This window comes from Chromobacterium vaccinii, assembly GCF_000971335.1.
Taxonomy (GTDB): Bacteria; Pseudomonadota; Gammaproteobacteria; order Burkholderiales; family Chromobacteriaceae; genus Chromobacterium; species Chromobacterium vaccinii.
Genome location: NZ_JZJL01000031.1, coordinates 1 through 56,585 on the forward strand (window position 1 = coordinate 1; position 56,585 = coordinate 56,585).

Consider the following 56,585-nt stretch of genomic DNA (forward strand, 5'->3'; position numbering starts at 1 on the left):
GCCCGGGCCCCTGACCCGTCAACGCCTTTTGCGAGAAAAATCAGGAAAATTCATCCTCAAACCGGCCAATCGCAGACAAGCCGCTGATATGGCAGAAGATATGAATAATGGGTATTTGAACCTGCCCGTAAAAAAGCGCATGCCTGCCCGTTTGCCGCCGCGCCGGCGCATCCCAAAACAAACAGGCCGGCGTTGCCGCCGGCCTGTTCCAGACACATCCATATAGTGAATCAGCCCTGCCCTTCCCGCTCGTCCTTATAGATGGTCAAGCAGTTGCAATGGATGATCGATGTCGATATCCGCTCCCCACTGCTCCGGCTTGTCCTGCTCGGAGAAATAGCCCCAGCTGACCAGCACCGTCTTCATTCCAACATTGCGGCCAGCCTGGATGTCGCGCTCGGCATCGCCCACATACATGCAATGTTCGGGCGCGATGCCGATCTGGCTGGTCGCATGCAACATCGGTTTGGGGTCAGGCTTGGCCACGCCGACGGTATCGCCGCTGACGATCACCGCCGGCGGAATGGCGAAAGGCAGCCACGGCACCAAGCGGTCGGTGAAACGCATCGACTTGTTGGTGATGATGCCCCAGGCCACCCCTCGCCTATCCAGCTCGGAGATCAGCTCGTTCACGCCATCAAACAGCGTGGTCTCCCCCGCTAGATTGGCGTCATAAAGATCCATGAAACGCACCCGCAGCGCCTCCATCCGGTCGGCATCGAGATCGGCGCCGAAGCCTAGCTGAACCAAGCCGCGCGCGCCGTGACTGGCGACGGGACGGATAAGCTCGTAAGACAGGGGGGCGCGGCCCTCCTCCGCCAGCAAACGGTTCAGCGCCGCGCCCAAGTCGCGCGCGGTGTCAGCCAGCGTGCCGTCCAAATCGAACAATACTGCCTTGATCATGATTCCTGCTTCACCGGATTGGGAATGAGGCCGACATTGCACCATCAACGGATAGTCTTGCCAAGGAACAATCGATACGCCGGATTTTCGGTTTCCTCTATATAAGGGTATCCGAGCGTGTCGAGGAATTGCTGGAAGGCTTGCGCGTCGCCGGACGGCACCTGGATGCCGACCAGCACTCGGCCGTAATCGGCGCCGTGATTGCGATAGTGGAACAGGCTGATGTTCCAGTCGGTGCGCATCGCCTCCAGGAAACGCATCAGCGCGCCGGGACGGTCCGGAAACTCGAAACGCAGCACCCGCTCATCCTTCAGTTGCGGCGCATGACCGCCGACCAGATGGCGGATATGCAGCTTGGCCAGCTCGTTGTCGGTCAGATCGATGCCATCCAGTTCCGCCGCGCGCAAGTCGCCGATCAGCCTTTCCACATCGTCCCGGCCGGCGATCTGCACACCGACGAAGACATGCGCGACGCTGGGATCGGCGAAGCGGTAGTTGAACTCGGTGATATTGCGCCCGCCGATCACCGAACAGAAGCGCTTGAAGCTGCCCGGCTTCTCCGGAATGGTGACGGCGATGATGGCCTCGCGCCGCTCACCGAGCTCCGAGCGCTCCGACACATGGCGCAAGCGGTCGAAATTCATATTGGCGCCGCAGGATATCGCCACCAGCGACTGCCCCTCGCAGCCCTCGCGCTCGATGTAGGCCTTGACCCCGGCTACCGCCAGCGCGCCGGCCGGTTCGACGATGGAGCGGGTGTCCTCGAAAATGTCCTTGATCGCCGCGCAGATGGCGTCGGAATCGACCAGGATGATTTCATCCAACAGCTCGCGGCAGATGCGGAAGGTTTCCTCGCCCACTAGCTTGACCGCCACGCCATCGGCGAACAGGCCTACGTCTTTCAGCTCGACCCGCTCGCCCTTCTCTATAGACTGGCGCATCGCATCGGAATCCACCGGCTGCACGCCGATGATCTTGATCTCCGGCTTCAGACGCTTGATGAAGCTGGCCACGCCGGCCGCCAGGCCGCCGCCGCCGATGGCGACGAACACCGCATTCAGATCATCCGGATGCTGGCGCAGGATTTCCATGCCCACCGTGCCCTGGCCGGCGATCACGTCAGGATCGTCGAAGGGCGGAATATAGGTGCGGCCGCTTTCTTCCGCCAGCTTCACTGCATGCTGGAAAGCCTCGTTGAACGAATCGCCCGACAACACTACTTGGCCGCCGCGCTGCTTCACCGCGTCAATCTTGATCTGCGGCGTGGTCACCGGCATCACGATCACCGCCTCGCAACCCAGCTTGCTGGCCGACAGCGCCACGCCCTGGGCGTGGTTGCCGGCGCTGGCGGTGATCACGCCGCGCGCGCGCTGCTCGGGCGTCAACTTGGCCATCTTGTTGTAAGCGCCGCGCAGCTTGAACGAGAACACTGGCTGCAGATCCTCGCGCTTGAGCAGAATGTTGTTGCGGTAACGACGCGACAGATTGGGGGCCAGCTCCAGCGGTGTCTCTACCGCCACGTCGTACACCCGCGAAGTGAGGATGCGTTCCAGATAGTCTTGCTTGTTGCTCATGGCGATGCCTTGTCCCTGATAGTTTCTTGTATTTGAACTGTCAGAGTATCAGGAACTCCAAACCAGCGGGAGGCCTGTCCGGCAGAATTTGCTGCATTGCAATATGCAACATGTAGGACAGGCTTTTTCCGGCTGCGTAGCCAGCTCGAGTGTGTATAATCAACGGCTACTGTTTGTTACCTCTAGCAAGCCCACTCCAGAAAATGAAAAAATTCACCTCTGCCCTGGTGGCCGCCGCGCTGGCGCTGCCCTCGTTTGGCTTTGCCAATACCGCATTCGTGCCGCCGACGCCGGAAATCGCCGGCAAGGCTTATTACCTGCTCGACTACAACAGCCAGCAAGTGCTCGCCGCCCGCGATCCGGACGCCCGGGTCGAACCCGCCTCGCTGACCAAGCTGATGACCGCCTACCTGACCTTCAAGGCGCTGAAGGAAAAGCGCCTGTCGCTGGAGCAGACGCTGACCGTGTCTCAGCGCGGCTGGAAGACCGAAGGTTCGCGGATGTTCCTGGACCCGAAAGTGCCGGCCAAAGTGGACGACCTGATCAAGGGCATGATCGTCCAGTCCGGCAACGACGCCTGCGTGACGCTGGCCGAAGCCATCGCCGGCAGCGAAGACGTGTTCGGGCAACTGATGACCCAGCAGGCGCAGAAGCTGGGCATGAAGAACACCCAGTTCAAGAACGCCACCGGCCTGCCGCATGACGGTCATTACACCACGGTGCACGATCTGGGCATCCTGGCCGCCGCGCTGATCCGCGATTATCCCGAGTTCTACCCGATCTACTCGATGAAGTCGTTCACCTACAACAACATCAAGCAGCCGAACCGCAACCTGCTGCTGTACCGCGACCCCAACGTCGACGGCATGAAGACCGGCTACACCGACAGCGCCGGCTACAATATGGTCACCTCCAGCCACCGCGACGGCCGCCGCGTGATCTCCGTCGTCGTCGGCACCGCCAGCCCCGAGGCGCGCGCGGTGGAAAGCTCCAAACTGCTGAACTACGGCTTGCAATTCTTCGACACGCCCAAACTTTATGCTGCGAATACCCGCGTCTCGGACGTTTCCGTGTACAAGGGCAGCGAAAAGGCGGTATCCGTAGGCTTCAGCGGCGACGTGTTCGCCACCGTGGCCAAGGGCCAGGCCGCCAAGCTGAAGGCCGACATGACCACCATGCAGCCGCTGATCGCGCCGATCAAGGCCGGTCAGGTGGTGGGCAAGCTGACCGTCACCCTTGATGGGAAGCCGCTGCTGGAGCGCCCGGTGGTAGCATTGAAGGCCGTGGAAGAAGGCGGCTTCTTCAGCCGGCTGTGGGACAGCCTGAAGCTGATGCTCGGCTGGAAGTAAGCCGCGGTATAATAGTATTCAGTAGTACGCAGCGCCGCGGCTCGTCCGCGGCCTGCCATTTTGTAATCGCATCAGAGTAGCCAGACATGTCCGACGAAAAACAGGAACTGATGGAATTCCCCTGTCGCTTTCCGCTCAAGATCATGGGCGAGCGGCATGATGAATTCGTCACCACCATCACCGAAGTGGTTCGCATCAACGCCCCTGATCTCGCAGAGATCGACGTGGTGCTGCGCGAAAGCTCCGGCGGCCGCTTCTATGCGCTCACCGTCACCGTCACCGCCACCTCGCGCCAGCAGCTCGACAGCATCTATCTGTCGCTGACCGGCCACCCGATGGTAAAAATGGTCCTCTAAAAACACCGGGAGTTCAGGTGCCTCGCATCATCAAACATCTGGGCCGGGTCGATTACGAGCCGACCTGGCGCGCCATGCAGGCCTTCACCGACAGCCGCGCCGCCGAGACCCGCGACGAACTGTGGGTGGTGGAACATCCGCCGGTATTCACCCAAGGCCTCGCCGGCAAGCCGGAACATCTGCTGCTGCAGAACGACGTTCCGGTGGTGAAGACCGACCGCGGCGGCCAGATCACCTATCACGGCCCCGGCCAACTGGTGGTCTACCTGCTGGTGGACTTCAAGCGCATGCGCGTCGGCGTTCGGGATCTGGTGCGCCACATCGAACAGGCCATCATCGACATGCTGGCCGAACAGGGCATCGCCGCCAATGGCGACGTGGACGCGCCCGGCGTATATGTGGACGGCGCCAAGATCGCCTCGCTGGGCCTGCGCATCAAGAACGGCGCCACCTATCACGGCCTGAGCCTGAATGTGGACATGGACCTGACCCCGTTTAGCTGGATCAACCCTTGCGGCTACGCCAACCTCAAGGTGACCCAAATGAAGAATCTGGGCGTGAACCTCACGGTCGCCGAAGCCGCCGACAAGCTGCTGCCGCACCTGGAACGCCACCTGAGCATAAGCAAGGAGACCGCATGAAGCCGGACAACCAGGCCGGGGTGAAGCACAAGGGCGCGGCCAAGACCGCCCGCATCCCGATCAAGATCGTGCCGCTGGACGAAAAGCTGAAAAAGCCGGAGTGGATCCGCGCCAAGCTGCCCAACGGCCAGCGCTTCCACGAGATCAAACAGATCCTGCGCGAGCAGAAGCTGCACACCGTCTGCGAAGAAGCCACCTGCCCGAACATCGGCGAGTGCTTCAGCAAGGGCACGGCCACCTTCATGATCATGGGCGACATCTGCACCCGCCGCTGCCCATTCTGCGACGTCGGCCACGGCCGCCCCAATCCGCTGGACCCGAACGAGCCCAAGCACCTGGCCGAGAGCGTGGCCGCGATGCGGCTGAAATACGTGGTGGTCACCTCGGTGGACCGCGACGACCTGCGCGACGGCGGCGCCCAGCACTTCGCCGACTGCATCGGCGCGGTGCGCGAAATGTCGCCGAACACGCAGATCGAAACGCTGGTGCCGGATTTCCGCGGCCGCCTGGACATCGCCGTCGACATCCTGACCCAGACGCCGCCAGACGTGATGAACCACAACCTGGAAACCGTGCCGCGCCTGTACAAGCAGGCCCGCCCGGGCGCCGACTACGCGCACTCGCTGCAGCTCCTCAAGGACTACAAGGCGAAGAATCCCGACGTCCGCACCAAGTCCGGCCTGATGGTTGGCCTGGGCGAGACCGACGAGGAAATCCTGGAAGTGATGCGCGACATGCGCGCCCACAACGTGGACATGCTGACCATCGGCCAATACCTGCAGCCGTCCGACGGCCACCTGCCGGTGCTGCGCTACGTGCATCCGGACGTGTTCAAGACGTTCGAGGAAAAAGCCTACGAAATGGGCTTCGTCCACGCCGCGGTTGGCGCGATGGTTCGCTCCAGCTACCACGCGGATGAACAGGCTCACGAAGCGGGCGTGTATGACACGTCCAACGCTAATGGCGACTAAACAACGCTAATTTGTACTCTACATCGCTAAATGCTACTGAGGAGGGCGGGTGTGCGAAAGGCAATTCCAAAGATCAAGGAGTTTCCAGACGACGGCCGCATCTGGAGGGTAGATTGGTTTGGCGGTGTAGAGCGCAATCCTCAGATTCCCTCCGAACCTAAAATCCAACTCATCATCAGCCCGGTGGTGGATGGCGCCATCGATTACGCTGCCAGCAACTCCGTCAATCACGAAGAACGTAGCTCAATCAGCATCGGCATTGGTCAGCTTCCCCTCATTACCATCGGTTCGCTTTGGCAAAACCGGCATTGCTTGATCGAAAGTGCCGGCAAAACCAAGGTCTTCGAAAATCTCGTCATCTCGCCTAAGACGGCCCTCTTGGTAAAATCGGACGCTCTAGTAGGCGGGCAGCCACTCGTCCGTAAAAAGTACCACCAGATCGGCGCAGGGCTTGCTGCAAACTGCTTGGCTATCGAATGGCAGGGAGACCCATACGGCATCATCATCCCGACAGCCGAGGTCATTCGTTTTTACTATGCCACGTCAACAGATCTCGCCAAGGCCATTTTTGCTGGCGATTTTCGACATGAACTGGGTTCAATCGTGAATCCAACTCAGTGCGGTTACATCAAGCAGGAAAATCGCTGCATCCTCAAGTTGCGTAAGGAGTTTGCCGATGCGGATGCCTGGACTATTGGACGCATACTGAATAGCCATGAAGCGTTCAATGGTGCCGTCCTAGTGCATGACTCGATGATCAAGCAAGCCGTACAGAGTAAGTCCCGCCTGTATCCAGAAGCTGCGTTTCCTTTTGTCGGGGAAACCAACCTACGGGTGCGGATGAAAGCGATGAGGTCGCCAGATGAGAAACGCTGGCGTTTCATCGTTTTTGCGTTGGAACACTGCACGGGACCATTTCCATTCAGTGCTATTACCTGCGACCGTGATAACAGCAACCTGCGCCCAGAGGAAGGGCATGATCAGCCGGATGAATTGAAGGCCCCTGCATATCCTCGCAAGCAGCAATCGGGGAAGGATGTTACCGATGGCGAATTGCAGAGCAATGAGGATGCCTCCAAGGAGATCCAGTCGGCTGTTATTGATCTACCTGAAGGGCGGTTTGGCGCGCTGGCGAATATGGAATTGGAGAAGCCCGAGAAGAATATTTGCCACTATTTCAACGCGGGGAGTGCTCGCCCGCTCGAGCTCCCCTCTGATGTACTTGGCACGAGCGATGGCAATTATTCTGGTGGTATCGTGACGCAAACGTCAATTGAGGTTAAGCATGAGCGCCAAGAGGCGTTGCCCGCGAGTTTTGCAAACTTCGAGGCGATGGTGCGACATCTGGATGGTTTGCCTGGGTACCAAGCAAAGATTCGCCCCAGATCTGATGCCACAATGCACATCCCGCTGACGAAACCACACCGGGCTTGGCAGTGGAGTTACTTGGATTCGGGAACACGGCAAAGACGTGCAGTTGTAATTGCAGACATTACGCATGATTGCTGCGTGTACAGCTTAGTTGAGTTTCAGTGGCGAGAAGAGGAATCGTTTAAGCTCGCAATGGTGTCGTTATCTGGAGGCGCCAGGCTGAGCGATGAGCAATTGCACTTACTGCTCAGAATGTTGGCTAAAAAGGAAGGTCGCTGGGGAAGCACTAAGCCATTACCCTGGAATGCCAAGCTTATCACCTTCAAGCACACATGGCCTTCCGTTGACGCATATGCCCAGGCAATTTTGGCAAGAGTAAGCACATTTTCAAATTAAGAATTACTTTTTTGTTTTGCTAACCAATGTAGCTGTGTTGTAGTAGGGTGAATTTTGACATAATACATGCTATTTAAGTTATTTAAGCGAGAGGAATATGGAAATGGTAAATCCAGGGTTCAGGAATCAAGACGAGGTTTCTCTAAACAGGCTTCACCTTGACACCCAGAACCCAAGACATGACCCACTTGAAGATGAAGATGAGATCATCGCTCAGCTCTACAAAGACGAACAGGTTCTGAATCTTGCAAAGGATATTGTTGCCAAAGGAACGTTGAGTCCTCTTGACCGCCCTGGAGTGATTGAAATGGACGACAATCCTGGTCACTACATCGTCGTGGAGGGAAATCGCCGAACGTGTGCACTCAAGCTGTTGCATGACCCGCAGAAAGCTCCTACTCCAGAAGTTCGTGCTACATTTGAAGCTTTGTCAAAAAGGTTTGAAGTACCCTCCTCGTTTTCTGTCGTTGTATTTACAGATCGCAATGCTGCTCGCCCATGGATTGGTTTGCGTCACTTGGGGGCTCAGGAAGGGGCGGGAACTCGCACTTGGGATGCTGCACAAAAGTCCCGGTATGCTGAAACAGAATCGCCCAATCAGTTAGCATTGGCGCTGCTGGACCACGCGGAGAAATCCGGCTGGATAGATGCCGATATGCGTGAGCAACTGGCAATTACTACCCTCACGCGATATCTTAGTAGCCCACTGGTACGTGCCGCACTTGGGCTTGGAAACCATCGAGAGCTGTTATATACCCATGATGCTTCTGAAGTAGAGGCCGCGCTACGTCAGTTTCTTGCTGACGCGGCTCCTGTGCATGACGGAGGTGTGCCACGTGTTCATTCTCGGTCTAGAAAGTTGGAACGAGAAGCATATGCCAGAGAGCTTGCCGTGCGAGGGATCACTCCTCGGAGCTTGTTGCCATTTCCAAGTCAGCCTCCTGAACCTGGTTGGCAGGATGACCTATCTCCCGACGTAGTCGAACCCGCTCCAATTCATGGTGTAGATCCTGGGCCAGAACCCCTTGACCCTGGCATTACTCCTCCGCAACCTGAACCGGATCCTTTACCACCCGCCCCTGATCCAGGCAAGCCCGCTCAACCAAGACCTCCACGTGGGAAACAACATCCGGATGATCGCATGTACCTCATGCCAACGGACTTTACTTTCACTCATAGTGATAAGTCACTGCGTCGTTTGCGCGGTGAATTTCGCAGCACGCCAATCGATGATCATGAGTTCGCAGTAAATTATCTGCTGAGAGCCTTTATCGAGCGGGTGTTGGTTCTCTATGCCAAGCACCGAGGGGTACATAGGTCAAAGATGACAGATCAGAAATTGGTGCAAGTTTGTGTAGAGGAACTGGGCAAAGAAGGCGTGCCAGATAACGATCTGAAATTGATGAGGGTTGCAATGTCTGACGAAAACTCGGCGCATAGCTTGCATACCTTGGGTACTGCTGTTCACACAAGCCTTGTCGCAACTCGAAAGAGCCTGGTGGGGGCGTGGGATAACTGGGAGAAGGCTCTAAAAATAATGCTTTCTCGTATGTAAAAATGTCTGGCCAGCCGGGGTCATTTTTGCTATCGTACCGCCATGCCTACGACTGAATCCCCATTGAGATACCCAGGCGGGAAGACACAACTAACGCCATTTGTGAGCGATCTTCTACGTGTAAACGACCTCCAGCAAGGCGTGTATGCAGAGCCATTCGCTGGAGGAGCTGGACTCGCCTGGAGACTGCTGCTGTCAGGCCAGGTAGGCGAGGTATGGCTTAACGATATTGATCCCTGTGTTTATGCCCTGTGGGATGCTGTACTCAATCAGCCAGGGGCATTGTGTGAGCTAATTACTGAAACACCAATAACGCTAGATGAATGGCATCATCAGCGTAGCGTATTTTTGGATAGCAATGCACCAACGCTGGATCGTGCGTTTTCAACACTGTTCATGAATAGAACGAATCGTTCAGGCATCTTGCTTGGTGGTGTGATTGGCGGAAAATCTCAAGAGGGTGCATATAAATTAGATTGCCGTTTTAATCGCAATGAGTTGGTTCGGAAAATTCAACGAATCGCACGCCATCGTGATGTGGTTCGACTAACTCGGCTTGATGCGGCCGAGTGCATTACTCAATGGTCAGAACAACTTCCCCCGCGATCGCTTATGAATATTGACCCACCTTATTTTGCAAAGGGTCAAGAGTTGTATATCAATTTCTATACGCCTTCGGATCACGCCAGTCTTGCTGCTGTAATTCGTAAGCTACGGTGTCCGTGGATGCTGACATATGATGATGTACCTCAGATCGAAGAGCTATATGCAGGTCTTCCAGTCTATCGAAAGAGCCTTGTGTATTATGCGCAAGTTAAGCGGAAGGCAAATGAGCTGTTGGTGCTTTCTCCGCAGCTACGTGCCCCTGATGGTTTGGTGAGTCCGATTATTGAGGCGGCCTAGTAAAAATAGTCATAGCGGATCAAGGTCCCTTTCATTTTTGTGTCCTTGTTCCTATTTTTTTCAAGCTTAATTGCTGGTGCAGTTTATCTGCAGCGTTTCTATACCATGATGGGGCGTGGCTGAAGTCACGCATTAGCCAGTTGTACTTAAGCGCGCGTTGGGTCCAGGCTACCCAAAGTCGGCTTGGCCACCTCCCTATCAACCACCAAGCCAAGCCCATAATGTAGTGTCGATCGATTAGCTCCCGGCTCTCGATTGATAGCTTTCCAGTCACCATTCTGGGATGAGCAAGTCCAGTCCTTGTCGTGACATATTCCGCCAGTTTTTGTTTCGCGCCATTGCTAGATAGCAACTTGGCCATTTGGTGCAACACCGCCAGCATGTCGTAATCAAACCTGCTAGATGAAGGCGTTCCGCTATCGATTATGCGTAACACTTTCTCCCAGGACTGGAAAGTACGCCCGTTCCATTTGTGGACTGGTTCGATTTTCGATTGGCGATAATCAAAGCTGCACGCCCAGCAGATACAGAGCGGCTCCATGCTCATTTCTCGGGGGTGTCCCAGTTCAATCCGGTGATAGGCCACGCCTTGCCCACACTGTGGGCATCGATCTAGCAACATGCAATTATGCTTGGGGCAGAAGGTGTAGAGTGCGACACGCCATGCTCGGCGGAAGTAGGGCTCTACGTCCTCGCTCAAGCAAATTGGACAGAATTGCATGCCATGCCCAAGTCGCTTGCGGTGATACATTTGAAGCGAAAGCATCCATTTTAGTTGGCCGGATGCCTTCTCTTGCTCGAATAGTTTGCCTCGGTAGGCCATCAGTGTAGTTTGCCAGACGCGCTCAATTGTCGTCCCGGTTCTTGTTGCCATAGCCTCAATCAGCCACAGGGGGGCAAGCCTATCGATGTCTCGGTTCCACACCTGCCGTTCATTTCCAAATGTCAGCCGACAAAATGATTGCACTTTCAGCCCATTCGCATGGGCCACGCGGACAAGCCAAGATGATAGCAACTCATCTCTGTATGGATGAGGATGAGCGGGCCAAAGCATGTCAGTTGCTCAGTTGAGCTTGCCGCTTTCGATCAGATGGTGATATCCAACCGACTCCGTCGAGAGCGCGTGCATCGATCTGCTCCCGCCCTGTTTTGATTGCATGCTCGGCGGCATTGGCCAGTAACCGTGAGAGCTCTCCGATGTAGCCTTCGCTCATCGAAAACAGCTTTGCGGCCAGGGTAGTGCTGTGCAGAGCCGATGGCTCTCGAAGCGGCAGCATCCGTTCGAAGCTGGCCAACAGGCGGAGAAAGTCGGTATCGAATTCCCAGCGGGGCAGCAGCGCCGGTTCGAAACGGTTGGCCAACTGTGGGTCAGTTTGCAGGGCGCGGAAGGCATCTCGGGTGCCGACGGCCACGATCGGAACTTGCAGCTCGTTGCCCAAGTATTTGAGCACATTCAAGAAGGCGCGCTGTCGGTTCAGATTTCCGGCCAGAACATGGTGGATCTCATCGATGATCAGCATGCGCAGTCCGACGTATTTCAGCAGCTTGATGACCTGGAATTGCTTCTTATCCACCCGGTCATTCGGCTTATACGGCGCAAACAGCAGTTCGAGGATGGCATTGTAGAAGCGGCCTTCATCGGGAACCGGTGGCGCTTGCATGCAAAGCACCGGTACTCGAATGCCTTCGCCGGAGGGGTTGTCGTCGGCTGGGTGTTGGGAGCAGAACCGCTGTACCAGCATGGTCTTGCCGTTGTTGGTGTCACCCACCACCAGCAGGTTCGGCATGCGGTGCGATTTCGGGTAGGTCAACAGATCATCGAGCTTAGCCAGGATCGCTTTCGCCTGCGGATAGCCAATCCAACGCGGCGCCCTGATCCTCTCTATCCGTTCTGGATCGCTTAGCTCGAGCAGCTTGAGGGTCGAGTCGTTCAAGTGGCTCATGCCAAGTCATCCATTTCATCAAAAGGCAGGATCGCCGGCACAGTTTGCGGCTGCGGCGTGGTGTGCTCTACCATTTGCGCCACTGGCGGAGTAGGTTGACGGACCACCTCCTGATGGTCTTTGCGCCGCTGAGTTGCGCGCCGCGCCGACATCGTTTTGGCTTGGGCGTTTTGTTCGATCTCCCGCATACGGTCATAGGCGGCGAAAAGTGCACGCTCATCGACATGTCGTCGTCCATCGGCCTCGGCTCGACGCTTTGCCTCGCGCATTTCCCAGATGCTGATAGGAGGGTGGGATGTATCCCGGTAGGGGATCGGGTAGTAGAGATCGACCTCCGGGTCGTAGAACCAGATCGTGCTGATGTCACGCGGATCGCGGCGAAACATGAACTTGCGCTTGTACTTGGGCGCTACCGGGTCAGGGGCATTGATCCAGCGGCGTAGCACATCATGGTAGTAGTGGATCTCGTCGATCACCACACCGTAGTCCTGGACCGTGCGCTCCTCGTACGGCATGAGATCGAGCCGCAAACGATCCACGTCAGTGATCCGCGCAGGTAAGCCGCGGCCTGGCATGTCCTTGGTGCCGAAGATCCCCTGGCGGTATTTCTCTATCGGCGGCATCCGGAGGCCGGAATGCACGCGCTGGTGATATACGTTGACGATGAAGGTCACCAGCCACTCTTCTAATTCGGTGAGCGATAGCGCTGCCCTGCCCTCCGAGTCATAACCGCCTCGCTCCTGAACATTGGAAAATGTAGTGCCCGGTAGGGTATGGATTTCATTGGCGAAAGTGCCCAGCAGGCGTTCGATGTGTCCACCGAAATGTGGTCGAGCAACTGGCCGCCATTCGATGTCTATGCCGTATTGGTCGCAGGCCCGCTTCAGCATATTGCCGCGAAACTCCCGGGCATTATCCATGTGCAGCTTTGCCGGAATGCCCCAGCAGGGCCATTCCCCCTTGACGCCATGCTTGGCCAGCCAGCCCTCCTTGGGAAGAATCGCATTGGCCAGACACTGGCCGGCCGATAGAGCGCCGGGCGGATCGAACGATACGTAGAATCCGACCGCCATTCGACTGAATACGTCGATCGCCATGGTGATCCATGGCTTGCCCACTGGCCGACGGTCGATGTCGTCCACCAGGATGATGTCCAGCGGGGTGTGGTCGATCTGCACAACGGCGAGCGGCCAATCCGCGCCAGGGAAGCTGCCTTCGATTGGCGAATAGGCTTGGTCAGCTGCTTTGCGGCCTCTGCGCTTGGTCATAACATACTCGCCGGCCAGCAGTTTCAGGCGGTTACGTACGGTGTTGTCGTGCGGCGGTTCTATGCCGGCATTCAAACAGCGCTTGCGCACCTCGTCGCAGACTTTCTGCTGCGATTTTCGCTGCTTGGTCAGGTATTCGCTTTCTACTACCACCTGGATGATCGCTTCGATTTCCGGCGTGAGCTTGGTGGCGCCCTTGTCGCTCCGAGTACGAGGCAGCAGCGAGGTCAGTAAATGATTGTCTTCGTAGCGGCGTAGCCACTCGTAGAGCGTATTCGCATGGTGGCCGAAAGCTTTGCCTCGGTCGGTGACGTCTTGCCGGCTGCGGTCTGCTTTGTCGAGCAGCGGGCGGATGATCTCGTAACGCCGTTTTGCCTCCTCCCAATCCTTGTCCAGCACTTGCAATAAGTCCGGCCGTGCCGACGGCTGCGAATTGCCGACCACCGCTTCCAAGTCTCCCACCTTGGCGTGGCTGACCTGGTTGGTTTCGTCGTCGGCCAGCAGCACCTCGTCGAGATCCAGCACATGGGTGATGCGATGGAGTCGATTTTGATAGACCACCGCTGTGCCTGGTTGGAGCTGCAATAGAGTGGTGGGCGTACTCATTTATGAAGGCTCCAGATCGGACTGGTCATCGTCAGCTTCTTGGTAAGATCGACGCCAACCTGCCCTGTTCCGACCAAGTACCAAAGGGAGGGAAGCAGGCGCGCCTGATTCCACTGGTCCTGAAACACTGCGGACAGCAGCTCTGCCGGCGTGGCGTGGCGGATCAGACGCAGCTGATCGTCGAGTAGGTCCATGTGAGCTTCTTCTGCCGGCCCCTGTCGAACGAACGGCAGCAGGAACTTGGCGTTGTCGAGATACTGGGAACGGATCTCTACCTCTGTGACGATCTTGAAACGCCAGCCTTCGATGCGGGCGAAATGCACGGCTGCGCGGAGCTTCGGACGCAGTTCTTGCCAATCCCTACGCAGTTCATCTCGGTACTTGACCTCGTAAAGTGTCTTGCTTTGCTGCCCATGAGGTAGCTTGAAAGTGGCGAGCGCGTCGGGCGTGTAGCGGCGGATTTTGCCGTCGGAATCGGTCCACTCGAGCGTAAGCGGTTGGACCTCGAAGGTTTCGACAACCGGGTCGAATTCCAGCAACGTGATAAAGTCACGCTCCAGTGTGGACTCGAACATGGCCGGCCCGTTCGCCTTGCGGTGCGCGGCGATGCCGGTGACGTTACGGTAGTTCTTGGGGATCTTGCGCACGGGCATGATGTACCTCACTCAGTACACGATAGCACTGTAGAACTCCGGTGGGTACAAGAAAGCGACGTCAGCCAGTAGCGAAGAGCTATGTGGACGTTGCTGAAAAATCGTCAACCAGTACAGTCGAGCGTTGGAAGCCACAGTGTAACGCCGAAAATCAATACCCCAAACGGCATCCGGGATCAAAATCCGGATGCCGTTTTTCTATTCCCCTTTGCTTCCGCCATTCCCGAAAGCGGATATCTTTCCCGGATTAGACAAATCCGCCACGCCGATTCGATCAAATAACAATCTGGTTTGATTTAATAACGAATTTCGCTTATAGTTGGCTTGTTATTAATTTTGCAAAGGCAAACCGTGGACAACGACGGTTCTAGTCGATCTTCGATCGCAGTATAAGCCTTGCAGGATTTCAGCAGACCGAACACCCTTCCTCTGCCGCATCCTGCAAGCAGGATGTGGCGTCCAGATCCGGCGGCAAGCCGGTTCCGAAGCCGCAATACGACGCACCGCGCCTCATGACGGACACTGTCCGGCCTTAATCGGCCGCTTCGTCCAATCAGGCCCGCGTCGCCGCGGCCAGCGCCCCCATCGACAGATCACGCGTCAGACGGATTGTTTGCGCATGCTTTCGTTTCGCAAAGGAGATTCCATGCCGGAAGAGCCAGAACCGCGAGCGAATGCGTCGCACGCCTGCCGGACAGGCTGACCTTCCCTCGGGTGGGAATAAGCATACCAGCAGCTGCGCGATATTCGCTCGTTCAATATCGGAGTACGTCCACGATTACGGTTTATTCAACCGGAACGGGATGTTTATTACCTGTTGAAATAATAATGGGGGACTCAATATGCACGCCCTGAAATTGACCCAGCTGCTGAAATTCTTCACCCGCAATAATCAAACTGCCGCATCCGCCGATTTCCGCCTGAATATCGTTTGCGATAAAGACGTGATCACCACGCTGCGCAAACGCCTGTTTTGGGAAATGCACGATCTGGGCCTGCGCGCCTCTCAGGTCACCATCGCGCCGGAAGGCTCCGATAGCCACTGCAAGCTGTCGGTAGTGCTGAACTGCCCGCTGCAGCAACGCCAGATTCTGGACGACATGGCGCTGCGCCTGAGCCAGTTGCCGGAAATCCACCGCGTCCACTGGGGCCGCCGCGCGCAGTCCGCCCGCCCGCAGACGCGCGGACTGTTCGGCCACGGCCGCGCCAGAATCGCCTGACACCCATAGATTCATCCGCCACGCCACCTTAAGCGAGGAACACGCCGACATGCCCGAAGAGCCCGAGCCGCAAACAGCAAGCCTTCGCCGCCGGTAATCCCCTGTCGCAAGCATCGGGGAATGCCGCCGCGGCATGACCCGATCCGTTTCGCGTCCCCAAGCAGGACGCGGACATCCGTCGCCGCGCGCGATGGCCGGACTGTCCGGCCCCGCGCGGCCAGGAGCTTACGATGATGCAAAATCCCTTCCTGAATCCGCGCCAGCAACAGCGCTACCAATTGTCGATCGCCTGCCCGGCCATGTCGCTGGGCGCTGCCCGCCGCGAACTGCGCGGCCAGGCGCTGAAACACGGCCTGCGCATCCTGCAATGGCAGGAACAGCCGCAGCCCCCCGCCCGCGGCGGCGGGCTGGCCGCCGCGCCCTGGCTGATCAGCGCGGATTTCCGTTCCGACTCCACCGCCTGCATGCATTTCCTGCAGGGCATCGCCCAGCGTCTGACCACGCTGCCGCTGACGCAGGTGAAGCTGGAATGCCTGTCGCTGCCGCCCATCACCAACCGCGCGCCGGCCTGACGCCGTCTTCCGAAATCATGCGCCGCGCCTTTGCGCCCGGCGACCAAGCAGCACAGGAGACGGCATGACATAGCGCCCCCACCACCTTTTGAGATGCCACCCGCTGGGGCGTTCGCGCAGAGCCCCCCAACGGGCGGCAATGTTCTCTCGCTTTTCGAGCTGACACATTGTCGGCGCTGATGCACGAGAGCCTGTTCACGATCTGTTCCGACATCGGCCGTTTCACGGCGCTCGGAATACAAGATCGCGGGCACGCTCGAATGGCAGGGCTGGTCGTGCCCGCAGCGCCAGGAGATTTACCATGACCAAGAACCTCACGCCCCGCAAACGGAACCGGGGCTTCATCGCCGCCCCGGGCAAAACCGGCGACCAAATCGCCTTCCGCCTGGCCCACGAAGCCTTGCTGCCGCAGGAAGAAACCTTCAAGCGGCTGCGCAGCCAGCCGGAAGGCCTGACCTCCCTCGAAGCCGCCCAGAGGCTGGAGCAATACGGCCGCAACGAAGTGGCGCACGACAAGCCGCCTCATGCGCTGATCCAGTTGCTGCTGGCATTCAAGAACCCATTCGTGATGGTGCTGATCGCGCTGGCCGCGATCAGCTACGTGATGGACATCGCGATGGCGGCCCCGGACGACCAGGACTGGACCAAGGTCATCATCCTGGCCAGCATGATCGGCGTCAGCGGCCTGCTGCGGTTCTGGCAGGAGTACCGCTCGGCCAAGGCGGCGGAGAAACTGAAATCGCTGGTGCGCAACACCGCCACCGTCCAGCGCCGCCCCACCTCGCCGACCGTGCCCCTGCGCATGGAAGTGCCGATGACCGAGCTGGTGGTCGGCGACATCGTCCACCTGCAAGCCGGCGACATGGTGCCCGCCGATGTGCGGCTGCTGGAATCCCGCGATCTGTTCATCAGCCAGGCGGTATTGACCGGCGAAGCGCTGCCGGTTGAGAAGTACGACACGCTGGGCGCGGTGGCCGCCAAATCCGCCGACGGCCAGACTGACGGCGACGCCGGCTTGCTTGATCTGTCCAACGCCTGCTTCATGGGCACCAACGTCGTGTCCGGCACCGCCCGCGCGGTAGTGGTGGCCACCGGCACCGATACCTATTTCGGCTCGCTGGCGCGCAACGTGGTCAGCCACAAGCGCATCGAGACCAGCTTCGACAAGGGCGTCAACAGCGTCTCCTGGCTGCTGATCCGCTTCATGCTGGTGATGGTGCCCATCGTCTTCATGATCAACGGCGTCACCAAGGGCGACTGGATGTCCGCCCTCACCTTCGCGCTGGCGGTGGCTGTGGGCCTGACGCCGGAAATGCTGCCGATGATCGTCTCCGCCAACCTGGCCAAGGGCGCGGTGGCGATGGCGCGGCGCAAGGTGGTGGTGAAGCGGCTGAACTCGGTGCAGAACTTCGGCGCGATGGATGTGCTGTGCACCGACAAGACCGGCACCCTGACCCAGGACAAGATCATCCTGGAGCACCATTACGACGTTTACGGCGACAAGGACGAAACCACGCTGCAGCTGGCCTGGCTCAACAGCTTCCACCAGAGCGGCATGAAGAACCTGATGGACATCGCCATCGTCGAACGCGCTGACGAGCTGGGCGAACGCGTCAAGCTGCGCCATTACAGCAAGGTGGACGAGCTGCCGTTCGACTTCGAGCGCCGCCGGCTGTCTGTGATCCTGCAGGAGCAGAATGGCCAGCAACTGATGGTGTCCAAAGGAGCGGTGGAGGAGATGCTGGCTGTCTGCAGCCACATCCAGGACGGCGATGACGTGCGCGTGCTGAACGCGGAAGAACGCGCCCGCCTGCTGCGCCTGAGCCAGGAGTTCAATGCCGAAGGCTACCGCGTGCTGGTGGTGGCCACCCGCCACATTCCGTCCGACGAGCGCAAGAACGCCTACCAGACCGCCGACGAAAAAGGCCTGGTGGCGCGCGGCTTCCTGACTTTCCTCGATCCGCCTAAGGATTCGGCCGCGCCTGCGATCAAGGCGCTGAACGAATACGGCGTCGCGGTCAAAGTTTTGACCGGCGACAATCCCATCGTCACCGCCAAGGTCTGCCGCGACGTCGGCCTCAATCCGGGCAAGCCGCTGCTGGGCCCGGAAATCGAGGCGATGGACGACGTGGCGCTGTGCGCCGCGGTCAAACGCACCACCATTTTCGCCAAGCTGACGCCGCTGCAGAAATCGCGGGTGGTGAAGGCGCTGCAAGCCAATGGCCATACCGTGGGCTTCCTCGGCGACGGCATCAACGACGCGCCGGCGCTGCGCGACGCCGACGTCGGCATCTCGGTGGACAGCGGCGCCGACATCGCCAAGGAAACCGCCGACATCATCCTCTTGGAAAAGAGCCTGATGGTGCTGGAAGAAGGCGTGATCAAGGGCCGCGAAACCTTCGGCAACATCCTCAAGTACCTGAACATGACCGCCAGCTCCAACTTCGGCAACGTGTTCTCGGTGCTGGTGGCCTCGGCCTGGCTGCCGTGGGAGCCGATGCTGGCGATGCAGCTGTTGCTGCAGAACCTGATCTACGACCTGTCGCAGATGTTCCTGCCCTGGGACAAGATGGACCCGGACTTCCTGAAAAAGCCGCGCAAGTGGGAAGCCGGCAACATCAAGCGCTTCATGCTGTGGCTGGGGCCTACGTCCTCGGTATTCGACATCACCACCTACATCCTGCTGTGGACAGTGTTCGGCGCCGGCGCGGCCTACCACATGCACGGCGGCGACGGCGGCCAGCTGATCATGAACACCGGCTGGTTCATGGAAGGCCTGATCTCGCAGACGCTGGTGGTGCACATGTTGCGCACCCGCAAGATTCCGTTCCTGCAAAGCACGGCGTCGCTGCCGGTGCTGCTGTCGACTTCGATCGCCATCGCCATCGCCTGCTACCTGCCGTTCTCGCCGATCGCATCCTCGCTGGGCTTCATCCAGCTGGACTCCAGCTACTTCTGGTGGCTGCTGCTGACGATGGCCGGCTATCTGGCCCTGACGCAGACGGTGAAGACCATCTACATCAAGCGCTACGGCCAATGGTTCTAAGCGCCCGATAAGGCGGCAACGCCAAAGCATGCCCGAGGCCGGTCAATGACCGGCCTTTTTCATATCGCCAACCCGCCTTTAGTTCAGCAACATCCAAGCCGCCAGGATTTTTGTGCAAAACCTGCACTTTTAGACAGCTAGTATTCGTACCTAAGCGCTTCCGCCTCTTCTTCCCGCCTCATGAAAATCACGGCCCCTCCCTCATGCCGGCGGCCTCCCGCAAACTGTGGAAATTAATCCGGCAAGGCTTCGTCCATATCCATCCGCTCCGGGCTGAATTACCACAAACAGTATCCATTCCAATAACCAGATGGAGAAAACCATGAGCATGGACGATGCAGGCGGCCAGAAGCGCTGGGCGCGCGATTACGTGTTCGACATCCTGAGCCAGCTGGGCATACGCCGTATTTTCGGCGTGCCCGGCACCAACGAGATTCCCATCATCGACGGCACCTCCTATCCGGAAAACGAGGTGGAATACATCGAATGCCTGCACGAAAACATCGCCATCGGCGCAGCGATGGGCTCGGCGCGGATGACCGGAAAGCCCGGGGTGCTGGTGGTCCACGTGACGCCCGGCATCGCCCACGCCATCGGCAACCTGTTCAACGCCTGGCGCTCCCAGGCGCCGCTGGTGATCCTGTGTTGCCAACAGCAGAACGAGCTGGTCACCCAGGAACCTCTGCTGGCTTCAAACCTGGTGGACCTGGCCCGCCAATACACCAAGTGGGCGCATGAGGTCCGCACCGAGCAGGAATTCCCAATGGTGCTGCAACGCGCGTTCAAGGAAGCGATGGCGCCGCCCAACGGCCCGGTCTTCGTCGCCATTCCCTGGGAATTCACCATGCGCCGCATCGGCGACGACGATCGCATCAAGGGCGTGACGAAGATCTCGCCGCACTTCACCGCCGATCGCCAGGCGATAGCGCAGGCGGCGCAACTGCTGCGCGAGGCCAAGAATCCCATCATCGTCACCGGAGACGCCGCCGGCTACGCCGAAGCCTGGCCGGAGCTGCAGCGAATGGCGGAGCTGCTGGGCGCGCCGGTGCTGCAGCAAACCTTCAGCAGCCTGGCCAATTTCCCCAACAACGATTACCACTGGCAGGGCGAGCTGCCCGGCAGCCAGTCCGGCGTGCAGCAGGTATTCGCCGGCCATGACGTCGCCTTTCTGTGCGGCTTCAGCAACCAGGCGCAGATCACGGTCTACAAGTACAGCGACGGCCCGCTGATCCCGCCAAATGTCACGCAGGTCTACCTCAGCAACCACACCTGGGACATCGGCAAGAACTACTACGGCGAGGCCGCGCTGTTCGGCGACCTGAAAGCCACGCTGCCGCTGATCAACCAGTTGATCGGCGACCAGCCTTCCCCGGCGGCCATCGCGCGCAACACCAAGCTGAAAGAGCTGGCCGCCCAGCGCAAGGTCGCCTGGGACGCCTATCTGCGCGAAGCGATGCACCAGAACGAGATCTGGGCGGTAGTGATCGCCGACGCGCTGCGCAAGGAAATCGGCGAGCGCCAGCTGGAAAAGCAGTTCGTCTACGTGCACGAGGCGGTATCCGATCCGGCGCCATTCCAATACCTGCTGCCGTTCACCGACCAAGCGGCGGCGCCGATCAGCTACTACTGCGTCGGCGGCGGCTCGCTGGGCTGGTCGATGCCGGCCACGCTGGGCATCAAGCTGGAACCGGACGGCTGCCAGGGCATAGACACCCGCTTCGTCGTCGCCGCCACCGGCGACGGCTCCTCGCTGTTCTACCCGCAAACCTGGTGGACCGCGCAACACCGTCAGTTGGGCGTGCTGTACATCATCACCAACAACCACGAGTACCACACGTTGCAGATGGGCCTCCAGCAGGTGGAAGCGATATACGGCGACGCGCCCGGCTACGAATGGACCGCCAAGACGCAAGATCCGGAATACCTGCGCATCCATCGTCCCAAGCCGGATTTCGTCACCCTGGCCAAGGCCTTCGGCGGCATGGAGGGCGAGATCGTCCGCCATCCGGAAGACGTGCGCGCGGCGGTCAGGCGCGGCATTGGCCACGCGCTGGGCGGCCACGCCTACGTGCTGGACATGCATACCGTCGGCCTGGAGCAAACCCCGCCTACGCCGGAAGAAGCCAATGCCCGCTACGAAAAGCAGCCCCGCCTGGACTGCTTCCACTTCGGCGCGGACGCGCTGCGGCGCAACGACGATGCCGGCCTGCCGGGCAATGTGCCGGTGATCTTCTGAACGCAATCCACCCAGAGAAGGAAACAGCACCATGGCTGAAGAAAATTTCGACATCGCCATCGTCGGCGGCGGCGTATCCGGCGTCTATTGCGCCTGGCGGCTGAAACAAACCAACCCCGGGCAGAAGATCGCCGTATTCGAAGCCAGCGACCACATCGGCGGGCGGTTGCTGTCGGTGCGCCCGCCCGACATTCCCGACATGGTGGCGGAACTGGGCGGCATGCGCATCCTGCCCGCGGTGCAGCCGCTGGTGACGAAATTGATCACCGAATTGAATCAGGAGCTGCCGGCCGACGAACAGATCACGCTCTACAAGTTTCCGGTGGACGAGCCCCAGAACATCGCCTTCCTGCGCGGCGTCTACCTGCGTCTGGCCGACTTCACCAATGATCCGGACATCGTTCCCTACCAGCTGAATTTCATCGACCACGGCCAAAGCGCCGGCGAGGTGATCGTCAACGCGATCGAACAGATCGTGCCCGGCATCACCAACCCGAACCTGAACGAGGAACAGCGCCGCGAAATGGCGCAAAGCGCCGAATTCGGCGGCGTGCCGCTGTACAAGCAAGGCTTCTGGAACGTGCTGCTGCGGGTCATCACCGGCGAGGCCTACCACTACGCCGAAGATGTCGGCGGCTACGACTCAACGCTGTGCAACTGGAACGCGGCGGACGCGATTCCATGGTATCTGTCGGACTTCGGGGTCAGCCCGGAATACATGGGCTTCTGCAACGGCTTCCAACAGGTGCCGCTGTCGCTGGCCCAGCTGTTTGAAAAATCCGGCGGCGATGTCAGGCTGGCATCCCACATCTCCCATATCACGCTGCAGGGTGACGGCTTCGCCTTCCAGGTCAACGGCAGCGCGGCGACGGCCAAGAAGCTGATCCTGGCGATGCCGCGCCGCTCGCTGGAACTGCTGACCGCCACCAGCCCGGCGCTGCAGGACGCCAAGACCCAGGCGCTGATCTCCACCGTCACGCCGCGGCCGCTGTTCAAGCTGTTCACCACCTATGACAGCCCCTGGTGGCGCAACACCGGCTACTCCTCCACCGACGCCAAGGGCGAACCGATCTACGTCGCGGTGCAGGCCGGCCGCTCGGTCACCGACCTGCCGGTGCGGCAAACCTACTATTGGCCGAAAAGCGATGGCACCGCCGCCACCGAAGGCCACGCGATGTTGCTGGCCAGCTACGACGACGGCGACAACACCGGCTTCTGGGACGGGCTGCGCGCCAAGCGCCGCCAGCCCAGAGCGCTCGGCAGGGATGTGGCGCCGCTGGCCGACCCCTTCATCGGCGTGGACGACAATGTGCAGCGCGACGAGCTGGAGTGGCACCAGTACAAGGCGCCGCGGATGATGACCGAGGAAGTGACCCGCCAGCTGACCGTGATGCACAGCCTGAACTACACGCCCAAGGTGCGCAACGCCGCCTACCGCGACTGGGGCGACGATCCGTTCGGCGGCGGCTGGAACAGCTGGAACATCGGCGTGAAGAGCTGGGAAGTGAAACATGCCGTGGTGCAGCCGACCGACCTGCCCCTGTACATCTGCGGCGAAGCCTACTCCGACGCGCAGGGCTGGGTGGAAGGCGCGCTGCAGACCGCCGGCTACCTGCTGGGTAAGCTCGGCGTCGCGCCCTTCCCGCAGTGATCGACGCGTAGACAACGGACCGTCCGGCCAAGCCGGCGGTCCGTTTTTCAAATCTGGTCCTGATCCACCAATCCCAGGCGCGGCACCACGGCGCCCTCTCCCAGCACCGTCCCCGGCGACAATACCGCGTTGGCCCCCACCCGCACGCCATCGCCCAGCAAGGCCCCCAGCTTTTCCAGCCCCGGCAGCAGCACCTTGCCGGCCACATGCAGGCGTATGGTTTTGTCGTCGCGCTCGTTCCAGTGATTGGCCAGGATGCTCCCGGCCTCCAGATTGACATCGGCGCCCAGCACCGAATCGCCGACGAAATTAAAGTGCGCCAGCCGGCTGCCCGGCCCGACGATGGAAGTCTTGATCTCGCAGCCCGGCCCGACCGTCGCGCAAGGACACAAAACTACACCGCCGCGCAAATAGGCGTGGGCGGCCACCCGGCAACCGGGGCCTATCCAGACCGGCCCCTTCAGGATCGCCCCCGCTTCCAGCGTCGCGCCGCGATGGATCATCGCCTCGCCATTCAACACCCATTCATCGGGATTGGCGGTGGCGCGTAGCGCCGCCAACTCATCGGGCAAGTCTCTCAGCCATCGCCAGGGCTCATCGGCGGCATCAAGCCAAGGCAAGGCCTGGGCCACGGAATGCAACAAGCGGTGAAATTCCGGCATCGGAGCTCCTCAGGGCAAAGAAGCTATTTGACGCGCGCAAGCGCAGGCCGGCAAGCATCCAAAACAAAACTGCCGTCCCCTTGCGGGAACGGCAGTCTGTATTGTCGCTTCGATGTCAGCCCATCGGAGCGTCCTGTTCCAATCCGTTGCCGGTATTAGAAGGAGTGAACCATGTTCAGACCCACGCCGCGCAGCTTGCTGCCGGTGCTGGAAGCGTCGCTGCCATTGTTGAAGATGGCTTGATCAGCCTTCACTTCGCCGTATTGCAGGCCAACGGTGGTGCGCTTGGACATTTGATAGTCCACGCCGACCAGGAATTGCTTGTAGCCGGTGTTGTCCACACGCACGCCGTCCTTGTCGTAGTCCTTGGCCTGAGCGTAGGTGATCTTCGGAGTGAAGGCGCCCAGGGTGTAGGCCGCGGTCAGCGCGTATTCCTGCGACTTGTACTTGCTGCCGTCACCAGCCGGAACCGTGTTGTTCTGCAGGAAGCTCAGCGGAGTGATGGAGCTGTCGCCACGATCGTTGCGGTAGCCGAAGGCAAGCAGCAGGTTGTTGGCATTGTAGCCAGCTTCCAGGCGGTGGCTGTCATTCGCTTGGGTGCGCACGCCAGCGGCAACCACCGGGGTCTGGTGGATGTACTGGTATTTGCCGAAGAAGCCGCTGTTCTCGTACGACAGGCCCAGGTTGTAGGTTTCACGCTGGGTGGTCTGCGCATCCTTATTGAACGCGTTGCTCTTGTCTTCCTTGGTGCCGTACAGGAAAGCGCCCTGGAAGCCATTGTAATTGGCGGTGTCGAAGCGGATGGCGTTCTTCACGCGCTCGTCGTCGCGGGTGAAGGCGTTCAGTTGCAGCGCGTTGCTGGAACTTTCCCACGGATTCACGACGCTCATGTTGGAGTCGCTGAAGGTGGAGATGTTGCCCAGGCGAACCTTGCCGTAGCCGGTATCCAGGCCGACGAAGGATTCGCGGCTGGCGAACGTGCCGTAACCCTGACGGTTGGTGCCGTCAATGTCGAAACCGCTCTCAACCTGCCAGATGGCCTTCAGGCCATTGCCCAGATCTTCGCCGCCTTTGAAGCCGATACGGGAGCCCATATCGTCGACATTGGTTTGATTCACGCCACCAGCGTGAACATTTTCCACGCCGGCCTTCAGTTGGCCGTAGATGGTGACATCAGCGAATGCGGCAGCCGGCAGAGTGGCAACCGCCAGGGCGATCAGAGTTTTTTTCATGGTGAACAATCCTTGTGGCTTGTCTTAGAAAGCGATTGAATACTAATTCCACAGATGGATATATGCAAGTGAACACTTCGGTACCATGTTGTAAAAACACATCACAGGATGCAAAAATACAACACTAGTCATGAGATCAGAAATCTTGTCCAAACTTAACAATTTTATGTGTTTTTATTGCTTAATGAACATTAACAAAGCCATTAACACCGAAACAATGTTCAGTAGCGAAAAAAAAGGCCCACATCTGTGGGCCTTACATAAGGATAGACTTGACCTGAGCCTGTTCGAACCTAAAGAATTCAGACATCAACCAGACTCAATTTAGAGTGTACTCGCTTTCGTTTTTCCAATCAATTTGTTTGCCAGCGCACTTTGTCAAACATTGTTAAGCCCTTCCGCGCGCTCTGCGAGCGCGGCCATGCCGCGATGGCCAGCAGACCCTAGGCTCAGCTATCCGCGACAGCCTCGCGCTGGGCGGGGAAATACAGCTCGGCGCACAAGCCGCCCAGCGGGTGATTGAACAGAAGAATGTCGCCATGGTGTTCGCGCGCGATGGCTCGGGCGATCGCCAGCCCCAGCCCGCTGCCGCCGGTATGCTTGGCTCGGGAGTGCTCCAGCCTCACATAGGGCTCGAATACCCGCTCGAGATCATCCTCGGCGATGCCTGGGCCATGATCGCGCACCATGATCTTCACCCTGCCGGCATGCTCGCGCAGCGATACTTCCACGACGCCGCCGCCATAACGGCGGGCATTCTCCAGCAGGTTGGCGATGCAGCGGCGCAAGGCCTGCGGCCGGGCGTACAGCGGCTTCACCGCCTCAGTCCTGCACGCCACTTCGGCGCCCAACGCCTCCACGTCCTCGACCACGCCCTCCAGCAAGGCGCCGACATTGAGCAGCACCGTGCTTTCATTGCCCTGCCCCATCCGCAGATAGGCCAGCGTGTCGCCTATCAGCTGATCCATCTCGACCAGGTCGCGCTCTATCGCCTGGCGCGCGCTTCCCTCCTCCAGCTGCTCCAGCCTCAGCCGGACGCGGGTGATGGGCAGGCGAAGATCGTGCGACACGCCTGCCAGCATCTGGCTGCGCGTCTGCAGATAACGCTGCAGCTCCTGTTGCATCCGGTTGAAAGCCCGGGAAGCGTTGACCACTTCCTGGGTGCCGGTTTCAGGCAAGGGCGGCTGGTTGAGGTTGGCCGCCAGCCCGGTCGCGGCCTGGGAAAACAGCGCCAGCGGCCGCGTCAGGCGGCGCACCGCCCAGGCGGAAGCCATGGCCACCACCAGCGCCACCAGCAGCAGCCAGGCGGTCACCCGCCACGGCGTTTCCGCCGCGCTGGATATCTGGCCGATGCGGAAGGTCACCACGGTGCCGTCCTTAAGCTGCGCCTGCACCGTGGCCATCTGGATCTTGAACTCCGGTCCGCCCTCGCCCAGCTTGTTGGGAAAAGCCTGCACCCAGAACTGCTTGCCCGGCGTGAACACGTGCCGGCCCGGCTCGACGAAGGGACGCAGCAAATCTTCCGCGGCATCGGGAGAGTCGTCGCGGAAGGACAGCACCTGCAGACGGAACGGAGAGCCAAGATCGTCCTGGATCAGTTCGCGCAGCTTGCCGGCTTCCGGCAGGCTGGTCTTGCCCCCGACCCGCCAGGGCTGGTCGAGCAGCACCTGGGCATTGGGAGAAGTCAGCGCGCCGGCCAGCTTGGGCCGGCTGGCGGCGGCGGTTTCGTCCAGCAGATTGATCATGTCCGCCAGGTGCTGCGCCACGTACTCGGCGCGCAGGGTGCGACTGAGCCGCTCGCGGTCGGTCAGCACCAGCGCGATGCCGACCACGTTGGCCAACAGCACGCTGGTCAGCAGCGTCAGCAGCAGTTGGCCATACAGGGTGCGAGGCAAGCGCCTCATCTCACCGGCACCACCTCGCAAGCCAGCATGTAGCCGCCGCTGCGTATGGTCTTGATCAGCAGCGGTTCGCGGGCGTCGTCGCCCAGGCGGCGGCGCAAGCGGCCTATCATCACGTCGACGGTGCGGTCGAAGGGGCCGGCTTCCTTGCCGTTCATCGCCTCCATCAGCTGGTCGCGCGACATCACGCGCTGCGAATTCTCGGCCAAAGCCTGCATCAGCTTGAACTCGCCGCCGGACAGCGGCGTCACCACGCCGCCGCCGTCGACCAGATGCTGGGCGCCCAGCTCCAGCCGCCAGTCGCCGAACTGCAGCGCGCGCAGCGCGCTGTTGTTGCGGCGCTCTTCCACCCGACGCAGGATGCTGCGCACGCGGGCGAGCAATTCGCGCGGGTTGAACGGCTTGGGCAGGTAATCGTCGGCCCCCATTTCCAGGCCGATGATGCGGTCCAGTTCGTCGCCGCGCGCCGTCAGCATCAGGATCGGCATATTGGAGCGGGAGCGCAGGTCGCGGCACAGTTTCAGGCCGTCCTCGCCCGGCAACATCAGATCCAGAATCAGGATGTCGAACGACTGCTCGGCCAAGGCGCGGTTCATCGCCTCGCCATCGCCCACCGCCGAGACAACCATGTCCTGGCGGCTCAGGTAATCGCTAAGCAGATCGCGCAGATCCGGATCGTCATCGACAATAAGCACGCGGGAAGCTTGAGACATCGGCAGTTCCTAAGGTATCGGGAGTTAATCACGAAGGTGTCGCCTGCAAGCGCGACAACAGCGCGGGCGCCGTGTTTGGGCGCCCGCGCTCTCAGGGTTGGAGTGACGAAGGTTTCAATTGGTTCCGCTGTGCGGTTCCTGCCGGGTTCGATGCCAGGAATAGCCGATGCCGCCTGCCAGCAGGGACACCGTCGCCAGCAGCGACCAGGCGGTGGGTAGCTTGAAGGCCACCAGGCCCGCGTCGTGCAGGTAGACCAACCCCACTTTGACGCCGATCAGCACCAGCACCAGCGCCAGCGCGTACTTCAGATAATGGAAACGGTGCACCATGGCCGCCAGCGCGAAATACAGCGCGCGCAGGCCCAGAATCGCGAAGATGTTGGAGGTGTAGACCAGGAACGGATCCTGGGTGACCGCGAAGATGGCCGGGATGCTGTCCACCGCGAACACCAGGTCGGCCGACTCCACCAGAATCAGCGTCAGCAGCAGCGGCGTCGCCCACCATCCCTTGCCCAGGCCGTGGCGCTCGCCGCGCACCAGGAAGGCGTTGCCGTGCAGTTCCGGCGTCAGCCGCATCCGGCGGCGCAGCCACTGGTAGAACTTCTGCTCGGTGAGCGGCGTGGCTTCCTCGTCGCCGGAGAACAGCATTTTCAGGCCGGCCCACAGCAAGAAGATGCCGAACAGCAGCAGCACCCACTGGAACTCGGCCACCAGCGCGGCGCCGGCGCCTATCATCAGCGCCCGCATCAGGATGGCGCCCAGAATGCCCCAGAACAGCACCCGGTGCTGAAGCGCTCGCGGCACCGCCATGCTGCCGAAGATCAGCGAGATCACGAACACATTGTCCAGCGACAGCGACTTCTCCAGCAGATAGCCGGTGAAGTACTGCACGCCGGCGTCGGCGCCGCGATACCACCACACCCAGCCGCCGAAGGCCAGGCCTATGCCTATATAAAACGCCGACAGCTTCAGGCTGTCGCGCACGCCGATCTCGCGGCCATCCTTCTGCAGGATGCCAAGATCGAACGCCAGCAACGCCAGCACTCCGGCCAGGAAAGCCAGCCAGGTCCACAGCGGATAACCCAGCGCGGGGGCGGTCAGAAAATCGATCACTGCAACACTCCATTCAATCCGTCAATGCGGGCGGACAGACGCCGCCCGCGAGGGTCAACCGCGGCCTTCCAGCGCGGCGATGCGTTCTTCCATGCTCGGATGGGTGGCGAGCAGGCCCAGCAGGCCGCGGCCGCCGGCGATGCCGGAGGCGGCCATGCTCTTGGGCAGGCCATCGGCCTCGATGCCGCCCAGGCGGCGCAGCGCGTTGGCCATCGGCCGCGGCGAACCCAGCAGCTCGGCGGCGCCGGCATCGGCGCGGAACTCGCGCTGGCGCGAGAAGTACATCACCACCACGGAAGCCAGGATGCCGAACACGATCTCGCACACGATCACCGTGACGAAGTAGCCGATGCCGGTGCCGGCGGAGCTGTTTTCCTCATCGCGTTTCAGCCAGCTGTCCACCAGATAGCCGACCACCCGCGCCAGGAAAAACACGAAGGTGTTGACCACGCCCTGGATCAGCGTCAGCGTCACCATGTCGCCGTTGCGGATGTGGGCGATCTCGTGCGCCAGCACCGCTTCCACTTCTTCCTCGTTCATATTGGCCAGCAGGCCGGTGGACACCGCCACCAGCGAGTTGGAGCGGCTGGGACCAGTGGCGAAAGCGTTGGGCTCGCCCTCGTACACCGCCACCTCGGGCATCGGCAGGCCGGCGCGGTCGGCCAGCTTGCGCACGGTGTTCAGCAGCCAGGCCTCGGTCTGGCCGGACGGCTGCGTGATCACCCGCGCGCCGGTGCTCCACTTGGCCATGGTCTTGGACAAGGCCAGAGAAATGAAGGCGCCGCCGAAACCCAGCACCGCCGAGAACATCAGCAGCATGCCCAGATTCAGCCCGCCGGAAGTGACGAAGCGGTCCAGCCCCAAAAGACGGACGCTCACGCTCAGCACCAGCATCACGGCGATGTTGGTCACAATCAGCAAAATCACCCGTTTCATTGTTTAGTCTCCCGAAATCCATTCAATCATCGGCCAGGACGAAGCGCTGGCCACACTGCAGTGTATGCGACAAAATGAATCGAAAAAATAAAGTAAAATCTGAACATGTATACGGTTTTTTCGAATTGAAAAATGGACAAGCTCAATTACAAGCATCTGCACTATTTCTGGGCCGTCGCCCGCACCGGCAGCGTCACCCGCGCCGCCGAACAGCTGGGCATCAGCATGCAGACCGTCAGCGGCCAGATTTCCCGGCTGGAGCAGCAGCTGGGACGGTCCTTGCTCCGCCAGCAAGGGCGCGGGCTGGAACTGACCGAAGCCGGGCGCGTGGCCCAAGGCTACGCCGACCGCATCTTTCTGCTGGGCGAGGAAATGGAAGAGGCGCTGGCCGATCCCTTGCTCGACCAGACGCTGCGGCTGGCGGCCGGCATTTCCGACGTCGTCCCCAAAGGCATCGCTAGCCGCCTGTTGCGGCCGGCGCTGCAAACCGGCAACCGCCTCCGCCTCAGTTGCGGCGAGGGGGACTTCGACGAGCTGATCGGCGAATTGGGCCGGCACCGGCTGGATCTGGTGCTGGCGGACCGGCCGGTGGCCAGCAGCGAGCAGCAACAATTCCAGTCCTGGCCGCTGCTGAGCTGCCCGGTGCAGCTGCTGGCCGCGCCGGCGCTGCACGCCAGCCGTCTGGCAGGCTTCCCAGCCAGCCTGGAGCAAGCGCCGCTATTGCTGCCCAGCCGCGACAACGTGCTGCGCAGGCAACTGGAGCATTGGTTCGAGGCAAACGGTTTGCGGCCCGACGTTGTCGGCGAATTCGACGACCATGCGTTAATGGAGACATTCGCCCGCCAGGGAATGGGACTGCTGCCCGCCCCCGTCTCGCCCGACGGGGAGGCCGACCATCCCGGCCTGCTGTCCTTGGGCGCGCTGGACGGCGTATCGGAGCACTACTACGTCACCGCCAGCCGACGCAAATTGCAGCACCCCGCCCTGCAAGCCATTCTGCAGGCCTGGAGCTGAGCTTGTGCCATGCAGGCGACAGGCGGCCTCGAGAGACGGACCGGCGGCGCCGGCGATGATTCCACCCAAGATAGTCTTGGCCGATAATGGTTCGAAGCACTTCGCCGGCGCGGCCGCCGGGCAACAGATCGAGCATCATGGACAAGCAACAAGCTTTCACCCTGCCTGAGTTGTTGATCGTCATGGCCTTGCTGGCCATCGTCCTCGCATTCGCCGTGCCGGCCTACCAAAGCGCCGTGTCAGCCAACGCGGTGATGTCCGAGAGCAATAATCTGTACGGCGACATCCTGGCCGCCCGCAACGAGGCGCTCAAGCGCGGCCAGACCGTGCTGGTCTGCCCTTCCGCCGACGGCGCCAACTGCAACGCCAGCGCGCCCGGCAACACCAGCTGGGCCGGCGGCTGGATCGTGCTGCAGGCGGCCGGGGGAAACTGCACCGACACCAGCGGCACCGTACTGCGCAGGCAGCAGGCCTTCGCCAGCGGCGACAGCGCCAGCTCCAACAACAGCGCCTATCCTTATCTATGCTTCAACCGCATGGGTTATGCGCCGTCCAGCAACGATGGCATGATCACGTTCAATACCTCCGGCAACCAGGCCAGCAGCCGGCGCTGCGTGGCGCTGGCCGCGGTGGGCCATCCTCAGGTGCTGACCAGCGGCCAGACCGACAGCACGGGACAATACACATGCCCATGAAAACACCCGGCCAAAACGGTTTCAGCATGCTGGAAGTGCTCGTGGCGCTGATCGTGATCTCGCTTGGCCTGCTCGGCATCGCCGGCATGCAAGCCGCCGCGATCAACAGCACCAGCATCGCCCGCAGCCGCAGCCTGGGCGCCATCGCCGCCGAAAGCATGGCCGCGGCGATGCACGCCAACTCCGCCTACTGGGGCGCGCTGAGCGCCAGCGGCAGCTGGAGCGTCAGCGCCTCCGGCGCCATCAGCGGCTCCCCTGCCCTGAGCCAGGCGGTGGACTGCTCCGCCTCCGGCACCACCTGCAGCGCCGCCAACGTGGCCGGCTACGACGCCGCCCAGTGGGGCAACGGCACGATCAGCGCCCTGCCGGGCGGCAGCGGCCAGATAGCCTGCAACCCAGCCACTACCTACACGCCGGTCGCCTGCACCATTACCGTGTACTGGCTGGAAAAAAACCGCTCGGTCAACGCCGTTTCCATGGCCGCCGGCACCGCCAGCCAGAGCTACCAGATGGTGGTGGTGCCATGAGCGTGCGTCGGCAGCGCGGCGGCGGCCTGATCGAGGTGATGGTGGCCATCGCCATCGGCCTGTTCCTGCTCAGCGTGCTGACGCTGATCTTCACCTCCGCCCGGCTGACCAAGACCAGCCAATCCGGCCTGGCTCAACTACAAGACAATCAGCGCACGGCGATGACCCTGATCAGCAGCATCGCGCAGTCCGCCGGCTACTATCCCAACCCGCAGCTCCAGACCGCGGCGCAAGCGCTGCCGGCCGCAAGCGGCTTCGCCGCCGGACAATCGATCACCGGCACGTCGGGGGGCTCGGGCGCGTCGGACACGCTGAGCATGCGCTTCGCCACCCTGTCCGGCGACACCGTGCTCAACTGCAACGGCTCCAGCAACACCAGCGGAAGCGGCCAGATCTACATCAACCAGTTTTCCGTCAACGGCTCAAACCAGCTCGCCTGCGCCGTCAACGGCGGAACCGCCCAGGTGCTGGTGGACGGCGTCAGCAAAATGACTGTGCTATACGGCGTTGACTCCGCCAACAGCGGCTCCATCACCCATTACTATCCGGCCTCCGGCATTCCTTCCGGCGCCACCGTGCGCTCGGTATGGGTGACGCTGACCATGGTCAATCCCCTGGCCAGCCAGCCTGGCCAGCCGGCCACGGTGAAGATGTCCTGGCTCACCGGCCTGATGAACCAGCTATGACGCGCCCATCCCCTCTCTCCCGCGCTTCCGGTCCACGCGGCTTCACGATGGTGGCGGCGCTGATGATGCTGATCGTGATCACCATCATCGGCATCGCGCTGATGCGCAGCAGCGGCCTCTTGGGCAAATTGGCCGGCAACACCCGCGAAAAGGGCCGGGCCTTCGAAGCGGCCGAAGCGACGCTGCAATACGCGGAATGGTGGCTGAACCAGGGCGGCAACGCCGGCGCCGCCGTCAACTGCAGCAGCACCCAGACGCTGAGCGCGCTGCAGATATGCAGCAACGCGATCGCCAACCCAACTACCAACGTACCGTGGACCACGGGCTACACCTACACTCCGCCCCTCATGACCGCCTCGGCCAATGGCGGCGGCCAAACCTATTACCAGGCTCCTCAGCTCTACATCCAGTTTCTGGGGCTGAACGCCGCCGGCACCGGCGCCGTCTACCAGCTCACAGCGATAGGCTATGGCGGCAACGCCGCGTCGGTGGCCGTGCTGCAAAGCACCTACACGCTGTACTCCGGCACCACCAATCTGGGGAAATGACCATGCGACCCGATGCCCCGCGTCTTGCTCTCAGCCTGGCCGCCCTGCTGGCCTCAAGCCTGTGGCCGCAAACCGCCGGCGCGGTCACCGTCAGCGACAACTTCACCGGCGGAGGCGCCCAGCTCAACTGGCTGGTGTTCGGCGGCGCCTGCATGACCGCCGGCACCGGCTCCGGCACCATCCCGGCCTGCGGCAGCAAGGACCCCAGCGGCAACACCCAGATCGGCGGCTACGCCGGCACGCTGCCGGACACCAGCGGCAACGGCGCGCTGCGGCTGACCAACAGTTCCGGCAGCCAGTCGGGCGCCATCGTCTACAACAGCCTGTTTCCGTCCGGCAGCGGCCTGCAGGCTACCTTTACCAGCTACACCTACGATGGCGACTCCGGCGGCAGCGCGCGCGACGGCGCCGACGGCATGAGCTTCTTCCTGCTCACCGGCATTCCGAGCGCCGTAGGCTCCTTCGGCGGCAGCCTGGGCTACAGCTGCTCCAACGTGAACTCCCCTTACAACGGCATCATCGGCGGCTACCTGGGCCTGGGCATGGACGAGTACGGCAACTTCCCCAACGGTGGCTCCAGCAACGACAACACCTCCAGCGGACCGGGCGCCAAACCGCAAAACATCTCGCTGCGCGGCGCGGGGTCGGTGGCGGCCAGCGCGCTGGCCAGCCAGTTCGGCGGCAGCTTCAGCGCCTCCATGGTGCAAAGCGTCTGCAAGACCGGCAAATACGGCACGCAAAGCGTGCTGAACTATCCGTTCATCAGCATTCCCGGCACCAGCGGCGGCGTCTACCAGCTGCCGTCCAGCCAGCCGATGGCCAATGAATCCGCCACCAAGCGCGGCCAGGCGGTGCCGATCAGCTACAAGCTGAAGATCACGCCGGCCAACCTTCTCAGCCTCTGGTACAGCTACAACAACGGCGCCTACGTGCCGGTGATCACCAACTACGACATCAACAACACCTCGGTCAGCGGCCCGTTGCCCAGCCAGATCACCTTCGGCTTCGCCGCGTCCACCGGCGCCAGCCGCAACGTGCACGAAATCAGCTGCTTCCAGGCCCAGCCCTTCACCCAATCCGCCAGCTCCAGCGGCCTGAACAGCCAGCAGACCACGCTGATCCGCACCGGCACCCAGCAATACGTGGCCAGCTACCACGCGGACAACTGGTGGGGATCGCTGGCCTCCTACGCGCTGCAAGGCAATACCAGCACCGGCCAGGTCAGCGTGGCCAGCACCGCCACCTGGGATGGCTCCTGCGTGCTGACCGGCGGCAGCTGCGCCACCACCGGCGCCAGCAATATGAGCGCGCAAACCAGCCGCGCCATTCTCAGTTGGAACGGCAGCCAGGGCATCCCCTTCCAGTGGGCGAGCCTGACATCCGCGCAGCAAACCACGCTGAGCCCGGACGGCAACGGTTCGGCCCGAGTCTCCTACCTGCGCGGCGCGCGCGGCAACGAAGTCACCACGCTGGGCAGCGGCCTGTTCCGCGACCGCGACAGCGTGCTGGGCGATCTGATCAACAGCAGCCCGATCTGGGTAGGCTCGCCGCAGAACAGTTATGCGAACGTCTGGAGCGACAAGCTCTACCCATCCGCCTCGCCCGCGGAAAACGCGACCGGCGCGCAAAGCTACCCCAGCTACAAATCCGCCAACCTCACCCGGACCAACATCGTCTACAACGGCGGCAACGACGGCATGCTGCACGGCTTCCGCAGCGGCGCCAACGACAGCAGCGGCAATTACGTGGCCACCAACAACGATGGCCAGGAGGTGTTGGCTTACGTGCCGGCCGCGGCCCAGGCCAACACTGTCCAGTACAGCAATCCCACCTACGCCCACCAGTACTTCGTCGACGCCACCCCGGCCGCCGACGACCTGTTCTACGGCAGCGGCTGGCACACCTGGCTGGTAGGCGGCCTGGGAGCCGGCGGCCAGGCGATGTACATGCTGGACATCAGCAATCCGGCCAATTTCTCCGAAAGCAACGCCTCCAGCCTGGTGGTGTCGGAGATCAACAGCGGCACGCTCAGCTGCGTCAACAAATCCACCTGCGGCAACGACCTGGGCTACACCTTCGGCACGCCGGTGATCACCCGCTTCCACAATGGCCAATGGGGCGCGGTGTTCGGCAATGGCTACAACAGCGCCAACGGCCACGCCGTCATCTTCATCATGCTGGTAGGCAGCAACGGCGCGCCCAGCTTCTACGAACTGGACACCGGCAGCGGCAGCGCCAACGACCCCTCGGGCGCCGGCGGCAAGAACGGCATCTACTACACCACGGTCGCCGACCTGGATGGAGACAACATCGCCGACTACATCTACGCCGGCGACCTGTTCGGCAACGTATGGCGTTTCGACGTCACCGGCAGCACGCCGTCCAGCTGGGCGGTCTCGCAATTCGGCAAAGTCGCCGCCTCGCCGCTGTTCACCGCCCAGTACACTTACTGCACCAGCGCGCAGATCAGCGCCGGCAGCTGCACGCCCAGCCTGCAGCCGATCACCAGCAAGCTGCTGGTGACATCCATTCCCACCGGCGGCGCCAATCCGCGGGTGCTGGTGTCGTTCGGCACCGGCCAGAAAATCCCGTTCACCACCAGTTCCGCCGACATCTACGCCGGCGGCACCCAGAGCCTGTACGGCGTCTGGGACTGGGACATGTCGGGATGGAATACGCTGGTAGGCCAGTCCGCCTACTACAGCCAGGCCGCGCCCACCGGCGGCCTGACCGTGCGCCCGAGCAACCTCACCGCCCAGACCGTCGCCGCATCCTACAGCTCGACGCTGGGCTCGGTGCAAGGCTACCGCGCGCTGTCCAACAACACCGTCTGCTGGCAAGGCGGCGGCGCCTGCAGTCCAAGCACCAGCAACACCAGCTACGGCTGGCTGCTCAACCTGCCCGGCAGCGGCGAGCAGGTGATCTACAACCCGGTCAGCCAGCTGGGCACCTTCACCGTCAATACCACCATCCCGCCCAACAACAACGCGTCGTCGTGCACGGTATCGTCCGCCACCGGCTTCACCATGTCGCTGAACCCGAAAACCGGCGGCGCCACCGCGCGCTCCTATTACGCCAACGATTCCGGCAATTTCAACGGCATCAGCGGCAGCGTGATAGACGGCATCGCGGTCAATATGGCCGGTTCGCCCAGCGTGGTCAGCTTCCAGAGCAACTATTTCGCTATCGGCAGCAGCATCAGCGGCGGCCCGGTCGCCACTCCGCCGCAACTCAATCCGGCCGCCTTCGACCTGCACGCCAGGCTGAACTGGATAGAACTGCGCTGAGCCTCCAAGAGACGGAACCATGAAAAAAAAACCTGAAGGATTTTCCCTGCTGGAACTGGTGATCACGTTGGCGGTGCTGGCCCTGCTGGTTTCCATCGCCCTGCCCTCGTACCGCAACTTCATGATGCAATCCAACCGCACCGCGGCCAAAACCGCGCTGCAAGACCTGGCCAGCCGCCAGGAAAGCTATTTTTCCACCAACAACAACTACGCCAGCCAACTGGCCACCCTGGGCTACGCCAGCGGCACGGTCTATGTGCCCGGCAACGGCAACAATCTGTATGCGCTCTCCATCGCAAACACAACGGCCAGCACCTTCGCACTGAACGCCGCGCCCCAAGGCAGCCAGGCCCAGGACAGTTGCCAGACCTACCAGCTGGACAATCTGGGCAACCAGAGCAATATCGTCAACGGCTCCAACGGAACCACGCTGAGCGTCAGCGGCTGCTGGTGACCGGCAAAACAAAACGGCGCCCGATGGGCGCCGTTCGGCTTGATGAAGGACAGGCTCCGGCTCAGTCGGCCAGCAGCTTGTTCACCACGTCTACGTATTCCTGCATGGCCGCGGCGCCATCCTTGCCCTTCAGCTTTTCCCAGGCGTCGAACTTAGCGCGGTTGATGAAGTCCATCATGCCCGGACGCTCGCCGGCGGCGTCGCCTTCGGTCGCCTGCTTGAACAGCGCGTACAGTTGCAGCAGGGTCTGGTTGTCCGGACGCTCGGACAAGGTCTTGACGTCGGCCTGGGCCTGAGTGAAGAGAGTCTGCAGATCAGACATGGCGTTTCCTTTGTCGATTGCCGGGACGGTTGGCTCCGTCCCTGGCGGTGTTAGCCCTCCGGCATGCGCCGGAACGGGGGACAATGTAGCATGAAGCGGACTCAATGCGACAGTGGCGGCGGCGCATCCGCCTGCGGCTCTATCCGTATCCGCTTGTAGCTTTTCACCGCCCGCCCGTCCTTGCGCGCGGGTTGGTAATCCGCGCCGCGGAAAACCGGGGCGATGGCATCGGCCAGCTTGGCGTCCACCTCGCCCTCGAAGCGCACCGCGTCCACCCTGCCTCCGGCGCCGATGAACACCAGCACCTCGATCGGCTGCGATGGGCCGTTCAAGGCCACGTCCGGCAGCGCGATGCGGCCGCGCTCCTGCGCCAGCTGGTCCAGCTCCCGCGCCGGATAATAGATGTCGGCGCCCAGACGCAGCCTGTCATCGCCGATGTCCTCCGGCGCCATGTCGTCAGCATCCGGCTTGGGCGCTTCGGCCACCGGCGGCGCGATCGGCGGCGGCTCGGCGGCCGCCGGAGCGGGCTCTCCCCGCAGCCTCACCCGCATCGCCTCGTGCCAGGAAGCCCATTGCCCGGGCCTCAGCGGCAGCCACAGCACGGCCGCGTGGACAAGCAGCGACAGCCACAGCGCCAGCAGCAGCCGTTCCGTCGTGTTCCAACGCCGCATCTTCATGCCCGTTTCGCGCCGTTCGCCATCAAAAACGGGACCACCGGTCCCGTCTTGTTGGCTTACTTGGCGTTCAGCAGCTGCTCGATGTCGTCGCCGCCGATGGCGCCCGGCACCATGCGGCCATTGGCGAACACCAGCGCCGGCGTGCCGGTGATGCCCATCTTCTCGCCCAGCGCCTGGATCTTCTCCAGCGGCGTGTCGCAGTTGTCCGGACCGGTCAGCGGCTTGCCGTCTCGCATGAAGGCGGTCCAGGCGGCGGCCTTGTCGGCCGAGCACCAGATCTGCTTGGACTTGCGCATCGCGTCCGGGTGCAACTGGGTCAGCGGGTACAGGAAGGTGTAGATGGTGACGTTGTCGATGTCCTTCAGGCTCTCGCGCTCCAGCTTCTTGCAGAACGGGCAGTCAGGATCGGTGAACACCGCCATCTTGCGCTCGCCCTTGCCGCGCACATCCTTGAACGCGTACTGGAACGGCAGCGCGTTGAAGTCCACCTTGGACAGCTCGGCCATCTTCTTCTCGGTCAGGCTTTCCTTGCTCTTGGTGTCGATCAGGTCGCCGACGAACAGATAGCTGGCGTCGCTGTTGACGTACACCACCTGGCGGCCGTCCACCACCAGCTCATAGATGCCCTTGACCGGGGTGGCGCTGACGCTCTTCACCTGCTTGCCGGGGAAATGGCCGAGGAAGGCCTTCTTCACGTCTTCGACATTGCCGCCGGCGGCCTGGGAGCATGCGGCCAGCGACATCAGCATCGCGCTGGACAGGGCCAGCGTTTTCATTCTCTTGTTCATCGATCAGGGGTCCTTTGGGATCAGTATCCAATCGCCTGTCTGGCGAACTGCCGTTTCAGCGGAGTCATGCAGTTGGTCAAAGACAGGCCGGTATTGCGCAGCCATGGCAGACCAGGCAGTTTCGCATGGAATAGCCGGTACAAGCCATCGCAGCCGAGTTGCATGGCGGCCACCGCCTCGCGGCGCTGGCGCTGGTAGCGGCGCAGCAGCATCCAGTCGCCGCAATCGGGCGCGGCGTCCAGCAGGCCAGCCAGTTGCGCGGCGTCCTGGAAGCCCAGGTTGACGCCCTGCCCGGCCAGCGGATGGACGGTGTGGGCGGCGTCGCCGATCAGCGCCACCCGCTCGGCCGCCACCGCCTCCGGCTGGATCAGCCGCAAGGGAAAGGCCGCGGCGTCGGTCAGGGTGGCAAACGCGCCCAGTTGCCGTCCGCCGGCCTCGGCCACCCGCGCGGCCAAGTCCTCCGGCGACAGTTGCAGCAGCGACTGCGGATCAGGAGTGGACCAGACCATCGATATTCGGTTCCCGGCCATCGGCAGCCAGGCGAGAATGCTGTCGCCGAAGAACCATTGCCGCGCGATGCCCTGATGCGGCAGCTCGCAGGCGAAATTAGCGACCACGCCGCTCTGGCCATAGGGTTTGACGCTGGCCTTCAAGCCCAGCTGCTCCCTCACCCAGGAGTTGGCCCCGTCGGCCCCCACCAGCAGCTCGGCCGCCAGTTCTCGGCCATCCTCCAGTGTCAGCCGGGCTTCGCCCGGCGTCGTGGCCAGCGCCTTGGCGCGCGCGCCGGTGATCAGCTCCGCGCCGCTGTCGCGCAGCTGGGCCCACAGCGAGGCCAGCAGCCAGCGGTTCTCCACGATCCAGGCCAGCGCGTCGGCATCTGCGTCGCGGGCAGAGAACGAAATCCGCCCGCCGGCGTCGCCGCGCACGTCCATCGAGGCGATGGTGCCGATCCGCGCCATGTCCGGCCAAGCGCCCATGCCCTCCAGGAAACGACGGTTGGCCGGGCTGACCGCGTAAATGCGCGCGTCCCAGCCTTGCTCCAGTCCATCGGCAGCCGGCTCGCCGGCCTCCAGCAACGCCACCCGTTTGCCGGCGCGCGCCAGCGCAAGCGCCAAGCTGGCGCCGACCAGGCCGCCGCCGACGATGACCGCTCGATATTTGTCGTAACGCATCCGTTTATCCCCGCACGCCGAATACAAGATGGCCGGCGAATTTGCGCCGCAAGGCCGGCAGCGCGTCCAGCGCCGTCATGCCGACGCCGCGCAGGCGGTTCAACAGCGGATGGTGGCCGTCGAACAGCTTGATCAAGCCATGGGTGAAACCGACCACCGCGCGGCTGTCCAGCTTACGCGAAGCGGCATAGCGCTTCAGCGCGCGCGCGTCGCCGGCATCGGCCGCGCCCTCCAGCGCCTCGGCCAGGCCGACCGCGTCGCGCAGGCCCAGATTCAGGCCCTGCGCCGCCACCGGGTGCATGGTCTGGGCGGCGTTGCCGATCAGCGCCACCCGGCCGCTCGCCACCTGGCTGGCCTGGCGCAGCGCCAGCGGGAAGGTGGCGCGCGGGCCGACCGACAGTATCCGGCCCTGGCGCTCGCCGAAGGCCTGCTGCAGCTCGCCGCGCAGCACCGCTTCGTCGGCGGCGGCCAGCCGCTCGGCGTCGGCCTGGCTGCGGGTCCACACCAGCATGTAGCGCTCGCCGTGCGGCAGCAGCGCGAATGGGCCGTCGTGGGCGAAACGCTCGTAGGCCACACCCTGCGGCGGCAGCTCGGTCTCCACCTCCGCCAGCACCGCGCACTGATGGTAATCGTGGCTCAGCCGGCGGATGCCCGGCAGCGTTTCCGCCAGCGCGCCGCCCTCAGCCAGCACCAGCAGGCTGCCGGTCAGCAGCAAACGACCGTCCGGCGTGTCGACCTCGGCGCACGCGTACTGGCTCAGGCTCTTCACCGCCGTCACCCGGCATTGCCATCTCACCTGCACGCCTGCCTGCTCCAGCGCGCCGCCAAGCCCGGCGACCAGCGCCGGATAGTCGACCACCGCGCCCAGATGCGGCAGATCCAGATCTTCCCGATCCAGACGGGTGCGGCCGCAACTGCCCTGCTGCGACACGTGGACGGTGTCTATCGCCGTCGCCGGCAGATCGGCCGGCCAGGCGCCGGCGTCTTCCAGCAGGCCGCGGCTGTGCCAGGACAGCGCCAGCGCGCGGGCATCGCGCACCTCGGCGTCTCTCGCCCTCGCCTCCAGCAGCATCACGCTGCGCCCCTGCCGCGCCAGCCTCAAGGCGGCCAGCGCGCCCACCGGGCCGCCGCCGACGATCAGGACGTCGGCGTGTTCGCTCATTCGTTCATCCATCGATCTCACTCCCCGCGCATCAGCGCCTCGATCTCCGCCACCGTCTTGGGCGCCGCCGCGGTGTATACCTCGTTGCCGTCCGCCGTCACCAGCACATTGTCCTCGATGCGCACGCCTACGCCATGGAACGCCTCCGGCACGCCAGGCGCCGGCCGGATGTACAGGCCCGGCTCTATCGTCGTGCACATGCCCGGCTGATAGCCGCGCCATTGCCCGTCCTGCTTGCGCTGGCCAACGTCGTGCACGTCCAGGCCGATCAGGTGGCCGATGCCGTGCATGTAGAACTGGCGGTAGGCGCCGGACTCGATCACGCTGTCCGCGGTGCCGGCCAGCAAGCCCAGATCCACCATCCCCTGCGCCAGGACCGCCAGCGCGGCGTCCGACGGCGCGTGCCACACCGCGCCCGGCTTCACCGCGGCGATGCCTGCCAGCTGCGCCGCCAGCACGATCTCGTAGACGTCGCGCTGCGGGCCGCTGAAGCGGCCGTTGGCCGGAAAGGTGCGGGTGATGTCGCCGGCGTAGCCGCGGTATTCGCAGCCGGCGTCGATCAGCAGCAGCTCGCCGTCGCTTATCCGCGTGTTGTTGGCCACGTAGTGCAGCGTGCAGGCGTTGATCCCGGCGGCGACGATGCTTTCGTACGCTGTCTGGCGGGCGCCGTGGCCGACGAAAACGTGCAGCAGCTCCGCCTCCAACTGGTATTCATGCATGCCGGGACGCGCGGCGCGCATCGCCCGCACGTGGCCGGCGGCGGAAATTTCGCCGGCGCGGCGCAACAGCGCGATCTCAGCCTCGTCCTTGACCATGCGCATCTCGTCCAGCAGCGCGCGCAGGTCGCCGTAATGCGCGGGCGGACGGGCGCCGGCGCGCGCGCGGCCGCGCACCGCGTCCAGCCATAGGTTGACGCGGCGGTCGAAAGCCTCGTCGTGGCCCAGCGGCCACCACAGCTGGCCGCAGTCCGCCAGCAGATCGGGAATCCGCTCGGCCATTTCGGCCAGCGGATAGGCTTCGTCGAAGCCGAAGACTTCCCTCGCGCCGTCGGGGCCATGGCGGAAGCCGTCCCAGATTTCCATTTCCGGATTGCGGTCGCGACAGAACAGCACCGACTTGCCGCTGCGGCCATCCAGCAGCAACACGGCTTCCGGCTCTTCGAAACCGGTCAGGTGCAGAAAATAGCTGTCGGCGCGGTAGGGATAGTGGTTGTCGGCATTGCGCACCGCTATCGTCGCGGTGGGCAACAAGGCGACGCCGTCGCCTATCTGGGCCAACAAGCGCTTGCGGCGCTCGGCGTGCGGCTGGTGCATGGGCAATGAAATCCTTGCGGAAACGGGACCTGCGGAACAAGCCGCCAGTTTACACCGCCCGCGCCCGCGGCCCAAGCCGCGCGGACATGAAAAAACCCGGCCGGGCCGGGTTTTCGCTGCGGACGGGAACGGCTTATTCGCCGATCACCACCGAGGTATATACATCTTGCACGTCGTCCAGATCTTCCAGCGCGTCCAGCAGCTTCTGCATGCGGGCGGCTTCGTCGCCGGTCAGCTCGGTTTCGTTCTCGGCGCGCATGGTCACTTCGCCCATCTCGGACTTGAAGCCCTTGGCTTCCAGCGCGTCCTTGACGTCGGAGAATTCGTACGGGCCGGTGATGACTTCGATCGAGCCATCGTCATTGCTGACCACGTCCTCGGCGCCGGCTTCCAGCGCCGCCTCCATCAAGGCGTCCTCATCCACGCCCGGCGCGAACACCAGGTAGCCGCAATGCTTGAACTGGAAGGACACGCAGCCGTCGGTGCCCATATTGCCGCCGTACTTGGAGAAGGCGTGGCGCACATCGGCCACGGTGCGGGTCTTGTTGTCGGTCAGACAGTCCACCATCACCGCCGCGCCGCCGATGCCGTAGCCTTCGTAGCGGCACTCGACATAATCGACGCCGTCCAGCTGGCCGGTGCCGCGCTTGATCGCGTTCTCGATATTGTCCTTGGGCATGGACTCGGCCTTGGCCTTGTCCACCGCCAGGCGCAGACGCGGGTTCATGTTGACATCGCCTCCGCCCATCTTGGCCGCGACGGTGATTTCCTTGATCAGGCGGGTGAAGATCTTGCCACGTTTGGCATCCTGGCGACCCTTGCGGTGCTGGATGTTAGCCCATTTGCTGTGACCTGCCATATTTGCCTCTGTGCGTTGTCTGGCCCCGGCGGCGCGCCGGAGCGTCAATCAAAATTGGCGGTATTCTAGCAGAAAGCCGTCCGGCTTTACGAGACGCGCCCGGCTACTTGGCCTGCAGCATCCGCAACATCATGTCAAAGCCGATCTGGTACATGCGCTCTATCACCGGGATCATCATCGGCAGCGTCATGTACAGCGTGCAGAAGCCTATCATGATGGTCAGCGGAAAGCCGAAAGAGAAGATGTTGAACTGCGGCGCCGCCCGCGTCATCACGCCGATGGCCAGGTTGGTGATCAGCAGCGCGCCGATGATGGGCATCGCCAGCCACACCCCCCACTCGACCAGATGCCCCCCCCACAAGACCAGCGCCTTGATGCCCTGCGCCGGCATGGCCATGCCAATCGGCAGCACCTGGAAACTGTGCACCAGCGCGCTCAGCACCACGTGGTGACCGTCGAAGGCGAGGAAAAGGAAAAAGGTGAGCAAGGATAGCATCTGCGACAGCACCGGCACCTGGGCGGCATGGACCGGGTCATAGAACATCGCGAAGCCCAGGCCGGTCTGCGCGCCGATGATGAAGCCGGTCAGCTCCACCGCGCTGATCACGATGCGCATCACGAAGCCCATGGACAGGCCGATCAGCAGTTGTTGCACCAGGATGGCGATGCCTTCGGCCGATACCAGCGGCACAGCGGGCAGCGGCGGCAACAGCGGCGACAGGATCACGGTCAGGATCAGCGCGAACCCGACCTTGAAGCTGCGCGGCACGCCGCGGTAGGCGAAGATGGGTTCCGTCAGGAACAAGCCGACGATGCGCGCGAACGGCCAGGCGAAGACGCCGACCCAGGCATTGATCTGGATATCGCTGATCGCCAGCATCAGCCGATCACGCCAGGTATGCTCTGGAACAACCTGGTTGTGTATTCAATCAGGGTGTTCAGCATCCACGGACCGGCCAGCACCAGCACCAGGAACATCGCCAGCAGCTTGGGGATGAAGGTCAGCGTCATTTCATTGATCTGCGTGGCGGCCTGCAGGATGCTGATCAGCAGGCCCACCAGCAGCGATGTCAGCAGCACCGGCGCCGACACGATGATCAGGATGTACAGCGCGTTCTGCACGATGCTGATGATCAGTTCCGGACTCATGCCCCCTCCTCCCGCCAGCCGCCCTTGGCCAGCAGCCAGTTATCGATTTCCACGCCATCGCGGACGACGCGGCTGGCGCGCGCCAGCCGGTAGCCGGCACGCTCGAACACCGGGCGCGACGCGTGGCTGGCCCAGGCATGGAGGGCCGTCACGCCGGCCTCTGCGGCGCGGCGTTCAAGCTCGGCGGCCATTCTCCCGCCCAAACCCTGCCTGCCGGCCCAAGGCGCGACATACAGCATGTCGAATTCGCCGTCGCGCTTCAACCAGGCGAAGCCGGCCAGCCGGCCGTCATCGGCCACCGCCTTGCAAGACCAGGCGCCTTCCAGCCTGGCGCGCCAAACCGCCTCGATCTCATCGTCCCGCATCCGCTCCGGCGCCCACGCCAGGCATTGTTCGCCGGTATAAACGCCGGCGGCCAGCGCATGCACGCTGGCCCGGAACAGGGCATGACAAGCAGGCAAATCCGCCGGCGACAAACACTCCAGCCGCATCGCCGTCATCCCGTGTAGAAACTCTGCACCAACGAGCCCATCAGCAGCGTCCAGCCGTCCACCAGCACGAACAGCATCATCTTGAACGGCAAGGAGATGGTGACCGGCGACACCATCATCATGCCCATCGCCATCAGGATGCTGGCGACGACGAGGTCGATGATCATGAAGGGAATGAAGATCATGAAGCCGATCTGGAACGCGGTTTTCAGTTCGCTGATGGCAAAGGCCGGAATCAGCGTCTTCATCGACACGTCTTCCTTGCTCTGCGGCTTGGGCGACTGGGAAATCTCGATGAAAAAAGCCAGATCCTTTTCTCGCGTCTGGCGCAGCATGAAGACCTTCATCGGCTTGCTCCCCTCGTCCAGCGCCTGGCTGAAGCTGATCTTGTCGTCGGAGAACGGCACCCAGGCCTTGGCGTAAACCTGGTCGAGGGTTGGCCCCATCACGAACAGCGTCAAAAACAGCGCCAGACCGACGATCACCTGGTTGGGCGGCGACTGGGTGGTGCCCAGCGCCTGCCTAAGCAGGGACAGCACGATCACGATGCGGGTGAAGGCCGTCATCATCAGCAGCATCGCCGGGATGAAGGTCAGCGCCGTCATGAACAGCAGCATCTGCAGGCTGAGCGAGTAGTTCTGCCCGCCGCCCGCCGCCGGCGTGCTGGTCATCAGCGGCAGCCCCGCCGCCGCGTCCGCCAGCAACGGCACCAGCAACGCTCCGCCGGACAGCAGAGCGATCACGATCTTTTTCTTCATCATTTGTCCTGCCGCCGCCGCTGCGCCTCGCGGCTCTTGTCCAAAGCGGCCTTCAGCCAGCGAGCGAACGGCTCGGCCGGCTCGTCCCGCTCCGGCTCCGCGCCCTCCGGCCGCGGCATCTTGTTGAGCAGATTGACCTGCTGCGGCGTCACGCCCAGCACCAGCCACTCGCCCTCCAGCTCGACGATCACCACCCGCTCCTTCTGACCGACCATGGCGCCGCCGACGACGCGGACGCGGCCCGCCCCGCCCAACGCGCCGCCTGACAAGCGCTTGAACAGCCAAGCCACGCCGATGATGGCGCCCAGCACCACCGCCAGACCCAGGATCACCTGCACCAGGCTGGCGAACGGCGACGGCGCGGCCACAGGCGCGGGAGCGGCGGCCGTCGCCGCCCACAGCGGCGAAGACGCCGCAAAGCAAAGTGCGCCTCGCAGCGCCAGGCGCACTTTCACGAGTTTGCCCATATCCATTATTTCTGCAGTCGCCGTATGCGTTCCGCCGGAGTGATGATGTCGGTCAGGCGGATGCCGAACTTGTCGTTGACCACCACCACTTCGCCCTGGGCGATCAGGCAGCCGTTGACCAGCACGTCCATCGGTTCGCCGGCCATGCCGTCCAGCTCCACCACCGAGCCCTGCGCCAGTTGCAGCAGGTTGCGGATCGCGATCTTGGTGCGCCCCAGCTCAACCGTCAACTGGACCGGGATGTCCAGAATCATGTCCAGATTGGGCGGACCGCCCGCCACCGCCCCGGCGCCGATCTCCTGGAACAGGCCCTGGGCAGGCACCGCCTCGGACTCCGCCGGCGGCGCGCTCTCGACGGTCTCCTGCTCCGCCATCGCGGCGGCCCAGTCGTCCATCGACACTTCCTCTTCGGCGCCGGCCGCGCCGCCCTGCAATTCTTCTTCGCTCATTGCTCATGCTCTCCGGGGGACTCCAGGAACTCGTTGGTCCCCGCCAGTATCTTTTCCACCTTCAGCGCGTATCGGCCCTGCACGGTGCCGTAGCTTGCCTCGAACACCGGGATGCCGGACACGTCGGCCTCCACCCGCTCCGGTATTTCTATCATCACCACATCGCCGTTCTTCAGATTCAGTATCTGCCCCAGCGTCACCTTGGCATGCGCCAGGCTGGCCACCAGCTCCACCTCGGCCGCCTGCACCTGGTGGGTCATCAGATTGACCCAGCGGTTGTCCACCTCGGTGCGGTCGGCCTGCATCGTGCTGGACAGCAAGTCGCGGATCGGCTCCACCATAGAGTACGGCAGGCAGATGTGGAAGTCGCCGCCGCCCGCGCCCAATTCGATATGGAATGTCATCGCCACCACCACTTCGGTGGGCGTGGCGATGTTGGCGAACTGGGTGTTCATTTCCGAGCGCAGGTAGACGAATTCGATCGGATAAACCGGCTCCCAGGCTTTCTGGCATTCGGCGAACACCACTTCCAGCAGGCGATGGATGATGCGCTGCTCGGTCGGGGTGAAATCCCGGCCCTCCACCCGCACGTGATAGCGGCCATCGCTGCCGAACAGATTGTCGACGATCAGGAACACCAGGTCGGGATCGAAGATCAGCAAGCCGGTTCCACGCATCGGTTTGACGTGGACGAGGTTCAGGTTCGTCGGCACCACCAGATTGCGGATGAATTCGCTGTACTTCTGCACCCGCACCGGACCCACCGAGATTTCCGCGTTGCGCCTCAGAAAGTTGAACAGGCCGATGCGCAAATTGCGCGCGAAGCGTTCATTGATGATTTCCAGCGTCGGCATCCGGCCGCGTACGATGCGCTCCTGCCGGCCGATGTCATAGCCTCGGACACCCTGGCCATCCTGCCCGCCTTCCTCGTCTTCGTCCTCGCCGGAGACGCCCCGCAGTAGGGCGTCTACCTCTTCCTGGGACAGAATATCGTCGCCCATGGCGCGCCTACTGCTTCTGGATGATGAAGGAAGTGAAGAGGACGCTGTCGACCACGGGCTCCTCGCCCGCGTCCATCGCCTCGTTGATGATCTGTTTGACCTGCGCCTTCAGCTTGACCTTGCCTTCGGCGGTGCTGACCTCGGCCGCGGTCTTGGACGACAGCAGCAGGATCACGGCGCTGCGGACCTTGGGCGCGTAATCGGTGAACTTCTTCTTGGCCTCCTCGTCGCCAAGCTCGGCCTGCATGTCGATCTGCAGCAAACTGCCGTCATTGCCGGCCAGGTTGACCACGAAGGTATCCATCTTTTCGAAGATCGGCGGCCCGTCGTGTTTTTTCTTCGGCTTTTCATGAACCTGCTCGGCCTGAGCCCCCGCCGGCTTGTTCATATTGGTGAACATATAGGCAGCCAAGGCCCCCACGGCGCCCAGCACCAGAATCAGCAGAATGATGACGATCAGCATCAGCTTGTTGCCGCCTCCTCCCGCCTTTTTTTCCGCCTTGTCCGCCTTTTTATCATCCGACATAAGTTATGACCTGTTCTTTATGGAGTTCCTAGTGAAATCTTAAACGATTTCCCGGCCATATTTTCCTGTTTTCTCGGCCTGCTGAACAGTGTCAATCTCAAATCGGGTCAAGCAAAGATGCTGAGTATGCCGCGCGCGGTCTTGATCACGCTCAACGCATCCACGCCTTCGGTCTCTCCGACGATGGGCTGGGAATGCCCTTTCTTCTGTTGGTAAGCTTGGTGCTGCTGGCCGGAATTGCCGCTGGAAACCTGGGAATCGGTCAGCTGGATGCCGTTGGAAGAGAGCATGGAGCTCAGGCGGTGCATATTGCTTTCCAGCGCTTCGCGGGTCGCCGGCACCGCCGCCGTGAACAATACCTGGGCCTGGTCGGTGCCATTCATCTTCAACGTCACCTCGATCGGCCCCAACTGCGGCGGATTCAGCTGGATCTGGGCCTTGTCCATTTTCAGACTGACCATGCTCATCACTTGCTCGCCCAGCGCCTTGCCCCAGTTCGGGTCGGTCAGCGTTTGCGGCAAGGTCAGCTGCGGCATGTTGGCGTTGGCCGCTTGGACATGGGTGGATTGCTGAGGCTGCGCTTGCTGCTGCAATTGCTGCAGCGGCAAGAATTGCGCGGCCGAGGCATCCGGGTCCGGCAATTTTTGCTGACCCTCTTTCCAGTTGAAGTCTTGCTTGGCCGTCGACAACAACAGCGCTGGATCGAGCTTGGCCGTCGCTTGCTGGGCAAGCAGGTCCTGGGGCGGAGCCTTGACTTCGGCCTGCTGCGGCTGAACCTGCAGCGCCGTCAGCATCGGCATCGCCAATGCGGCCTGCAGGCTGGCGTCGCCATCATCGCTCTTGGCCGCGGACTTGTCGTCGGCAGGCTTATCCTCGTGGGAAACGCTGCCATCCGTGGATCCCGGCAGCGTCGCGCCGATCATGCCCATCTGGATGCCCAGCAAACTGGCGAACAAATCCCCTGCCGCGCCGCCGCCCGCGGCATTGGCAGCCGAGCCCGCCGCGCCCGCGGCGCCGGTGGCGGCAGCCGGGCCGGCCTTGGTCGCCGGTGTATTCACAATGATGGTCATGACGATGTCTCGACTGAGTAGAACGAGACAAATTAAAGCAAGGAGCGTGCCAAGTCAGGAGTCGTGGCCGCGGGAGCGATCCCAGAATTGGCGGGTGGCGAATTCATCCGTCTGCTTTTGCTGAAGCCTGGCCTCTTTCTGCGCCTCCCGCTCCCGCTCCCGCTGCAACAGCTTCTCGTAGGCCTTGAACTTCTTGTATTCCATCTGCCAGGCCTGGCGCTCCATCACGAAGCGCTGCGCGCAGCGGTCGACATCCTGCTGCTGCTGGACCATCGCATCGTCCAGCCGGGACAGAAAGCGGCGGAAGTCCTGGTACTGGATGATGGAGATGCCCTGCCCGCCGCCGCTCACCAGCCGCTGCCTGTACTCCTCGCGAAAAGCGTGCAGTTGATCCAGACGCGAGCGGGATTCCGCCAAGCGGTTCTGCGCCATGCCCATCCTCTCCGCCGCCGCCTGCTGGCGCTCGTCGGCGAGATGAATCAGCAGCTCGTACTTGCTGGTCGCCATGAGTCAGGCTCAGGCCATCACGCCGGCCAGCTGCTGGCAGCAGGAGGCGTAATCGTGCGACTCGTGCATAGGCTGCATCAGGAAGCTGACCATGGGTAGCTGGCGGCGCATGGCGTCATCCAGCACCGGATCGGAGCCTGAGACGTAGGCGCCGACGCTGATCAGGTCGCGATTGCGCTGATAACGGGAATACAGCTGCTTGAAATGGCGGGCCAGCTCCATCTGCTGCTGCGGCACCACGTCCACCATCACCCGACTGATCGACTGCTCGATGTCTATCGCCGGATAGTGACCTGCCTCGGCCAGATCGCGGGACAACACGAAGTGGCCGTCCAGAATGGCGCGAGCCGAGTCGGCGATCGGATCCTGCTGATCGTCGCCTTCGGACAAAACGGTGTAAAAGCCGGTGATGGAGCCGCCCCCCTCCTCGCCGTTGCCGGCGCGCTCGATCAGCTGCGGCAGCCGCGCGAACACCGACGGCGGGTAGCCCTTGGTCACCGGCGGCTCGCCGATGGCCAGCGCGATCTCGCGCTGCGCCATCGCGTAACGCGTGACCGAGTCCATCAGCAGCAGCACATCCAGCCCCTGGGCGCGAAAATACTCGGCCAGCGCGGTGGCGTAAGCGGCGCCGTGCAGCCGCATCAGCGGCGGCATGTCGGCGGGCGCGGCCACCACCACGGAACGGGCGCGCCCCTCCTCGCCCAGAATGTTCTCGATGAAGTCCTTCACTTCCCGGCCCCGTTCGCCGATCAGCCCCACCACCACCACGTCGGCCTTGGTGAAGCGCGCCATCATGCCCAGCAGCACCGACTTGCCGACGCCGGAACCGGCGAACAGGCCCAGGCGCTGGCCGCGCCCAACCGTCAGCAAGCCATTGATCGCGCGCACGCCCACATCCAGCACATCGTGCACCGGCGTGCGGTGCAAGGGGTTCATCGGCTGGCTGTACAAGGGAAACCAGGCCTCGGGATGGATGGGACCCAGGCCGTCCAGCGGCCGCCCCAACGAATCCAGCACTCTGCCGAGCAGGCTGGCGCCCACCGGCACCTGGCGGCCCACCGCGCCATTGGCGGCCGGCGCCGCGCCGCCATCATGGCCATAGCGCGGAGGATTGAAAGACGGCAAGGGAAATACCGGCGTGCCGGGCAGCAAGCCATGAACATTGGAGAGCGGCATCAGGAACACTTTGTCGCCGGAGAAGCCCACCACCTCGGCTTCCACCGAATGGTCGTCCGCCAATGCCACGCGGCAGGCGCCGCCTACCGGCAGCTTGATGCCCACCGCCTCCATCACCATCCCGGTGACGCGGACCAGCCGGCCGCAAGGCTGCCACAGCTTGGCTGTCTCAGCCGCCGCGCCGCAGGACGCCAGCCAGTCGCGCTGGCGTTCAATCAGGCTGTCGCTCATCTCCATCCTCCAGCCCCAGCGCCCGGCTCAGCGCCGCCAGCCTGGTCTCCAGCGCCATATCCAGCCGCACAGAACTGGCGTCGATCACGCAGCCCCCTCGACGCATCTGCGGATCCTCGACCCACTGCCACGCCGTCTCCGGTGTTTCCTGCCGCAGGAATTCGCGCGCGGCGGCCAAATCTGCCGGATTGACGCGCAAACGGGCGCTGGCCAGCGTGGACGGCAGCTCCGCCAGCGCCGCCTGCAACAGCGGCAGCAAAACCTGCTCGTCCTGATCTATCTTCTGCTGCACCAGCTTCTGGGCCAGCCCCCAGGCAAGACGCAGCACATCCTGGGAAAGCGCCTGCTCCATCTGAGCCAGCTCGCCGGAAAAGCTCGCGCCCATCTCGCTCAACGCCTGCCAAGCCTGCTCCAGCCTGGGCAAGTGCTCGGCGCGCGCATCCGCCTCACCCTGCTCCCGCCCAGCCTGCAAGCCCTGCTCGAACCCTTCCGTCCGCCCCGCCTCCAGGCCGGCGTCATGGCCCGTCTGCCAGGCTTCCTGATGGATGGCCTCCAGCTCGGCGGCGGTGGGGTAGCCCAATGCCGGCGCTTCCGGCTCGGCTTCCTCGGTTTCAGCCTCGGCCTGCTCGGCCAACGCTTCGGCTTCCGCCAGAGGAATCGGCGCAGATGGTTCGGATTCGGAGGCTGCGATGCGCTCGGCCAGGCTGGCGCCCGGGCGGCGCATCTGCGCCATCGCCACCAATTGGGCCGGGGACAGCGCCTGGGTGAAGCCATCCAGCGATGCCGGGCTCCAACTGCTCCAGCTCTCCAAGTCCTCGCCGGAAATGATGGGCCCGTTACTCGATGAGGCCTTCATCGCCGCCCTTGCTGCCTAGCACGATCTGCCCGTCGTCGGCGAGCTTGCGCACCACCTTGAGGATTTCCTTCTGCTCGGCCTCCACTTCGGACAGCTTGACCGGCCCCTTGGACTCCAGATCGTCGCGCAGCATTTCCGCCGCGCGCTGGGACATGTTGCGGAAGATCTTTTCCTTGAGATCGGTGCTGGTGCCTTTCAGCGCGATCACCAGAGAGTCGGACTGAACCTCGCGCAGAATCGTCTGGATCGAGCGGTCGTCGATGTCCAGCAGGTTCTCGAACACGAACATCTTGTCCTGGATGCGCTGGGCCAGCTCGGGATCGTACTCGCGGATGAAGCTGAGCGCCGACGCCTCGACGTTGCCGCCCATGAAGTTGAGGATTTCCGCGGTGAGGCTGACGCCGCCGGACGCGCTTTTCTTGATGCGGTCGGAACCCGACAGCAGTTGCGTCAGCACGTCGTTGAGTTCGCGCAGCGCCTGCGGCTGCACGCCTTCCAGCGTCGCAGTCCGGATCAGCACCTCGTTGCGCATCCGCTCCGGGAAGAAGGCCAGGATGGAGCTGGACAGATCCGGCTCCAGGTGCACCAGGATGGTGGCGATGATCTGCGGGTGCTCATGGCGGATCAGATCGGCGGCGGACGACGGGTCCATCCACTTCAGGCTCTCGATGCCGCTGTGATCGTTGCCCTGCATGATCTTGTCCAGCAGGTTGGCGGCCTTGTCCGGCCCCAGCGCCTCGATCAGCACGTTGCGCAGATATTCGTCGGACGCGCCGATGCTGGCGCGCGCGTCGCACTCCTTGCGGAATTCAGCCACCACCTCGTCGATCTGCTCGTAGCTGAGGTTGTTGATCGCCGCCATCGCCAGGGAAATCTTCTGCACTTCCTTGGGGCCGAGATACTTGAACACCTCGACCGCCTCGTTCTGGCCGAGACTGAACAGCAGCACGGCGCTTTTGCGTATTCCGTTATCACTCATCGGCGCTTATCCATTCCTTGATGACCTGGGCGGCCATGCGCGGATCAGACTTCACCAGCTCGCGCACGGCTTCCAGATTGCTGCTGTATTGGCGCTTCTGCGCTTCGCGCGGGTCTTCGCCGGCGCCGGCCATCGCGGCGCCCGCGACGCCGGGCTCGCCTTCTTCTCCGGCCACGCCCAGCAAACGTCCCCCGGCGCCCACAGCGCCGGCGGCGCCCGCCTCGCCCTCCGCGCCGCCCGCAGGCGCCGGCGGCCTGACCAGATCTCGCATGACGGGACGCACCACGCCGAACAGCAAGTACAGCACCGCGATCGCCAGCAGGCCGTACTTGATCAGGCTGGTGCCGTTGCCGCTGACGTAGTCGATCACCCGCTCCTGCATGGTGACGGGCTGGGCATTGTCAGCGAAGGCGGCGTTGACCACGTTCAGCGTGTCGCCGCGTCCGGTGTTGTAACCCATCGCCTCCTTCACCAGATTGTTGATCTGCTGCACTTCCTGCGGCGTCAGCGGCGTCGGCTTCATCTCGCCGCTCTTGTCCGGCATCCGGCGGTAATTGACCACCACGGCGGCCGACAGGCGCTTGACCACGCCGGTGGGCACCTTGGTGTGCTGTATGGTCTTGTCGACTTCGTAATTGGTGGTGATGTCGCGCTGCAGCGTGCCGCTGGCGCTGACGCCCAAGCCGGACAGATTGGCGGTTCCCGGCGCGGCTCCCGGCGGCAGCGTGATCGGCGCCGACGCCGCGGACGGCGGCTGGTTGGACAAGGCGCCCGGAACGCCGGTGGGGTTCGCCGAACCATTGACCAGTTTCTCGCTGATCTGCTGGCTGCGGGTGGCCGAAGGGTTGGGATTGGAGTTGGGCCGGTAGGTCTCCGAGGTCTGCTCGGTTTCGGAGAAGTCGACGTTGGCCGTCACCTGGGCGCGGGCGTTGCCGTGGCCGAAAATGGGCTCCAGGATGTCTTCGATCCGCTTGACGTAACCTTCCTCGATCTGGCGCACGAAACCCAGCTGGCGCTGATCCAGGCCCGAATTGTCGTCGGGCCCGGTTTGCTTGGACAGCAGATTGCCGTCCTGATCGACGATGGTGACGTTCTTCAGCGGCAGGTTCGGCACCGAACTGGACACCAGGTGCAGAATGCCCGCCACCTGGCCGCCGTCAAGCATCCGCCCCGGATACAGCTGCAGCATCACCGAGGCGGTGGGCGATTGCTGCTCGCGGACGAACACGCTCTGCTTGGGGGTGGCGATGTGGACGCGGGCGCTCTGCACCGAGGAAACGGCCTCGATGGTGCGGGCGAGCTCGCCCTCGATGGAACGCTGGTAATTGACCTGCTCGGCAAACTGGCTGATGCCGAACTTCTGATTGTCCATCAGCTCGAAGCCGACGCCGCTGGCCTTGGGCAAGCCCTGGGCCGCCAGCTTCAACCGGACATCGTAAACCTTGTCCGCCGGCACGGAAACCACGCCCCCCTCGCCCAGCTGATAGGGGATGTTCATCTGCTGCAGCGCGGCCGTGACCTGGCCGCCATCGCGATCGGCCAGATTGGAGAACAGTATCTTGTAGGAAGGCGTGCGGTTGAGGATCACCGCGCCGACGACGACGGCGAAAATCGCGGCCAGCGCCGTAAGAAACAGGATTTTTCGGTTATTCGGCAGCGCCTTGAAGCGATCACCCGCTTCGTTCAGTCGCGCGCGCCAAACTGGAGTAGCGTTTTCTTCTGCCAGATCAGCCATACGGTGGTTTATGGTTTAGGTCCACCGCCGCCAGGCCGTGGCAAGGCAGCGCTAGACTTGAGTATTCATGATTTCCTGATAGGCGCTGACCAGCTTGTTTCGCGCCTGAACCATCGTCTGGAACGACAGGCTGGCTTTCTGCAGCGACACCATCACGTCCTGCAGATTGACCTCCTTGTTGTCGCCCAGCTGAAACTGCTTTTGCATCTCCTCCGATGTCTGCTGCGCCGAATTGACCTGCTCTATCGTTGATTTGAGCACGTCGGAAAAGTCGACCTGCGCCGTCTGCTGAGTCGCCTGCGGCTGTTTGCCTGAAGCCAGCGCCGCCGCGCTTTTCAGCTCGCCCAGCAACTGGTCGATATTATTGACTGACATGGCTACTCCGTGCCATTTCCCTCCGGAACATCTCCACCGGCATCCTCAGCGTCTTCATCACGGTAACGCTGCAATTTATAGCGCAAAGTGCGCTCGCTGATGCCCAGTTTCTCCGCAGCCAGCTTCTTCACGCCGCCGACCGCCGCCAATGTTTCCAGAATATGGCGTTTTTCAAGGGTTTTCATGTCGGTTTCACCCGACACCGAACTGTCCGATTCGGACTCCGCTCGGGTAAACTGCCCCACGCCTGCAATATCGCCCAGCATCAGGTCGGCGGCAAGAATTTCCGCCCCGGCGGCAAGAATGACCGCCCGCTGCACGACATTATCCAGTTCGCGGATGTTACCCTCCCAACTATAGGCCGTCAAATGACGTTCCGCATCCCTGGAAAATACCAAAGACGCCCGCCCGGCGGCCTCCGCATGTTTTTTAAGCAGGAATCGTGCCAATGGCAGGATATCATCCTGTCGCTCGGCCAGCGCGGGTATCCGCAAAGGAAAAACATTCAGACGGAAATACAGGTCTTCCCTGAAATTTCCCGCCTCCACCGCCGCCTGCAAATCGCGGTTGGACGTGGCCAGCACGCGGATGTCCAGCTTGATGGCCCGGGTGCTGCCTATCCGCTCCACTTCGCGCTCTTGCAGCACCCGCAGCAGCTTGGCCTGAAGCGGCAGCGGCATCTCGGTGACTTCATCCAGCAGAATGGTGCCCGCCTGAGCCTGCTCGAACTTGCCGGGCAACGCCTGCGCCGCTCCGGTGAAGGCGCCGCGCTCATGGCCGAACAGCGTGGACTCCAGCAGATTGTCCGGGATCGCCGCGCAGTTGACGGCGACGAAAGGCCCCGCGCCGCGCCGGGAATGGCGATGGATGTAGCGCGCCAGCACTTCCTTGCCGCTGCCGCTGGGGCCTGAAATCATCACGCTGGCGTCGCTCTGCGCCACTCTGCCCGCCAGCGCGAACAACTGGCGCATCGCGGCGGACTCCGCCACCACTTCGCCGCCGTCGTCGCCCGGCATCGCCAGCAGATGCTTCGCCACCTCGGCGAGCAGGCTCTGCGGCTCGAAGGGCTTAAGCAGATAATGGGCGGCGCCGGCCCGCAACAGCTCGATCGCGCGCTCGATCACGCCATAAGCCGTCATCAGGATGAAAGGCACGCCGGGATAGCGCTTCTTCGCCTCCTCGAACAAATCGTAGCCGTCCATCGGCGCCATCTGCGCGTCGGAAATGATCAGCCCCACCGGCTCCTTGGCCAGTTTCTGCAGGGCGGAGCCGCCGTCGGCGGCCTCCAGCGTCGGATAACCGGCCAGCGACAGCGTATCGATGATGGCCTCGCGCAAATCCGCGTCGTCTTCGACCACCAGAATCGGAAGATACTTCATGGAATCCAATGCTTCTTATTATGGTTATACCGATGGCTGGCGCTGGTGAGCCAGCGTGACCAGCCGCTGGGCGATGCTGCCGAGCGCCAACACCTCGTGGGTGGCGCCGACGGCGATCGCCTCCTTGGGCATGCCGAACACCACGCAGCTCGCCTCGTCCT

At 62.5% G+C, this 56,585-nt stretch carries 56 protein-coding genes (1 of these 56 running past the window's edge); 20 read left to right on the forward strand and 36 right to left on the reverse strand.

Translation table 11 applies throughout. From position 1 onward, the window contains the following. Positions 1 to 226: hypothetical protein (locus VL52_RS25425; RefSeq protein WP_235429310.1), on the forward strand; the 226-nt coding region annotated here is incomplete at its 5' end. 29 nt (positions 227 to 255) lie between these two features. Here VL52_RS25425 and VL52_RS15035 read toward each other — a convergent pair. Both VL52_RS15035 and ilvA read right to left on the reverse strand, forming a co-directional pair. Continuing rightward, the gene (locus VL52_RS15035; protein WP_046157791.1) at positions 256 to 903 is read right to left on the reverse strand and encodes an HAD family hydrolase; all 648 of its coding nucleotides are present in this window, start codon (positions 901 to 903) and stop codon (positions 256 to 258) included. A 44-nt stretch (positions 904 to 947) separates the two neighbouring features. Further along, positions 948 to 2,477 carry a threonine ammonia-lyase, biosynthetic gene (gene ilvA / locus VL52_RS15040; RefSeq protein ID WP_046157792.1) on the reverse strand — a complete coding sequence of 510 codons (1,530 nt, stop codon included), beginning with the start codon at positions 2,475 to 2,477 and terminating at the stop codon, positions 948 to 950. A 203-nt stretch (positions 2,478 to 2,680) separates the two neighbouring features. Between ilvA and VL52_RS15045 the strand changes: the two genes are divergently transcribed. From VL52_RS15045 to VL52_RS24115, 7 genes are all read left to right on the forward strand, one after another. Next, positions 2,681 to 3,826 carry a D-alanyl-D-alanine carboxypeptidase family protein gene (locus VL52_RS15045; protein ID WP_046157793.1) on the forward strand — a complete coding sequence of 382 codons (1,146 nt, stop codon included), beginning with the start codon at positions 2,681 to 2,683 and terminating at the stop codon, positions 3,824 to 3,826. Between the two features lie 86 nt (positions 3,827 to 3,912). Next, on the forward strand, positions 3,913 to 4,182 hold the full coding sequence (locus VL52_RS15050) for a YbeD family protein (RefSeq protein ID WP_021477525.1): 270 nt from the start codon (positions 3,913 to 3,915) through the stop codon (positions 4,180 to 4,182). A 17-nt stretch (positions 4,183 to 4,199) separates the two neighbouring features. Then, the gene (lipB, locus tag VL52_RS15055) at positions 4,200 to 4,823 is read left to right on the forward strand and encodes a lipoyl(octanoyl) transferase LipB (protein ID WP_046157794.1); all 624 of its coding nucleotides are present in this window, start codon (positions 4,200 to 4,202) and stop codon (positions 4,821 to 4,823) included. Continuing rightward, positions 4,820 to 5,794, forward strand: a complete 975-nt coding sequence (lipA, locus tag VL52_RS15060) for a lipoyl synthase (RefSeq protein WP_046157795.1) — start codon at positions 4,820 to 4,822, stop codon at positions 5,792 to 5,794. Before lipB ends, lipA begins: the two co-directional genes overlap by 4 nt. A gap of 51 nt (positions 5,795 to 5,845) precedes the next feature. After that, on the forward strand, positions 5,846 to 7,561 hold the full coding sequence (locus tag VL52_RS15065; protein ID WP_046157834.1) for a hypothetical protein: 1,716 nt from the start codon (positions 5,846 to 5,848) through the stop codon (positions 7,559 to 7,561). Between the two features lie 97 nt (positions 7,562 to 7,658). Then, a complete protein-coding gene (locus VL52_RS24670) occupies positions 7,659 to 9,116 on the forward strand; it encodes a hypothetical protein (protein WP_144410284.1) in 1,458 nt (485 codons plus the stop codon). 42 nt (positions 9,117 to 9,158) lie between these two features. Beyond that, positions 9,159 to 10,019: a DNA adenine methylase gene (locus tag VL52_RS24115; protein ID WP_082113778.1), complete on the forward strand. Its 861-nt coding sequence runs from the start codon at positions 9,159 to 9,161 to the stop codon at positions 10,017 to 10,019. Positions 10,020 to 10,050: 31 nt separating this feature from the next. Here the strand turns inward: VL52_RS24115 and VL52_RS25690 are convergent, their stop codons facing one another. From VL52_RS25690 to VL52_RS15095, 4 genes are read right to left on the reverse strand one after another with little or no spacing between them, the layout of a single operon-like run. After that, positions 10,051 to 11,073 carry a TniQ family protein gene (locus VL52_RS25690; RefSeq protein ID WP_082113779.1) on the reverse strand — a complete coding sequence of 341 codons (1,023 nt, stop codon included), beginning with the start codon at positions 11,071 to 11,073 and terminating at the stop codon, positions 10,051 to 10,053. Position 11,074: 1 nt separating this feature from the next. Beyond that, entirely contained in the window at positions 11,075 to 11,962 is an 888-nt protein-coding gene (locus tag VL52_RS15085; protein WP_046157799.1) for a TniB family NTP-binding protein, read from the reverse strand. After that, the gene (locus tag VL52_RS15090) at positions 11,959 to 13,836 is read right to left on the reverse strand and encodes a TnsB C-terminal domain-containing protein (RefSeq protein ID WP_046157800.1); all 1,878 of its coding nucleotides are present in this window, start codon (positions 13,834 to 13,836) and stop codon (positions 11,959 to 11,961) included. The genes VL52_RS15085 and VL52_RS15090 overlap by 4 nt, the downstream gene beginning before the upstream one ends. Beyond that, positions 13,833 to 14,489, reverse strand: a complete 657-nt coding sequence (locus VL52_RS15095) for a heteromeric transposase endonuclease subunit TnsA (protein WP_046157801.1) — start codon at positions 14,487 to 14,489, stop codon at positions 13,833 to 13,835. The genes VL52_RS15090 and VL52_RS15095 overlap by 4 nt, the downstream gene beginning before the upstream one ends. A gap of 842 nt (positions 14,490 to 15,331) precedes the next feature. Between VL52_RS15095 and VL52_RS23420 the strand changes: the two genes are divergently transcribed. The 5 genes from VL52_RS23420 (at position 15,332) to VL52_RS15120 (ending at position 23,214) form a co-directional block, all read left to right on the forward strand. After that, complete coding sequence (locus VL52_RS23420) at positions 15,332 to 15,709, forward strand: hypothetical protein (protein WP_052717708.1); 378 nt, start codon at positions 15,332 to 15,334, stop codon at positions 15,707 to 15,709. 230 nt (positions 15,710 to 15,939) lie between these two features. Then, positions 15,940 to 16,281: a hypothetical protein gene (locus VL52_RS15105; RefSeq protein ID WP_046157802.1), complete on the forward strand. Its 342-nt coding sequence runs from the start codon at positions 15,940 to 15,942 to the stop codon at positions 16,279 to 16,281. 301 nt (positions 16,282 to 16,582) lie between these two features. After that, positions 16,583 to 19,327: a magnesium-translocating P-type ATPase gene (gene mgtA / locus VL52_RS15110; RefSeq protein WP_046157803.1), complete on the forward strand. Its 2,745-nt coding sequence runs from the start codon at positions 16,583 to 16,585 to the stop codon at positions 19,325 to 19,327. A 322-nt stretch (positions 19,328 to 19,649) separates the two neighbouring features. Further along, positions 19,650 to 21,563 (forward strand): thiamine pyrophosphate-binding protein, encoded by a 1,914-nt coding sequence (locus VL52_RS15115; RefSeq protein WP_046157804.1) that lies wholly within the window; start codon positions 19,650 to 19,652, stop codon positions 21,561 to 21,563. Positions 21,564 to 21,594: 31 nt separating this feature from the next. Next, a complete protein-coding gene (locus VL52_RS15120) occupies positions 21,595 to 23,214 on the forward strand; it encodes a flavin monoamine oxidase family protein (RefSeq protein WP_046157805.1) in 1,620 nt (539 codons plus the stop codon). Positions 23,215 to 23,261: 47 nt separating this feature from the next. Here VL52_RS15120 and VL52_RS15125 read toward each other — a convergent pair whose 3' ends face one another. From VL52_RS15125 to htpX, 6 genes are all read right to left on the reverse strand, one after another. After that, entirely contained in the window at positions 23,262 to 23,876 is a 615-nt protein-coding gene (locus VL52_RS15125) for an LbetaH domain-containing protein (protein WP_046157806.1), read from the reverse strand. A 155-nt stretch (positions 23,877 to 24,031) separates the two neighbouring features. After that, complete coding sequence (locus VL52_RS15130; protein ID WP_046157807.1) at positions 24,032 to 25,108, reverse strand: porin; 1,077 nt, start codon at positions 25,106 to 25,108, stop codon at positions 24,032 to 24,034. A 449-nt stretch (positions 25,109 to 25,557) separates the two neighbouring features. Beyond that, entirely contained in the window at positions 25,558 to 27,012 is a 1,455-nt protein-coding gene (locus VL52_RS15135; protein WP_046157808.1) for an ATP-binding protein, read from the reverse strand. Continuing rightward, a complete protein-coding gene (locus tag VL52_RS15140; RefSeq protein WP_021477512.1) occupies positions 27,009 to 27,722 on the reverse strand; it encodes a response regulator in 714 nt (237 codons plus the stop codon). The genes VL52_RS15135 and VL52_RS15140 overlap by 4 nt, the downstream gene beginning before the upstream one ends. A 114-nt stretch (positions 27,723 to 27,836) precedes the next feature. Continuing rightward, positions 27,837 to 28,835, reverse strand: a complete 999-nt coding sequence (locus VL52_RS15145; RefSeq protein ID WP_235429311.1) for a TerC family protein — start codon at positions 28,833 to 28,835, stop codon at positions 27,837 to 27,839. 54 nt (positions 28,836 to 28,889) lie between these two features. Next, positions 28,890 to 29,771 (reverse strand): protease HtpX, encoded by an 882-nt coding sequence (htpX, locus tag VL52_RS15150; RefSeq protein WP_046157809.1) that lies wholly within the window; start codon positions 29,769 to 29,771, stop codon positions 28,890 to 28,892. Positions 29,772 to 29,903: 132 nt separating this feature from the next. Between htpX and nhaR the strand changes: the two genes are divergently transcribed. From nhaR to VL52_RS15185, 7 genes are all read left to right on the forward strand, one after another. Next, on the forward strand, positions 29,904 to 30,785 hold the full coding sequence (gene nhaR, locus VL52_RS15155; RefSeq protein ID WP_046157810.1) for a transcriptional activator NhaR: 882 nt from the start codon (positions 29,904 to 29,906) through the stop codon (positions 30,783 to 30,785). Between the two features lie 137 nt (positions 30,786 to 30,922). Beyond that, on the forward strand, positions 30,923 to 31,480 hold the full coding sequence (locus VL52_RS23425; RefSeq protein WP_052717425.1) for a GspH/FimT family pseudopilin: 558 nt from the start codon (positions 30,923 to 30,925) through the stop codon (positions 31,478 to 31,480). Further along, a complete protein-coding gene (gene pilV, locus VL52_RS15165; RefSeq protein ID WP_160298954.1) occupies positions 31,471 to 32,007 on the forward strand; it encodes a type IV pilus modification protein PilV in 537 nt (178 codons plus the stop codon). Before VL52_RS23425 ends, pilV begins: the two co-directional genes overlap by 10 nt. Continuing rightward, entirely contained in the window at positions 32,004 to 32,693 is a 690-nt protein-coding gene (locus tag VL52_RS15170; RefSeq protein ID WP_046157811.1) for a PilW family protein, read from the forward strand. Before pilV ends, VL52_RS15170 begins: the two co-directional genes overlap by 4 nt. Further along, complete coding sequence (locus VL52_RS15175; RefSeq protein WP_046157812.1) at positions 32,690 to 33,241, forward strand: pilus assembly PilX family protein; 552 nt, start codon at positions 32,690 to 32,692, stop codon at positions 33,239 to 33,241. Before VL52_RS15170 ends, VL52_RS15175 begins: the two co-directional genes overlap by 4 nt. 2 nt (positions 33,242 to 33,243) lie before the next feature. Further along, entirely contained in the window at positions 33,244 to 36,528 is a 3,285-nt protein-coding gene (locus VL52_RS15180; RefSeq protein WP_052729327.1) for a pilus assembly protein, read from the forward strand. A 19-nt stretch (positions 36,529 to 36,547) separates the two neighbouring features. Next, complete coding sequence (locus tag VL52_RS15185; protein WP_046157813.1) at positions 36,548 to 36,982, forward strand: type IV pilin protein; 435 nt, start codon at positions 36,548 to 36,550, stop codon at positions 36,980 to 36,982. Positions 36,983 to 37,043: 61 nt separating this feature from the next. On the opposite strand, the gene VL52_RS15190 is transcribed toward VL52_RS15185, so the two are convergent. From VL52_RS15190 to VL52_RS15305, 24 genes are all read right to left on the reverse strand, one after another. After that, positions 37,044 to 37,304 (reverse strand): acyl-CoA-binding protein, encoded by a 261-nt coding sequence (locus VL52_RS15190; RefSeq protein ID WP_021477502.1) that lies wholly within the window; start codon positions 37,302 to 37,304, stop codon positions 37,044 to 37,046. A 101-nt stretch (positions 37,305 to 37,405) separates the two neighbouring features. Further along, the gene (locus tag VL52_RS15195) at positions 37,406 to 37,981 is read right to left on the reverse strand and encodes a hypothetical protein (protein WP_046157814.1); all 576 of its coding nucleotides are present in this window, start codon (positions 37,979 to 37,981) and stop codon (positions 37,406 to 37,408) included. 56 nt (positions 37,982 to 38,037) lie between these two features. Beyond that, complete coding sequence (locus VL52_RS15200; RefSeq protein ID WP_231151699.1) at positions 38,038 to 38,757, reverse strand: DsbC family protein; 720 nt, start codon at positions 38,755 to 38,757, stop codon at positions 38,038 to 38,040. 32 nt (positions 38,758 to 38,789) lie between these two features. Further along, positions 38,790 to 39,941, reverse strand: a complete 1,152-nt coding sequence (locus tag VL52_RS15205) for a UbiH/UbiF family hydroxylase (RefSeq protein ID WP_046157815.1) — start codon at positions 39,939 to 39,941, stop codon at positions 38,790 to 38,792. 4 nt (positions 39,942 to 39,945) lie between these two features. Further along, positions 39,946 to 41,103, reverse strand: coding sequence for an FAD-dependent oxidoreductase (locus VL52_RS15210; RefSeq protein ID WP_046157816.1), 1,158 nt, complete (start codon positions 41,101 to 41,103; stop codon positions 39,946 to 39,948). Between the two features lie 17 nt (positions 41,104 to 41,120). Further along, positions 41,121 to 42,416, reverse strand: a complete 1,296-nt coding sequence (locus tag VL52_RS15215) for an aminopeptidase P N-terminal domain-containing protein (protein WP_046157817.1) — start codon at positions 42,414 to 42,416, stop codon at positions 41,121 to 41,123. A 133-nt stretch (positions 42,417 to 42,549) separates the two neighbouring features. After that, positions 42,550 to 43,275 (reverse strand): YebC/PmpR family DNA-binding transcriptional regulator, encoded by a 726-nt coding sequence (locus VL52_RS15220; protein ID WP_021477496.1) that lies wholly within the window; start codon positions 43,273 to 43,275, stop codon positions 42,550 to 42,552. A 103-nt stretch (positions 43,276 to 43,378) separates the two neighbouring features. Next, positions 43,379 to 44,155 carry a flagellar biosynthetic protein FliR gene (fliR, locus tag VL52_RS15225; RefSeq protein WP_046157818.1) on the reverse strand — a complete coding sequence of 259 codons (777 nt, stop codon included), beginning with the start codon at positions 44,153 to 44,155 and terminating at the stop codon, positions 43,379 to 43,381. After that, complete coding sequence (gene fliQ, locus VL52_RS15230) at positions 44,155 to 44,424, reverse strand: flagellar biosynthesis protein FliQ (protein WP_046157819.1); 270 nt, start codon at positions 44,422 to 44,424, stop codon at positions 44,155 to 44,157. The genes fliR and fliQ overlap by 1 nt, the downstream gene beginning before the upstream one ends. Next, positions 44,421 to 44,915: a GNAT family N-acetyltransferase gene (locus VL52_RS15235; RefSeq protein WP_052729330.1), complete on the reverse strand. Its 495-nt coding sequence runs from the start codon at positions 44,913 to 44,915 to the stop codon at positions 44,421 to 44,423. Before VL52_RS15235 ends, fliQ begins: the two co-directional genes overlap by 4 nt. Before the next feature lie 5 nt (positions 44,916 to 44,920). Continuing rightward, the gene (gene fliP / locus VL52_RS15240; protein ID WP_046157839.1) at positions 44,921 to 45,673 is read right to left on the reverse strand and encodes a flagellar type III secretion system pore protein FliP; all 753 of its coding nucleotides are present in this window, start codon (positions 45,671 to 45,673) and stop codon (positions 44,921 to 44,923) included. Continuing rightward, on the reverse strand, positions 45,673 to 46,140 hold the full coding sequence (fliO, locus tag VL52_RS15245) for a flagellar biosynthetic protein FliO (protein WP_144410286.1): 468 nt from the start codon (positions 46,138 to 46,140) through the stop codon (positions 45,673 to 45,675). The genes fliP and fliO overlap by 1 nt, the downstream gene beginning before the upstream one ends. A gap of 5 nt (positions 46,141 to 46,145) precedes the next feature. Further along, complete coding sequence (gene fliN, locus VL52_RS15250) at positions 46,146 to 46,589, reverse strand: flagellar motor switch protein FliN (protein WP_046157821.1); 444 nt, start codon at positions 46,587 to 46,589, stop codon at positions 46,146 to 46,148. Then, positions 46,586 to 47,590 carry a flagellar motor switch protein FliM gene (fliM, locus tag VL52_RS15255; RefSeq protein ID WP_021477489.1) on the reverse strand — a complete coding sequence of 335 codons (1,005 nt, stop codon included), beginning with the start codon at positions 47,588 to 47,590 and terminating at the stop codon, positions 46,586 to 46,588. The genes fliN and fliM overlap by 4 nt, the downstream gene beginning before the upstream one ends. 7 nt (positions 47,591 to 47,597) lie before the next feature. Beyond that, entirely contained in the window at positions 47,598 to 48,116 is a 519-nt protein-coding gene (locus VL52_RS15260) for a flagellar basal body-associated FliL family protein (protein ID WP_046157822.1), read from the reverse strand. Positions 48,117 to 48,223: 107 nt separating this feature from the next. Further along, the gene (locus tag VL52_RS15265; protein WP_052729328.1) at positions 48,224 to 49,186 is read right to left on the reverse strand and encodes a flagellar hook-length control protein FliK; all 963 of its coding nucleotides are present in this window, start codon (positions 49,184 to 49,186) and stop codon (positions 48,224 to 48,226) included. A 54-nt stretch (positions 49,187 to 49,240) separates the two neighbouring features. Beyond that, on the reverse strand, positions 49,241 to 49,693 hold the full coding sequence (gene fliJ, locus VL52_RS15270; RefSeq protein WP_046157824.1) for a flagellar export protein FliJ: 453 nt from the start codon (positions 49,691 to 49,693) through the stop codon (positions 49,241 to 49,243). Positions 49,694 to 49,702: 9 nt separating this feature from the next. After that, entirely contained in the window at positions 49,703 to 51,100 is a 1,398-nt protein-coding gene (fliI, locus tag VL52_RS15275) for a flagellar protein export ATPase FliI (protein ID WP_046157825.1), read from the reverse strand. After that, positions 51,081 to 51,911: a FliH/SctL family protein gene (locus VL52_RS15280; protein WP_052729329.1), complete on the reverse strand. Its 831-nt coding sequence runs from the start codon at positions 51,909 to 51,911 to the stop codon at positions 51,081 to 51,083. Before VL52_RS15280 ends, fliI begins: the two co-directional genes overlap by 20 nt. 25 nt (positions 51,912 to 51,936) lie before the next feature. After that, entirely contained in the window at positions 51,937 to 52,935 is a 999-nt protein-coding gene (fliG, locus tag VL52_RS15285; RefSeq protein ID WP_046157827.1) for a flagellar motor switch protein FliG, read from the reverse strand. Further along, positions 52,928 to 54,670, reverse strand: a complete 1,743-nt coding sequence (gene fliF / locus VL52_RS15290; RefSeq protein WP_046157828.1) for a flagellar basal-body MS-ring/collar protein FliF — start codon at positions 54,668 to 54,670, stop codon at positions 52,928 to 52,930. Before fliF ends, fliG begins: the two co-directional genes overlap by 8 nt. A 51-nt stretch (positions 54,671 to 54,721) precedes the next feature. Next, positions 54,722 to 55,045, reverse strand: coding sequence for a flagellar hook-basal body complex protein FliE (gene fliE, locus VL52_RS15295; protein WP_046157829.1), 324 nt, complete (start codon positions 55,043 to 55,045; stop codon positions 54,722 to 54,724). Positions 55,046 to 55,047: 2 nt separating this feature from the next. Continuing rightward, positions 55,048 to 56,424, reverse strand: a complete 1,377-nt coding sequence (locus VL52_RS15300; RefSeq protein ID WP_046157830.1) for a sigma-54-dependent transcriptional regulator — start codon at positions 56,422 to 56,424, stop codon at positions 55,048 to 55,050. Positions 56,425 to 56,448: 24 nt separating this feature from the next. Continuing rightward, positions 56,449 to 56,585 carry the 3' end of a chemotaxis protein CheB gene (locus VL52_RS15305; protein ID WP_046157831.1) on the reverse strand. 559 nt of this gene lie beyond the right edge of the window, so 137 of the gene's 696 nt are visible here — the last part of the coding sequence; its start codon lies off the right edge, out of view; it ends in the stop codon at positions 56,449 to 56,451.

Coding starts and splice junctions, on each gene's coding strand:
- VL52_RS15035 (WP_046157791.1), bottom strand. CDS start 903: ATGATCAAGGCAGTATTGTTCGATTTGGACGGCACGCTGGCTGACACC.
- fliJ (WP_046157824.1), bottom strand. CDS start 49,693: ATGGCGACCAGCAAGTACGAGCTGCTGATTCATCTCGCCGACGAGCGC.
- VL52_RS15130 (WP_046157807.1), bottom strand. CDS start 25,108: ATGAAAAAAACTCTGATCGCCCTGGCGGTTGCCACTCTGCCGGCTGCC.
- VL52_RS15215 (WP_046157817.1), bottom strand. CDS start 42,416: ATGCACCAGCCGCACGCCGAGCGCCGCAAGCGCTTGTTGGCCCAGATA.
- VL52_RS15095 (WP_046157801.1), bottom strand. CDS start 14,489: ATGCCCGTGCGCAAGATCCCCAAGAACTACCGTAACGTCACCGGCATC.
- VL52_RS15105 (WP_046157802.1), top strand. CDS start 15,940: ATGATGCAAAATCCCTTCCTGAATCCGCGCCAGCAACAGCGCTACCAA.
- VL52_RS15300 (WP_046157830.1), bottom strand. CDS start 56,424: ATGAAGTATCTTCCGATTCTGGTGGTCGAAGACGACGCGGATTTGCGC.
- ilvA (WP_046157792.1), bottom strand. CDS start 2,477: ATGAGCAACAAGCAAGACTATCTGGAACGCATCCTCACTTCGCGGGTG.
- VL52_RS15045 (WP_046157793.1), top strand. CDS start 2,681: ATGAAAAAATTCACCTCTGCCCTGGTGGCCGCCGCGCTGGCGCTGCCC.
- VL52_RS15175 (WP_046157812.1), top strand. CDS start 32,690: ATGACGCGCCCATCCCCTCTCTCCCGCGCTTCCGGTCCACGCGGCTTC.
- VL52_RS15200 (WP_231151699.1), bottom strand. CDS start 38,757: ATGAAAACGCTGGCCCTGTCCAGCGCGATGCTGATGTCGCTGGCCGCA.
- VL52_RS25690 (WP_082113779.1), bottom strand. CDS start 11,073: ATGCTTTGGCCCGCTCATCCTCATCCATACAGAGATGAGTTGCTATCA.
- fliP (WP_046157839.1), bottom strand. CDS start 45,673: ATGAAGAAAAAGATCGTGATCGCTCTGCTGTCCGGCGGAGCGTTGCTG.
- VL52_RS15190 (WP_021477502.1), bottom strand. CDS start 37,304: ATGTCTGATCTGCAGACTCTCTTCACTCAGGCCCAGGCCGACGTCAAG.
- VL52_RS15195 (WP_046157814.1), bottom strand. CDS start 37,981: ATGAAGATGCGGCGTTGGAACACGACGGAACGGCTGCTGCTGGCGCTG.
- VL52_RS15210 (WP_046157816.1), bottom strand. CDS start 41,103: ATGAGCGAACACGCCGACGTCCTGATCGTCGGCGGCGGCCCGGTGGGC.
- VL52_RS15050 (WP_021477525.1), top strand. CDS start 3,913: ATGTCCGACGAAAAACAGGAACTGATGGAATTCCCCTGTCGCTTTCCG.
- lipA (WP_046157795.1), top strand. CDS start 4,820: ATGAAGCCGGACAACCAGGCCGGGGTGAAGCACAAGGGCGCGGCCAAG.
- VL52_RS15265 (WP_052729328.1), bottom strand. CDS start 49,186: ATGACCATCATTGTGAATACACCGGCGACCAAGGCCGGCCCGGCTGCC.
- VL52_RS15260 (WP_046157822.1), bottom strand. CDS start 48,116: ATGTCGGATGATAAAAAGGCGGACAAGGCGGAAAAAAAGGCGGGAGGA.
- VL52_RS15170 (WP_046157811.1), top strand. CDS start 32,004: ATGAGCGTGCGTCGGCAGCGCGGCGGCGGCCTGATCGAGGTGATGGTG.
- fliE (WP_046157829.1), bottom strand. CDS start 55,045: ATGTCAGTCAATAATATCGACCAGTTGCTGGGCGAGCTGAAAAGCGCG.
- fliQ (WP_046157819.1), bottom strand. CDS start 44,424: ATGAGTCCGGAACTGATCATCAGCATCGTGCAGAACGCGCTGTACATC.
- VL52_RS15205 (WP_046157815.1), bottom strand. CDS start 39,941: ATGCGTTACGACAAATATCGAGCGGTCATCGTCGGCGGCGGCCTGGTC.
- htpX (WP_046157809.1), bottom strand. CDS start 29,771: ATGAAACGGGTGATTTTGCTGATTGTGACCAACATCGCCGTGATGCTG.
- fliR (WP_046157818.1), bottom strand. CDS start 44,155: ATGCTGGCGATCAGCGATATCCAGATCAATGCCTGGGTCGGCGTCTTC.
- VL52_RS15125 (WP_046157806.1), bottom strand. CDS start 23,876: ATGCCGGAATTTCACCGCTTGTTGCATTCCGTGGCCCAGGCCTTGCCT.
- VL52_RS24115 (WP_082113778.1), top strand. CDS start 9,159: ATGCCTACGACTGAATCCCCATTGAGATACCCAGGCGGGAAGACACAA.
- VL52_RS15085 (WP_046157799.1), bottom strand. CDS start 11,962: ATGAGCCACTTGAACGACTCGACCCTCAAGCTGCTCGAGCTAAGCGAT.
- VL52_RS15180 (WP_052729327.1), top strand. CDS start 33,244: ATGCGACCCGATGCCCCGCGTCTTGCTCTCAGCCTGGCCGCCCTGCTG.
- VL52_RS15120 (WP_046157805.1), top strand. CDS start 21,595: ATGGCTGAAGAAAATTTCGACATCGCCATCGTCGGCGGCGGCGTATCC.
- VL52_RS15185 (WP_046157813.1), top strand. CDS start 36,548: ATGAAAAAAAAACCTGAAGGATTTTCCCTGCTGGAACTGGTGATCACG.
- fliM (WP_021477489.1), bottom strand. CDS start 47,590: ATGGGCGACGATATTCTGTCCCAGGAAGAGGTAGACGCCCTACTGCGG.
- VL52_RS24670 (WP_144410284.1), top strand. CDS start 7,659: ATGGAAATGGTAAATCCAGGGTTCAGGAATCAAGACGAGGTTTCTCTA.
- VL52_RS15220 (WP_021477496.1), bottom strand. CDS start 43,275: ATGGCAGGTCACAGCAAATGGGCTAACATCCAGCACCGCAAGGGTCGC.
- nhaR (WP_046157810.1), top strand. CDS start 29,904: ATGGACAAGCTCAATTACAAGCATCTGCACTATTTCTGGGCCGTCGCC.
- fliO (WP_144410286.1), bottom strand. CDS start 46,140: ATGGGCAAACTCGTGAAAGTGCGCCTGGCGCTGCGAGGCGCACTTTGC.
- VL52_RS15140 (WP_021477512.1), bottom strand. CDS start 27,722: ATGTCTCAAGCTTCCCGCGTGCTTATTGTCGATGACGATCCGGATCTG.
- fliG (WP_046157827.1), bottom strand. CDS start 52,935: ATGAGTGATAACGGAATACGCAAAAGCGCCGTGCTGCTGTTCAGTCTC.
- VL52_RS23420 (WP_052717708.1), top strand. CDS start 15,332: ATGCACGCCCTGAAATTGACCCAGCTGCTGAAATTCTTCACCCGCAAT.
- VL52_RS15135 (WP_046157808.1), bottom strand. CDS start 27,012: ATGAGGCGCTTGCCTCGCACCCTGTATGGCCAACTGCTGCTGACGCTG.
- VL52_RS15235 (WP_052729330.1), bottom strand. CDS start 44,915: ATGCGGCTGGAGTGTTTGTCGCCGGCGGATTTGCCTGCTTGTCATGCC.
- fliF (WP_046157828.1), bottom strand. CDS start 54,670: ATGGCTGATCTGGCAGAAGAAAACGCTACTCCAGTTTGGCGCGCGCGA.
- VL52_RS23425 (WP_052717425.1), top strand. CDS start 30,923: ATGGACAAGCAACAAGCTTTCACCCTGCCTGAGTTGTTGATCGTCATG.
- pilV (WP_160298954.1), top strand. CDS start 31,471: ATGCCCATGAAAACACCCGGCCAAAACGGTTTCAGCATGCTGGAAGTG.
- fliI (WP_046157825.1), bottom strand. CDS start 51,100: ATGAGCGACAGCCTGATTGAACGCCAGCGCGACTGGCTGGCGTCCTGC.
- mgtA (WP_046157803.1), top strand. CDS start 16,583: ATGACCAAGAACCTCACGCCCCGCAAACGGAACCGGGGCTTCATCGCC.
- VL52_RS15090 (WP_046157800.1), bottom strand. CDS start 13,836: ATGAGTACGCCCACCACTCTATTGCAGCTCCAACCAGGCACAGCGGTG.
- VL52_RS15115 (WP_046157804.1), top strand. CDS start 19,650: ATGAGCATGGACGATGCAGGCGGCCAGAAGCGCTGGGCGCGCGATTAC.
- fliN (WP_046157821.1), bottom strand. CDS start 46,589: ATGAGCGAAGAAGAATTGCAGGGCGGCGCGGCCGGCGCCGAAGAGGAA.